The sequence below is a fragment of the Pseudomonas sp. B329 genome, assembly GCF_023127835.1.
Classification (GTDB): domain Bacteria; phylum Pseudomonadota; class Gammaproteobacteria; order Pseudomonadales; family Pseudomonadaceae; genus Aquipseudomonas; species Aquipseudomonas synxantha_A.
Genome location: NZ_SPKP01000052.1, coordinates 56,399 through 112,515, shown reverse-complemented (window position 1 = coordinate 112,515; position 56,117 = coordinate 56,399). Strand labels below are relative to the sequence as shown.

General features: G+C 60.1%; 55 protein-coding genes (1 of these 55 cut by a window edge). 31 read left to right on the top strand and 24 right to left on the bottom strand.

All coding sequences use genetic code 11. The features are described 5' to 3' along the window. Positions 1–36: 36 nt before the first annotated feature. Positions 37–759: a response regulator transcription factor gene (locus E4P00_RS22515; RefSeq protein ID WP_005783372.1), complete on the bottom strand. Its 723-nt coding sequence runs from the start codon at positions 757–759 to the stop codon at positions 37–39. A gap of 372 nt (positions 760–1,131) precedes the next feature. On the opposite strand from E4P00_RS22515, the gene E4P00_RS22510 reads away from it, so the two are divergent. Then, entirely contained in the window at positions 1,132–3,411 is a 2,280-nt protein-coding gene (locus E4P00_RS22510) for a CHASE2 domain-containing protein (RefSeq protein ID WP_078822735.1), read from the top strand. Between the two features lie 181 nt (positions 3,412–3,592). Here E4P00_RS22510 and E4P00_RS22505 read toward each other — a convergent pair whose 3' ends face one another. The 4 genes from E4P00_RS22505 to glyQ form a co-directional block, all read right to left on the bottom strand. Next, positions 3,593–4,363 (bottom strand): lysophospholipid acyltransferase family protein, encoded by a 771-nt coding sequence (locus tag E4P00_RS22505; RefSeq protein WP_005783374.1) that lies wholly within the window; start codon positions 4,361–4,363, stop codon positions 3,593–3,595. Between the two features lie 82 nt (positions 4,364–4,445). Further along, the gene (gene gmhB, locus E4P00_RS22500) at positions 4,446–4,982 is read right to left on the bottom strand and encodes a D-glycero-beta-D-manno-heptose 1,7-bisphosphate 7-phosphatase (RefSeq protein WP_163002115.1); all 537 of its coding nucleotides are present in this window, start codon (positions 4,980–4,982) and stop codon (positions 4,446–4,448) included. 2 nt (positions 4,983–4,984) lie between these two features. Continuing rightward, positions 4,985–7,039, bottom strand: coding sequence for a glycine--tRNA ligase subunit beta (glyS, locus tag E4P00_RS22495; RefSeq protein WP_248133104.1), 2,055 nt, complete (start codon positions 7,037–7,039; stop codon positions 4,985–4,987). Next, positions 7,036–7,989 carry a glycine--tRNA ligase subunit alpha gene (glyQ, locus tag E4P00_RS22490; protein ID WP_003213601.1) on the bottom strand — a complete coding sequence of 318 codons (954 nt, stop codon included), beginning with the start codon at positions 7,987–7,989 and terminating at the stop codon, positions 7,036–7,038. The genes glyS and glyQ overlap by 4 nt, the downstream gene beginning before the upstream one ends. Positions 7,990–8,070: 81 nt before the next feature. Between glyQ and tag the strand changes: the two genes are divergently transcribed. Then, a complete protein-coding gene (gene tag / locus E4P00_RS22485) occupies positions 8,071–8,628 on the top strand; it encodes a DNA-3-methyladenine glycosylase I (protein WP_005783377.1) in 558 nt (185 codons plus the stop codon). Positions 8,629–8,668: 40 nt separating this feature from the next. Continuing rightward, entirely contained in the window at positions 8,669–9,556 is an 888-nt protein-coding gene (locus E4P00_RS22480) for a lysophospholipid acyltransferase (protein ID WP_005783378.1), read from the top strand. A 134-nt stretch (positions 9,557–9,690) separates the two neighbouring features. Here E4P00_RS22480 and E4P00_RS22475 read toward each other — a convergent pair whose 3' ends face one another. The 5 genes from E4P00_RS22475 to def form a co-directional block, all read right to left on the bottom strand. After that, complete coding sequence (locus E4P00_RS22475) at positions 9,691–10,002, bottom strand: tetratricopeptide repeat protein (protein WP_032878603.1); 312 nt, start codon at positions 10,000–10,002, stop codon at positions 9,691–9,693. A gap of 18 nt (positions 10,003–10,020) precedes the next feature. Then, a complete protein-coding gene (gene trkA / locus E4P00_RS22470; protein WP_032878602.1) occupies positions 10,021–11,394 on the bottom strand; it encodes a Trk system potassium transporter TrkA in 1,374 nt (457 codons plus the stop codon). 22 nt (positions 11,395–11,416) lie between these two features. Further along, positions 11,417–12,727: a 16S rRNA (cytosine(967)-C(5))-methyltransferase RsmB gene (gene rsmB, locus E4P00_RS22465; RefSeq protein WP_248089252.1), complete on the bottom strand. Its 1,311-nt coding sequence runs from the start codon at positions 12,725–12,727 to the stop codon at positions 11,417–11,419. Next, positions 12,724–13,677: a methionyl-tRNA formyltransferase gene (fmt, locus tag E4P00_RS22460; protein WP_078822695.1), complete on the bottom strand. Its 954-nt coding sequence runs from the start codon at positions 13,675–13,677 to the stop codon at positions 12,724–12,726. The genes rsmB and fmt overlap by 4 nt, the downstream gene beginning before the upstream one ends. Positions 13,678–13,746: 69 nt before the next feature. Continuing rightward, the gene (gene def, locus E4P00_RS22455) at positions 13,747–14,253 is read right to left on the bottom strand and encodes a peptide deformylase (RefSeq protein WP_005783383.1); all 507 of its coding nucleotides are present in this window, start codon (positions 14,251–14,253) and stop codon (positions 13,747–13,749) included. A 135-nt stretch (positions 14,254–14,388) separates the two neighbouring features. Here def and E4P00_RS22450 point away from each other — a divergent pair, with 135 nt between their 5' ends. The 3 genes from E4P00_RS22450 (at position 14,389) to E4P00_RS22440 (ending at position 16,964) form a co-directional block, all read left to right on the top strand. Continuing rightward, positions 14,389–15,165 carry a peptidoglycan-binding protein gene (locus E4P00_RS22450; RefSeq protein WP_078822696.1) on the top strand — a complete coding sequence of 259 codons (777 nt, stop codon included), beginning with the start codon at positions 14,389–14,391 and terminating at the stop codon, positions 15,163–15,165. Positions 15,166–15,228: 63 nt separating this feature from the next. Next, the gene (dprA, locus tag E4P00_RS22445; RefSeq protein ID WP_223017807.1) at positions 15,229–16,329 is read left to right on the top strand and encodes a DNA-processing protein DprA; all 1,101 of its coding nucleotides are present in this window, start codon (positions 15,229–15,231) and stop codon (positions 16,327–16,329) included. 77 nt (positions 16,330–16,406) lie between these two features. After that, positions 16,407–16,964, top strand: coding sequence for an L-threonylcarbamoyladenylate synthase (locus E4P00_RS22440; protein ID WP_032878595.1), 558 nt, complete (start codon positions 16,407–16,409; stop codon positions 16,962–16,964). Positions 16,965–17,058: 94 nt separating this feature from the next. Here the strand turns inward: E4P00_RS22440 and E4P00_RS22435 are convergent, their stop codons facing one another. Next, positions 17,059–18,036: a quinone oxidoreductase gene (locus E4P00_RS22435; protein ID WP_032878594.1), complete on the bottom strand. Its 978-nt coding sequence runs from the start codon at positions 18,034–18,036 to the stop codon at positions 17,059–17,061. Between the two features lie 177 nt (positions 18,037–18,213). Between E4P00_RS22435 and hemF the strand changes: the two genes are divergently transcribed. Beyond that, positions 18,214–19,146 (top strand): oxygen-dependent coproporphyrinogen oxidase, encoded by a 933-nt coding sequence (hemF, locus tag E4P00_RS22430; protein WP_032878593.1) that lies wholly within the window; start codon positions 18,214–18,216, stop codon positions 19,144–19,146. Further along, positions 19,146–19,964 carry a shikimate dehydrogenase gene (gene aroE, locus E4P00_RS22425; protein WP_032878592.1) on the top strand — a complete coding sequence of 273 codons (819 nt, stop codon included), beginning with the start codon at positions 19,146–19,148 and terminating at the stop codon, positions 19,962–19,964. Before hemF ends, aroE begins: the two co-directional genes overlap by 1 nt. A 6-nt stretch (positions 19,965–19,970) precedes the next feature. Here the strand turns inward: aroE and E4P00_RS22420 are convergent, their stop codons facing one another. The 3 genes from E4P00_RS22420 to betC form a co-directional block, all read right to left on the bottom strand. Then, on the bottom strand, positions 19,971–21,539 hold the full coding sequence (locus E4P00_RS22420) for a SulP family inorganic anion transporter (protein WP_248133101.1): 1,569 nt from the start codon (positions 21,537–21,539) through the stop codon (positions 19,971–19,973). Positions 21,540–21,698: 159 nt separating this feature from the next. After that, positions 21,699–22,613: a choline ABC transporter substrate-binding protein gene (gene choX, locus E4P00_RS22415; RefSeq protein ID WP_032878589.1), complete on the bottom strand. Its 915-nt coding sequence runs from the start codon at positions 22,611–22,613 to the stop codon at positions 21,699–21,701. 18 nt (positions 22,614–22,631) lie between these two features. Next, positions 22,632–24,146 carry a choline-sulfatase gene (gene betC, locus E4P00_RS22410; protein ID WP_005783394.1) on the bottom strand — a complete coding sequence of 505 codons (1,515 nt, stop codon included), beginning with the start codon at positions 24,144–24,146 and terminating at the stop codon, positions 22,632–22,634. Between the two features lie 103 nt (positions 24,147–24,249). On the opposite strand from betC, the gene E4P00_RS22405 reads away from it, so the two are divergent. The 6 genes from E4P00_RS22405 (at position 24,250) to E4P00_RS22380 (ending at position 29,901) form a co-directional block, all read left to right on the top strand. Then, positions 24,250–25,200 carry a LysR family transcriptional regulator gene (locus tag E4P00_RS22405; protein WP_032878587.1) on the top strand — a complete coding sequence of 317 codons (951 nt, stop codon included), beginning with the start codon at positions 24,250–24,252 and terminating at the stop codon, positions 25,198–25,200. Between the two features lie 30 nt (positions 25,201–25,230). Further along, positions 25,231–25,557, top strand: coding sequence for a DOPA 4,5-dioxygenase family protein (locus tag E4P00_RS22400; protein WP_078822701.1), 327 nt, complete (start codon positions 25,231–25,233; stop codon positions 25,555–25,557). A gap of 176 nt (positions 25,558–25,733) precedes the next feature. Further along, positions 25,734–26,693 carry a 2-dehydro-3-deoxygalactonokinase gene (locus E4P00_RS22395; protein ID WP_248133099.1) on the top strand — a complete coding sequence of 320 codons (960 nt, stop codon included), beginning with the start codon at positions 25,734–25,736 and terminating at the stop codon, positions 26,691–26,693. A 1-nt stretch (position 26,694) separates the two neighbouring features. After that, on the top strand, positions 26,695–27,315 hold the full coding sequence (locus tag E4P00_RS22390) for a 2-dehydro-3-deoxy-6-phosphogalactonate aldolase (protein ID WP_005783399.1): 621 nt from the start codon (positions 26,695–26,697) through the stop codon (positions 27,313–27,315). Positions 27,316–27,363: 48 nt separating this feature from the next. After that, positions 27,364–28,512, top strand: a complete 1,149-nt coding sequence (dgoD, locus tag E4P00_RS22385) for a galactonate dehydratase (protein WP_005783400.1) — start codon at positions 27,364–27,366, stop codon at positions 28,510–28,512. An 84-nt stretch (positions 28,513–28,596) separates the two neighbouring features. Further along, the gene (locus tag E4P00_RS22380) at positions 28,597–29,901 is read left to right on the top strand and encodes an MFS transporter (RefSeq protein ID WP_078822703.1); all 1,305 of its coding nucleotides are present in this window, start codon (positions 28,597–28,599) and stop codon (positions 29,899–29,901) included. Positions 29,902–29,936: 35 nt separating this feature from the next. On the opposite strand, the gene E4P00_RS22375 is transcribed toward E4P00_RS22380, so the two are convergent. From E4P00_RS22375 to trpB, 3 genes are all read right to left on the bottom strand, one after another. After that, a complete protein-coding gene (locus tag E4P00_RS22375; protein WP_248133097.1) occupies positions 29,937–31,595 on the bottom strand; it encodes a BBE domain-containing protein in 1,659 nt (552 codons plus the stop codon). A gap of 170 nt (positions 31,596–31,765) precedes the next feature. Then, positions 31,766–32,575, bottom strand: coding sequence for a tryptophan synthase subunit alpha (gene trpA, locus E4P00_RS22370; protein WP_005783403.1), 810 nt, complete (start codon positions 32,573–32,575; stop codon positions 31,766–31,768). After that, positions 32,576–33,802 carry a tryptophan synthase subunit beta gene (gene trpB / locus E4P00_RS22365; RefSeq protein ID WP_005783404.1) on the bottom strand — a complete coding sequence of 409 codons (1,227 nt, stop codon included), beginning with the start codon at positions 33,800–33,802 and terminating at the stop codon, positions 32,576–32,578. A gap of 111 nt (positions 33,803–33,913) precedes the next feature. Here trpB and E4P00_RS22360 point away from each other — a divergent pair, with 111 nt between their 5' ends. Beyond that, positions 33,914–34,810: a LysR family transcriptional regulator gene (locus E4P00_RS22360; protein ID WP_078822706.1), complete on the top strand. Its 897-nt coding sequence runs from the start codon at positions 33,914–33,916 to the stop codon at positions 34,808–34,810. An 8-nt stretch (positions 34,811–34,818) separates the two neighbouring features. Here the strand turns inward: E4P00_RS22360 and E4P00_RS22355 are convergent, their stop codons facing one another. Beyond that, positions 34,819–35,145: a DUF883 family protein gene (locus tag E4P00_RS22355; RefSeq protein ID WP_003187304.1), complete on the bottom strand. Its 327-nt coding sequence runs from the start codon at positions 35,143–35,145 to the stop codon at positions 34,819–34,821. Positions 35,146–35,302: 157 nt separating this feature from the next. Here E4P00_RS22355 and E4P00_RS22350 point away from each other — a divergent pair, with 157 nt between their 5' ends. Together E4P00_RS22350 and E4P00_RS22345 are read left to right on the top strand one after the other, a co-directional pair. After that, the gene (locus tag E4P00_RS22350) at positions 35,303–35,518 is read left to right on the top strand and encodes a dodecin (RefSeq protein ID WP_005783406.1); all 216 of its coding nucleotides are present in this window, start codon (positions 35,303–35,305) and stop codon (positions 35,516–35,518) included. Positions 35,519–35,634: 116 nt separating this feature from the next. Continuing rightward, the gene (locus E4P00_RS22345) at positions 35,635–35,856 is read left to right on the top strand and encodes a DUF1161 domain-containing protein (RefSeq protein ID WP_103734089.1); all 222 of its coding nucleotides are present in this window, start codon (positions 35,635–35,637) and stop codon (positions 35,854–35,856) included. Between the two features lie 57 nt (positions 35,857–35,913). Here the strand turns inward: E4P00_RS22345 and E4P00_RS22340 are convergent, their stop codons facing one another. Continuing rightward, positions 35,914–36,915: an LLM class flavin-dependent oxidoreductase gene (locus tag E4P00_RS22340; protein WP_103734088.1), complete on the bottom strand. Its 1,002-nt coding sequence runs from the start codon at positions 36,913–36,915 to the stop codon at positions 35,914–35,916. Positions 36,916–37,135: 220 nt separating this feature from the next. On the opposite strand from E4P00_RS22340, the gene E4P00_RS22335 reads away from it, so the two are divergent. Continuing rightward, the gene (locus tag E4P00_RS22335; RefSeq protein WP_003187311.1) at positions 37,136–37,567 is read left to right on the top strand and encodes an OsmC family protein; all 432 of its coding nucleotides are present in this window, start codon (positions 37,136–37,138) and stop codon (positions 37,565–37,567) included. Positions 37,568–37,778: 211 nt separating this feature from the next. Further along, a complete protein-coding gene (locus tag E4P00_RS22330; protein ID WP_003187312.1) occupies positions 37,779–38,018 on the top strand; it encodes a DUF1161 domain-containing protein in 240 nt (79 codons plus the stop codon). A 1-nt stretch (position 38,019) separates the two neighbouring features. Here the strand turns inward: E4P00_RS22330 and E4P00_RS22325 are convergent, their stop codons facing one another. After that, positions 38,020–38,442 (bottom strand): hypothetical protein, encoded by a 423-nt coding sequence (locus E4P00_RS22325; protein WP_005783410.1) that lies wholly within the window; start codon positions 38,440–38,442, stop codon positions 38,020–38,022. Positions 38,443–38,552: 110 nt separating this feature from the next. On the opposite strand from E4P00_RS22325, the gene E4P00_RS22320 reads away from it, so the two are divergent. After that, a complete protein-coding gene (locus E4P00_RS22320) occupies positions 38,553–39,596 on the top strand; it encodes an aminopeptidase (protein WP_032878578.1) in 1,044 nt (347 codons plus the stop codon). A 95-nt stretch (positions 39,597–39,691) separates the two neighbouring features. On the opposite strand, the gene E4P00_RS22315 is transcribed toward E4P00_RS22320, so the two are convergent. Further along, on the bottom strand, positions 39,692–40,351 hold the full coding sequence (locus E4P00_RS22315) for an HAD family hydrolase (RefSeq protein WP_248133095.1): 660 nt from the start codon (positions 40,349–40,351) through the stop codon (positions 39,692–39,694). After that, positions 40,348–40,890: a gamma carbonic anhydrase family protein gene (locus E4P00_RS22310; RefSeq protein WP_005783413.1), complete on the bottom strand. Its 543-nt coding sequence runs from the start codon at positions 40,888–40,890 to the stop codon at positions 40,348–40,350. Before E4P00_RS22310 ends, E4P00_RS22315 begins: the two co-directional genes overlap by 4 nt. A 102-nt stretch (positions 40,891–40,992) precedes the next feature. Between E4P00_RS22310 and prlC the strand changes: the two genes are divergently transcribed. After that, positions 40,993–43,044, top strand: a complete 2,052-nt coding sequence (prlC, locus tag E4P00_RS22305) for an oligopeptidase A (protein ID WP_032878576.1) — start codon at positions 40,993–40,995, stop codon at positions 43,042–43,044. After that, complete coding sequence (locus tag E4P00_RS22300) at positions 43,041–43,316, top strand: YheV family putative zinc ribbon protein (protein ID WP_032878575.1); 276 nt, start codon at positions 43,041–43,043, stop codon at positions 43,314–43,316. The genes prlC and E4P00_RS22300 overlap by 4 nt, the downstream gene beginning before the upstream one ends. Positions 43,317–43,422: 106 nt before the next feature. Here E4P00_RS22300 and E4P00_RS22295 read toward each other — a convergent pair whose 3' ends face one another. After that, complete coding sequence (locus E4P00_RS22295) at positions 43,423–44,079, bottom strand: dual specificity protein phosphatase family protein (RefSeq protein ID WP_032878574.1); 657 nt, start codon at positions 44,077–44,079, stop codon at positions 43,423–43,425. A gap of 275 nt (positions 44,080–44,354) precedes the next feature. On the opposite strand from E4P00_RS22295, the gene E4P00_RS22290 reads away from it, so the two are divergent. The 6 genes from E4P00_RS22290 to E4P00_RS22265 all read left to right on the top strand — a co-directional run bounded on the left by E4P00_RS22290 (position 44,355) and on the right by E4P00_RS22265 (position 51,935). Next, positions 44,355–45,107: a gluconate 2-dehydrogenase subunit 3 family protein gene (locus E4P00_RS22290; protein WP_032878573.1), complete on the top strand. Its 753-nt coding sequence runs from the start codon at positions 44,355–44,357 to the stop codon at positions 45,105–45,107. A gap of 2 nt (positions 45,108–45,109) precedes the next feature. Next, positions 45,110–46,894, top strand: coding sequence for a GMC family oxidoreductase (locus E4P00_RS22285; RefSeq protein WP_005783418.1), 1,785 nt, complete (start codon positions 45,110–45,112; stop codon positions 46,892–46,894). A gap of 12 nt (positions 46,895–46,906) precedes the next feature. After that, a complete protein-coding gene (locus E4P00_RS22280) occupies positions 46,907–48,205 on the top strand; it encodes a cytochrome c (RefSeq protein WP_248133092.1) in 1,299 nt (432 codons plus the stop codon). Between the two features lie 81 nt (positions 48,206–48,286). Next, positions 48,287–49,345: a PA0069 family radical SAM protein gene (locus E4P00_RS22275; protein WP_248133090.1), complete on the top strand. Its 1,059-nt coding sequence runs from the start codon at positions 48,287–48,289 to the stop codon at positions 49,343–49,345. Between the two features lie 228 nt (positions 49,346–49,573). After that, a complete protein-coding gene (locus tag E4P00_RS22270; protein ID WP_005783421.1) occupies positions 49,574–50,302 on the top strand; it encodes a carbonic anhydrase in 729 nt (242 codons plus the stop codon). An 85-nt stretch (positions 50,303–50,387) separates the two neighbouring features. After that, positions 50,388–51,935 carry a SulP family inorganic anion transporter gene (locus E4P00_RS22265; protein WP_032878570.1) on the top strand — a complete coding sequence of 516 codons (1,548 nt, stop codon included), beginning with the start codon at positions 50,388–50,390 and terminating at the stop codon, positions 51,933–51,935. A 131-nt stretch (positions 51,936–52,066) separates the two neighbouring features. Here the strand turns inward: E4P00_RS22265 and E4P00_RS22260 are convergent, their stop codons facing one another. Continuing rightward, positions 52,067–52,714 (bottom strand): hypothetical protein, encoded by a 648-nt coding sequence (locus tag E4P00_RS22260; protein WP_032878569.1) that lies wholly within the window; start codon positions 52,712–52,714, stop codon positions 52,067–52,069. Positions 52,715–53,083: 369 nt separating this feature from the next. Here E4P00_RS22260 and coxB point away from each other — a divergent pair, with 369 nt between their 5' ends. From coxB to E4P00_RS22245, 3 genes are all read left to right on the top strand, one after another. Next, complete coding sequence (coxB, locus tag E4P00_RS22255) at positions 53,084–54,211, top strand: cytochrome c oxidase subunit II (protein WP_005783424.1); 1,128 nt, start codon at positions 53,084–53,086, stop codon at positions 54,209–54,211. 58 nt (positions 54,212–54,269) lie between these two features. Then, a complete protein-coding gene (gene ctaD / locus E4P00_RS22250) occupies positions 54,270–55,853 on the top strand; it encodes a cytochrome c oxidase subunit I (protein ID WP_005783425.1) in 1,584 nt (527 codons plus the stop codon). A gap of 63 nt (positions 55,854–55,916) precedes the next feature. Beyond that, positions 55,917–56,117, top strand: the 5' portion of a protein-coding gene (locus E4P00_RS22245; protein ID WP_078822713.1) for a cytochrome c oxidase assembly protein. It continues 351 nt past the right edge of the window; 201 of the gene's 552 nt are visible here — the first part of the coding sequence; the start codon lies at positions 55,917–55,919; its stop codon lies beyond the right edge, outside the window.

Genomic DNA, 56,117 nt, shown 5'->3' with positions numbered 1-56,117 from the left:
AGCGTTTTAAAATGCTCCACGTGGAACATCAAGATTTCAACTTTGCGCCGTTGTCGCCACACTCTCCAAACGATACCCATATCCATAGATCGTCAACAGCTGCCAGCCGCGATCCGCCGTCAGCCCGAGCTTGTTACGCAGACGGTAGATATGGGTATCCAAAGGCCGTGACGAGACCATTTCCTCATGGCTCCAAAACCGCTCATACAGGTACTCGCGAGACAGCGGCCGGGCCAGGTTGGCAAACAGGCAACTGGCCAGGCGGTATTCCCGTTCTGTCAGGTTAATGGGTTTGCCTGCGCGGGTGACGGTCAGTTCGGCATCGTCGAAGGTTAGATCATTAAAGCTCTGTACTTCCTGGGTAGCCGACTTCTGTAAGCCGTGACGTCGCAGGACGGCGCTGACGCGTGCTTTGAGCTCGTTGGGGCGAAAGGGTTTACTGACGTAATCATCTGCGCCGCTGTTCAATGCGGTGACGATATCGCTTTCGGCATCGCGACTGGTGAGCATGATTACCGCGGGGGGCGATTCCATGTGTTCGCGGGTCCAGCGCAACAAGGCAATGCCCGAGATATCCGGCAGTTGCCAGTCCAGGATCAGCAGGTCAAAGGTTTCCCGCCGCAGTTGGCGCAGCAGGTCTTCGCCGCGCTCAAAGAAATGCAGCGACCATGGCTGTTCCGCAGTGCTGGGAATCTGTCGCAGTGTCTGTTCCACCCGTCGCAACTCGGCGGGCTCGTCATCCAGTATTGCGACTCGCATTGGGGTCCTTCCTACAAAAAATACGACTGCTTTAATGAGTGGCGACTGTGCAAAGCCAGCCTCTGAATCTGAACAATTATGGGCGGATTCTACGATCCTTGTATCTCTCGATACGCTGATAAGATCCCGTGATGCTCAAAGCAAAGATACCGGCTCCTGTCTGTGAGGAAAAGGACTCGCTCATACCCCTGCCCTGCAACAAGGTGAGGTATGGTTTGTTGCACGGTTCTGGGTAAAGTCCTCAACTGAGACCGAAATAAGCTTCACTGGTTTCAGAACACTGTTGAACGTCACCACATGGAAAGGGAGCGGGCCTATGACACCTTTATCCGATGACCATCAATGCCTTCGCATACTTTCGGCGGTAGCCCTGTGAAACTATGGCGCAAAGCCGAGAAACGCCAACCCTCCCAGGCACAGCTGTTATTCCACGGGTTGGTCCGTGAATGGTTGTTGATCGGGCTGGTGTTACTGCCCTTTACCGTTTACCTGTCCTTGAGCCCGGGCCTGGCACTGAATAACCCTCTCTACGACAGCCTGCGCCGCCTGACACCTTTACCGGTGGATCCACGGATTCTGCTGGTCACCATTGATGCGCCCAGCCTGGAAGTACTCGGCCCATGGCCGTGGCCGCGCAGCGTGCATGCAGATCTGATTGAACGCCTTAGCGCCGCCCAGCCGGCAGGCATTCTGTTTGACGTAGTCTTCAGCGAACCTAGCAAGGGGGCCGATGGACGACGGTTGGCTGATGCGGTCTGCAATGCTGGCAATGTACTGCTGCCCATCGTCGGTGATAGCAGCGTAAGTCCCAGCCTGCCAGGAGAGCCGCTGTCACCGTTGCTCAAGTGCGCCAAGGGCGTGGGGCATATCAACGTCGAAGCGGATAGCGACGGCATCGTACGCAGCGTGTATCTGCGTGAAGGCCCGCCGGGAAGCACGCTCCCTCAATTGGCATGGTTGGCGTTTGCGCTGAGTGAGCAAGCACCGGTAATGCCGGGCCTGACCCAGGAGCCCAGCAGCCAGCAGTGGCATCAAGAGCATGAAATCCGCGTGCCTTTCACCTCGGAAGATGACCACTTTCCCAGCGTGTCCTACCTCAGCGTATTACGCGGCGAGGTACCTCCCGAAACACTGCGCGGCCGGCTGATTCTGATAGGTGCCACGGCGTATGGAATGGCCGATCGTTTTGTGACACCGCTCTCCTCCACCGTCGGCACGACCGCAGGAGTGGAAATCCAGGCCGATATCCTCAATGGTCTGTTGCAGGGACGCAGCATTGTCGACCTGCCCGGATGGCTTGCTGCCCTGTTGGCGACATCCCTGGTGACCTTGCTGCTGGGCCTTCTGCTGTATCGCCCTCGCTACGCCCTGTGGATGACCCTGGGTGGCATGACCGCGGCGCTGGTGGGCTCATGGGCATTGCTGCGCCTTGGGCATTGGTGGTCTCCCGCCGCGTGTTTGATCGGGCTGTTACTCAGCTATCTCATCTGGAACTGGCGGCGCCTGAGCGTCATCCTGGCCTACTTTGGTTGGGAACTGGCGCGGCTGGATAACGAGCCCAAGGTGCTGCCGGAGCGTCGTCGTGCGCCCGCCAGCAAGGGTGATGTGTTGCAGGGGCGGATCTTTGCCCTTGAGCAGGCAGTCAGTCGTACGCGTGATACGCGGCGCTTTATGGCTGACGGGTTGGAGTGCCTGCCGGTGGCTACGCTGATAACCGACCCACAGGGCAATATTCTGTTGGCCAACCGTGTAGCCCGTGATGTGTTCGGTAACGACCTGGTCAATTCAAACCTCATCGAACAACTCGCCGATCTGGGTTATCCCCCGCTGCATAACGGCGTACGCCCTGCCCTGTCAGCACTGGAATTGGTTGAGTTCCGCGATATCCACCAGCGCAGTCTGCGGATGGAGCTTGCGCCCTTGCTTCCGGCCGAAGGTGACTTCGCCCTCGGCTGGTTGTTGAGCCTGACGGACCTGAGCAAGGAGCGAGAAGCCCAGCAGCATCGCGAGACCATGCTGCGTTTCCTCTCCCACGACCTACGCGCACCCCATTCGGCGATCCTCGCCCTGCTGGATGTGCATAACGGCGAATCGCCAGTCTTTGCCCAGGTCGAGCAACAGGTCCGACGGGCCTTGAGCCTTACCGAATCCTTTGTGCAATTGGCCAAGGCCGAGGCTGACGGTTACCAGTTCCAGCCTACCTTGTTCGCCATGCTGGTGATGGACGCCTTTGATCAAGTGGCGGTGATTGCGCAACTCAAGGGCATCCACCTGGTCCACGACCTGGATGAGGCGGATGAAGCCATGATCCATGCCGATCAATCACTGCTCACCCGTGCGTTGTTCAACGTGCTGGAGAATGCGATCAAATACTCCCCTTCCGGCACTACCGTCAGGTTAAGACACGGCAGTGCACAGGGGTGGTTGGAATGCCGCATCAGCGATCAGGGGCCGGGGATTGCCCCCGAGGATTTACCGGAACTGTTCAGCCAATACCGGCGTTTCGATTCGGCCCAGGGCAGTGACGGTCTTGGACTGGGGCTGACGATGGTTAAGGCCGTGGTGGAACGGCACGGTGGACGCATCGTTTGTGAAAGTGAGCTGGGCAAGGGCTCGACATTCATCCTGTTATTGCCGCAGTTGGAAGACTAAAAAACCGACTTTTCTGCTGTGCATAAAAAACCGGTCACAAGGACCGGTTTTTTTATGAAGAAAAAACTTATGCACGTTTTTCGAGATTTTATGACCTTCAGAAATATGCAGCTAAATCATAAGGTTATGAATCAAAAAAGCCAATTCGCCAACAAAGCGTGCACAGGTTATCCACAGATCCTCAAATCGCCGGGGTCTCGACTACCAAGGGCTCAGGAGGCAGGGAACCCATGGCTCGCTGCTGTGCTTCATTCCATGCAGCGGCGCGGTCGTTCAGTGCAGCAATCGCACGCGGCCCCTCGCCTTCTGCGTACATCGGCTCGCCTATAACCACGGTGATGGTGCCAGCGCGTTTGGCCCAGCCGGTCTTCGGCCAGAACTTGCCGGCATTGTGGGCAATGGGCAGCACCGGCAGGTTGGCGTTGACCGCCAATGCCGTACCGCCCCGTGAGAACTTACCTACGGTGCCGTAGGGCACACGCGTACCTTCGGGGAAGATCAGTACCCAGACGCCGTCCTTGAGCAACTCGTCGCCCTTCTTGGCCACGTGCTTGAGCGCCGCCTTGGGGTTGTCACGGTCAATGGCGATCGGGCGCAACATGGCCATGGCCCAGCCAAAGAACGGTACGTACAACAGTTCACGCTTAAGCACCTGGCTCAGGGGCGAGAAGTACGCGGAAAGAAAGAAGGTTTCCCAAGTGCTTTGGTGGTTCGACAAAATCACGCAGGGTTGGTCCGGGACGTTTTCTGCGCCCTTGACCTCAAAACGGATGTTCAGGAACACCTTGCTCAGCCACAACGCGCAACGGCACCAATAAACGTTGATGAAGCGATAACGCGCCTTGAACGGCAGGAAGGGGGCAATAAAAAAGCTCAGGGTGCACCAGAGAAACGAACTGGTGCCCAGCAGCAGGTAAAAGAAAAAGGTTCTGATGGCCTGCAAGATCGACATGGCGGCATTTACCGTTGCGGGACACGGCCCGCCTGTTAAAAGCGCACTCCCGAACAATCCTTGGTCAGGAAGTCGAGGGCGGCTAGTTGTTGATAAGTTCTGCGGCAACGGCCGCCAGATCGTCAAAAATCAAGGTGCCTACCGGCAGGTTTTTCGCCTGGGTCTTTTCGCCTTTCCCGGTCTTAACCAAAACTGGCTGAGAGTCGACGGCTTTGGCCGCCTCCAGGTCACCGAGGCTGTCCCCGACGAACCATATCCCAGCCAAGGGCACCTTGTAATGTTCTGCAATGGTTTTCAACATGCCGGGTTTGGGTTTGCGGCAATCGCAGCCCTCATCCGGCCCGTGGGGGCAGTACACCACCAGCCCCACCTCACCGCCCTGCTCGGCCACCAACGCGCGCAGGCGTGCGTGCATGGCGTCCAGGGTGGCGATGTCGTAGTAACCACGGGCGATGCCGGACTGGTTGGTGGCGATCGCCACTGTCCAGCCAGCTTTGCTCAACTGCGCGATGGCCTCGATCGAACCGGGCAGTGGAATCCATTCCGCCACCGACTTGATGTAAGCGTCGGAGTCGTAGTTGATCACTCCGTCCCGATCGAGAATCAGCAGTTTCAACATGGTCAGCTCAGCGTCGAAATGTCAGCGATATTGACGAACAAGCCACGCAGGCGCGCCAGCATGGCGTAGCGGTTTTTGCGCACGCCGGCATCTTCGGCATTGATCATCACGGCTTCGAAGAACGCATCCACCGGCTCACGCAAGGTGGCCAGGCGCGCCAATGCTTCGGCGTAGTTGCGCTCGGCGATCAGCGGCTTCACGGCGTTTTCAGCCTTGGCGATGGCCGAGTTCAGCGAAAACTCCTTGGCGTCTGCAAACAGGCCAGGGTCGACGTCGGCATTGCCCAGGCCTTCGGCCTTGCTCAGCAGGTTCGACACACGCTTGTTCACGGCGGCCAGTGCATCGGCTTCCGGCAGTTTGCGGAAGGCCTGCACGGCTTGTACGCGCTGGTCGAAGTCCAGCGCCGAACCCGGCTGCAGGGCACGTACCGACAGGTACACCGACACATCTACGCCTTCGTCTTCGTAGCGCGCACGCAGGCGGTCGAACACGAACTCCAGCACTTGTTCGGCCAGGCCGGCTTGCTTGACCTTGGCACCGAACTGGCCGACGGCGAACACCACGGCCTGGGTCAGGTCGAGGTCGAGCTTCTTGTCGATGAGGATACGCAGCACGCCCAGGGCCGCTCGGCGCAGGGCGTACGGGTCTTTGCTGCCGGTTGGCAACATGCCGATACCGAAGATACCCACAAGGGTATCCAGCTTGTCGGCGATCGCCACGGCTGCACCGGTCAGGGTGGTCGGCAGTTCAGCGCCGGCACCGCGTGGCATGTACTGCTCGTTCAGGGCCAGGGCGACATCTTGCGGTTCGCCGTCGTTGAGCGCGTAGTAGTAGCCGGCGACACCTTGCATCTCCGGGAACTCGCCGACCATCTCGGTGGCCAGGTCGCACTTGGACAGCAAGCCTGCACGCGCAGCCCAGGCGGAATCGCCGCCAATGCGTGGCGCAATGTAGGCGGCCAGCTTGGAAACCCGTACTGCCTTGTCGTAGACGCTGCCGAGTTTTTCCTGGAACACCACGTTTTGCAGGCGCAGGTTGAAGTCTTCGAGCTTCTGTTTCTTATCTTGCTTGAAGAAGAACTCGGCATCGGTCAGGCGCGGGCGAACGACTTTCTCGTTACCGGCGATGATCTGCTGCGGGTCCTTGCTTTCGATGTTGGCCACGGTGATAAAGCGCGGGAGCAACTTACCGTCTGCGTCCAGCAGGCAGAAATACTTCTGGTTGTCCTGCATGGTGGTGATCAACGCTTCTTGTGGCACGTCGAGGAAACGCTCTTCGAACGAGCACACCAGCGGCACCGGCCATTCCACCAGGGCGGTCACTTCGTCCAGCAGGCTTGGCGGCACGATGGCGGTGCCTTCCTGCAGGCGGGCCAGCTCTTCGGTACGCTTGCTGATCAACTCGCGCCGCTCGTTGGCATCGGCCAATACGTAAGCGGCGCGCAGGTCGTTGAGGTAGTTGGCCGGCGAAGTGATGCGCACGCTTTCGGGATGATGGAAGCGGTGACCACGGGAATCACGACCAGCCTTCTGGGCGAGGATGGTGCAATCGATGACCTGGTCACCGAGCAGCATTACCAGCCATTGGGTCGGACGTACGAACTCTTCCTTGCGCGCACCCCAGCGCATGCGCTTGGGGATAGGCAGGTCGTTCAGGGAGTCTTCAACGATGGTCGGCAGCAGGCTGGCGGTCGGCTTGCCGGTGATGACCTGGCTGAAACGCAGTTTCGGGCCGCTCTGGTCGATCTCGCTCAGCTCTACGCCACATTTCTTGGCAAAGCCAAGGGCGGCTTGTGTCGGGTTGCCTTCGGCATCGAAAGCTGCCTGGCGCGGTGGGCCGTCCAGGTTGATGTTGCGGTCCGGCTGCTGGGTTTCCAGCGCGGTCAGCAGCACAGCCAGGCGGCGCGGCGCGGCGTAGACTTTTTTGGCTTCAAACTTCAGGCCGGCAGTCTGCAGGCCTTTTTCGATACCGGCCAGGAATGCATCGGCCAGGGTATTGAGTGCCTTGGGTGGCAGCTCTTCGGTGCCCAGTTCAACCAGGAAATCTTGAGCACTCATTGTGCAGCCTCCAGCTTAGCCAACACTTCATCACGCAGGTCAGGGGTTGCCATCGGGAAGCCCAGCTTGGCGCGAGCCAGCAAATAGGCTTGGGCGACGGAACGTGCCAGCGTGCGCACACGCAGGATGTATTGCTGGCGCGCAGTTACCGAGATGGCACGGCGGGCGTCCAGCAGGTTGAAGGTATGGGACGCCTTCAACACCATTTCATAGCTTGGCAACGGCAGCGGCTGGTCGAGTTCGATCAGGCGCTTGGCTTCGCTTTCATAGAAGTCGAACAGTTCGAACAGCTTCTCGACGTTGGCGTGTTCGAAGTTGTAGGTGGACTGCTCCACTTCGTTCTGGTGGAACACATCGCCGTAAGTCACCTTGCCGAACGGGCCGTCAGCCCATACCAGGTCGTAGACCGAATCCACGCCTTGCAGGTACATGGCCAGACGCTCCAGGCCGTAGGTGATCTCGCCGGTCACCGGGTAGCATTCGATGCCGCCGGCTTGCTGGAAGTAAGTGAACTGCGTCACTTCCATGCCATTGAGCCAGACTTCCCAGCCCAGGCCCCAGGCGCCCAGAGTTGGCGATTCCCAGTTGTCTTCGACGAAACGGATGTCGTGCACCAGTGGGTCCAGGCCCACATGCTTGAGCGAGCCCAGGTACAGTTCCTGGAAGTTGTCCGGGTTGGGCTTCAATACCACCTGGAACTGGTAGTAGTGCTGCAGACGGTTCGGGTTTTCGCCGTAGCGGCCGTCAGTCGGGCGACGACTGGGCTGCACATAAGCGGCGTTCCAGGTTTCCGGGCCGATGGCCCGCAGGAATGTAGCGGTGTGGAAAGTGCCGGCGCCTACTTCCATATCGTAGGGCTGAAGTACCACACAACCTTGCTCGGCCCAGTATTGCTGGAGGGCGAGGATCAAGTCTTGGAAGGTACGCACGGCTGGCGTAGGCTGGCTCACGAAATTCACCTGTTACTTGGGCTGCGATTTAAAGAGCGGGAGTATACCCGATTCGGCCCCGCCACCACTCCCTGGAGCCTTATGCCACGCTGCTTTTGGTGTTCTGAAGATCCGCTGTACATGGCTTATCACGATCAAGAGTGGGGAACGCCGCTGCGCGATGCGCAGGGTTTGTTCGAGTTGCTTTTGCTCGAAGGGTTCCAGGCGGGTCTGTCCTGGATCACTGTTTTACGCAAACGCGAGCATTATCGAAAGGTCTTGTTCGGCTTTGATGCGCAGCGTCTGGCGCGGTTAAGCGATGAAGAAATCGAGGCGCTGATGCAGGATCCGGGCATCGTGCGCAATCGCTTGAAGCTCAACGCTACACGGCGCAACGCGGCGGCCTGGCTGGCGCTGGAAGACCCGGTGGGGTTGCTGTGGTCATTTGTCGGCGGCAAACCCAAGGTCAATCACTTCAAGGATCGCAGCGACGTCCCGGCCATTACACCCGAGGCTGAAGCCATGAGCCGCGCCTTGAAAAAAGCCGGTTTCACCTTCGTCGGGCCGACCATTTGCTACGCCTTCATGCAGGCCTCGGGCATGGTCATGGACCACACCCAGGACTGTGACCGTTACGCGGACTTGGTCAACGCCGGTTAGAATGCCGGTTTTGCGCACCACACACGATCAGGAGTGACCTGTGGAAAAGTTTAAAGGCGCCTTGCTGGTAGGCGCTCTCCGGTTGTTTGCCCTGCTGCCCTGGCGCGCCGTACAAGCCGTCGGCACGGGCATCGGCTGGATCATGTGGAAAACCCCCAACCGCTCCCGCGACACCGTGCGGATCAACCTTTCCAAGTGCTTCCCGGACATGGACCCGGCCGAGCGCGAGCGCCTGGTGGGCCGCAGCCTGATGGACATCGGCAAGTCCCTGACCGAAAGTGCTTGCGCGTGGATCTGGCCAGCCCAGCGCTCCATCGACCTGGTGCGGGAAGTCGAGGGCCTGGAAGTGCTGCACCAAGCCCTGGCCTCGGGCAAAGGCGTGGTGGGTATCACCAGTCACCTGGGCAACTGGGAAGTGCTGAACCACTTCTATTGCAGCCAGTGCAAACCGATCATTTTCTATCGCCCGCCCAAGCTCAAGGCGGTGGACGAACTGCTGCGCAAACAACGCGTGCAATTGGGCAACCGCGTGGCGGCGTCGACCAAGGAAGGCATTCTCAGCGTGATCAAGGAAGTGCGCAAAGGCGGCCAGGTAGGCATTCCTGCCGACCCGGAACCAGCCGAGTCCGCCGGCATCTTCGTACCGTTTTTCGCCACCCAGGCCCTCACCAGCAAATTCGTGCCGAACATGCTCGCGGGCCACAAGGCTGTTGGCGTATTCCTGCACGCGTTGCGCCTGCCGGACGGCTCAGGCTACAAAGTGATCCTGGAAGCGGCGCCGGAAGACATGTACAGCACCGACACCGCCACCTCCTGCGCGGCGATGAGCAAAGTGGTGGAGCGCTATGTGGGCGCCTACCCGAGCCAGTACATGTGGAGCATGAAGCGCTTCAAGAAGCGCCCGCCGGGTGAGGCGCGGTGGTACTGATTCACACCTGACTCAAGACCGATATAGAAACAATGTGGGAGGGGGCTTGCTCCCGATAGCGGTGGTTCAGTCAAATATGCATTGGCTGACACACTGGCATCGGGAGCAAGCCCCCTCCCACATTTAGTCCTGTATCAAGCCTGTCGATCGAGTTTCTTCAGGAACACGGTCATCTCTTTTTCGGCCTGCTTGTCGCCGTGGGCCTGGGCCGCTTCAATGCCTTTTTCCCACGCCTGTCGTGCTGAGGCACTGTCACCCTGCGCCTGGTGCGCCTTGCCCAACAGCTTCCACGCCGCCGAATACTTCGGATCGAACTCGAGGCACTTGCCCAGATGCTCGGCGGCTTTGGCGTTGTCTTTCAAGTCCAGATAACCCTTGCCCAAGCCGAAGCGCAGCAGCGAATTATCCACACCCTTGGCGAGCATTTTTTCCAGGGATTCGAGCATGTCGGTCACTCCGTTTGATCAGAAAAAGCTCAAGCCCACGTGGAACAGCTTCTCTACATCGCGGATATGTTTTTTATCCACAAGGAACAAAATCACATGGTCTGCGGTGGCGATCACCGTGTCGTCGTGGGCGATGATCACTTCTTCATCGCGGATGATTGCGCCAATGGTGGTACCCGGCGGCAGGCCGATATCGCGGATGGCCTTGCCAATCACTTTGCTCGACTTCGAATCACCGTGGGCAATCGCCTCGATGGCTTCCGCCGCACCCCGGCGCAGGGAGTGCACGCTGACAATATCGCCACGCCGCACGTGGGCGAGCAAGGTACCGATGGTCGCCAGTTGGGGGCTGATGGCGATGTCGATATCGCCGCCCTGGATCAGGTCCACATAGGCCGGGTTGTTGATGATGGTCATCACCTTCTTCGCCCCCAGCCGCTTGGCCAGCAACGACGACATGATGTTGGCTTCGTCATCGTTGGTCAGGGCGAGGAAGATATCGGCGTCGGCGATGTTTTCTTCCATCAGCAGGTCGCGGTCCGAGGCGCTGCCTTGCAGTACGACAGTGCTGTCGAGGGTGTCGGACAAATGCCGGCAACGCGTCGGGCTCATCTCGATGATCTTCACCTGGTAGCGGCTTTCGATGGCCTCGGCCAACCGCTCGCCGATCTGCCCGCCGCCTGCGATGACGATGCGTTTGTAACTCTCGTCGAGCCTGCGCATTTCGCTCATGACTGCACGAATATTCGCCTTGGCGGCGATGAAAAACACTTCGTCGTCGGCCTCGATCACCGTGTCGCCCTGGGGCAGGATCGGCCGGTCACGACGGAAAATCGCGGCCACACGGGTTTCCACGTTTGGCATGTGCTCACGCAGCTGGCGCAGTTGCTGGCCCACCAACGGCCCGCCGTAGTACGCCTTTACCGCCACCAGTTGCGCCTTGCCCTCGGCGAAGTCGATCACCTGCAAGGCGCCAGGGATTTCGATCAGGCGCTTGATGTAGTGGGTGACCACCTGTTCCGGGCTGATCAATACGTCCACCGGAATAGCGTCATTATCGAACAGGCCGGCGCGAGTCAGGTAGGCCGCTTCGCGCACCCGGGCGATCTTGGTTGGGGTGTGGAATAACGTATGAGCGACCTGGCACGCGACCATGTTGGTCTCGTCGCTGTTGGTCACCGCCACAAGCATGTCGGCATCGTCGGCACCCGCCTGACGCAGCACCGTTGGAAACGACGCCCGGCCTTGTACCGTGCGAATGTCCAGGCGGTCGCCCAGGTTGCGCAGGCGCTCGGCATCGGTGTCGACCACGGTGATGTCGTTGGCTTCGCCGGCCAAGTGTTCGGCCAGCGTGCCTCCGACCTGCCCTGCCCCAAGGATGATGATTTTCATCCGGTCACTCCCTTAAACCCATTCAGCCGCGTGCGGCGGCGATCTTGATCAGTTTGGCGTAGTAGAAGCCATCGTGCCCGCCTTCCTGCGCGAGCAGTTGGCGGCCGTGGGGCTGCTTGATGCCGGCGCTGGTAGCGAGGTCCAGTTCGCGCGCGCCGCTGGTGCGGGCGAGGAAGGCTTGGATGACCTCGGTATTTTCGGTGGGTAGCGTGGAGCAGGTGGCGTACAGCAGGATGCCGCCGACTTCCAGGGTTGGCCACAGGGCGTCAAGCAATTCGCCTTGCAGCACCGCGAGGGCGGCGATGTCGTCGGGCTGGCGGGTCAGCTTGATGTCCGGGTGCCGACGGATTACGCCGGTGGCGGAGCAAGGTGCGTCCAGCAGGATGCGCTGGAATGGCTTGCCGTCCCACCAGGTCGCTGTGTCGCGGCCGTCGGCGGCGATCAGGTCGGCGCTGAGGCCCAGGCGCGCAAGGTTTTCCCGCACGCGCACCAGGCGTTTGGCTTCAAGATCCACAGCCACTACACCGGCCAGGTCTTTTTCAACCTCAAGGATGTGACAGGTCTTACCGCCTGGCGCGCAGCAGGCGTCGAGTACGCGCTGGCCGGGGGCCAAATCGAGCAGGTCGGCCGCCAATTGCGCGGCCTCGTCCTGCACACTGATCCAGCCTTCGGCAAAGCCCGGCAGGCTGCGTACATCGGTGGCGGCTTCCAGCACGATGCCGTCGGTGCTGTACACGCACGGGCTGGCATTGATGGCCGCGTCGGTGAGTAATTGCAGGTACACGTCACGGCTGTGGTGGCGACGGTTGACCCGCAGGATCATCGGCGGGTGCGCATTGTTGGCCGCGCAGATAGCCTCCCATTGCTCGGGCCAGAAGGCTTTCAGGGATTTTTGCAGCCAGCGCGGGTGGGCGGTGCGCACCACCGGATCATGTTCCAGCTCGGCCAGCAGTGCTTCGCTTTCACGCTGGGCCCGGCGCAGTACGGCATTGAGCAGGGCCTTGGCCCAGGGCTTTTTCAGCTTGTCGGCGCAACCGACGGTTTCACCGATGGCGGCGTGGGCCGGTACGCGGGTGTAGAGCAATTGATACAGGCCCACCAGCAACAGCGCCTCGACATCAGCGTCTGCCGCCTTGAACGGTTTTTGCAGCAGCTTGGCTGCCAGTGCCGACAACCTTGGCTGCCAGCGGGCGGTGCCAAAGGCCAGGTCTTGGGTGAAACCGCGATCCCGGTCTTCGACCTTATCCAGTTGTGTCGGCAATGAACTGTTCAGCGAAGCTTTGCCGTTGAGCACGGCGGCGAGTGCCTTGGCGGCGGCCAGACGTGGGTTCATTGAGCGGCCACCCCGAGGATCGTGCCCAAGGCAAATTTCTCACGGCGGCTATTGAACAAATCGCTGAAGTTCAGCGCTTTGCCGCCGGGCAATTGCAGACGTGTCAGGCACAGCGCCTGCTCACCGCAAGCGACCAACAGCCCGTCTTTGCTGGCGCCGATAATCTCGCCGGGGGCGCCTTTGCCGTCGGCCAGGGTCGCGTTCAACACCTTCAAGGCTTCGCCGTTCAGGGTGCTATGGCAGATTGGCCATGGGTTGAAGGCACGTACCAGGCGCTCCAGCTCCACGGCCGGGCGGCTCCAGTCGAGGCGCGCTTCGTCTTTGTTCAATTTGTGCGCGTAGGTGGCCAGGCTGTCGTCCTGTACCTCGCCTTCCAGGGTGCCTGCTGCGAGGCCGGCGATGGCCTGGATCACGGCAGGTGGGCCCATTTCGGCAAGGCGGTCGTGCAGGCTGCCACCGGTGTCTTGCGCGGTGATCGGGGTGGTGACCTTGAGCAGCATCGGTCCGGTGTCCAGGCCCGCCTCCATGCGCATCACGGTCACGCCGCTTTCGCTGTCGCCCGCCTCCACGGCGCGCTGGATCGGCGCCGCACCACGCCAGCGAGGCAGCAGCGAAGCATGGCTGTTGATGCAACCCAGGCGCGGGATATCCAGCACCGCCTGGGGCAGGATCAAACCGTAGGCCACCACCACCAGCAGGTCCGGTTTCAGCGCGGCCAGTTCGGCCTGGGCTTCGGCGTTACGCAGGGTCGGCGGTTGCAGCACCGCTATGTTGTGTTCAAGCGCCAATAGCTTGACCGGGCTCGGCATCAGTTTTTGCCCGCGACCGGCCGGGCGATCCGGCTGGGTGTACACCGCGACGATGTCATAAGGGCTGGCAAGCAGCGCCTTGAGGTGTTCGGCGGCGAATTCAGGGGTGCCGGCAAAAACAATGCGCAATGGCTCGGTCATGGGAGTTCTCGGTTAAAAACAGTCACAAAAGAAAAAGGCTTGCCGCAGCAAGCCTTTGGAAGAAGGGCATCAAGCTTGCTGGCGATGCTTTTTTTCCAGCTTCTTCTTGATCCGGTCCCGCTTGAGCGTGGACAGGTAATCGACAAACAGCTTGCCGTTAAGGTGGTCGCATTCATGTTGGATGCACACTGCCAACAGACCTTCGGCAATCAGCTCAAACGGTTTGCCATCACGGTCCAGGGCCTTGATCTTCACGCGCAACGGGCGTTCGACGTTCTCGTAGAACTCCGGCACCGACAGGCAGCCTTCCTGGTATTCGCCCATCTCATCGGTCAGCGGTTCGAACTCGGGGTTGATGTACACCCGGGGTTCGCTGCGATCTTCCGACAGGTCCATGACCACGACACGCAGATGCACGTTGACCTGGGTAGCGGCGAGGCCAATGCCCGGAGCTTCATACATTGTTTCAAACATGTCATCGACCAACTGACGAACCTTGTCGTCCACTACGGCCACCGGCTTGGCGATCGTGCGCAGGCGCGAGTCGGGAAATTCGAGGATGTTCAAAATAGCCATAAGCGTAATTGCTGCACATGTGAGGTAAAGACCAATCGGCGGTGGGATGGACCCACACGGCCGGTGTGAAACGCTCAGAAGCCACGAGGGCCAAGGCATTTCACGCGAACGCACATAATAAAGGAGATTCACCCCATGAGGAAATCGCTACTCGTCTTGCTGCTGTGGGCCCCCGTCGCCATGGCGTTGATTCCCAAGCCCACTGAACGCCTGGATCACGCGACGCAACAGGCCATCCAGCACTTTTTACTGCATAACCGGATTGTCGATACGCCCCAGGACCTGGACAACGCGCCTTATATCGTCGCAGCGCAAGGCGGTCGCGTGCTGGGGGCCAACGGTGAGCGCGTGCATGCTCGCGGTCAGCTGGACCCGGCCCAGCCAAGCTACGGAATCTTTCGTCGAGGCAAGGTCTACACCGACCCAGGCACCCAGGAGCTACTGGGCATCAATGCCGACGATATCGGCACCGCACGCTTTGTACTCGCCGACGACCTCACCACCCTGGCGGTGCAGCGGGTTACCCAGGAAATCCGTCCAGGTGACCGCTTGCTTGGTGCCCAACGTCCGGTCGCGCTGAACACCCTGGAGTCAGCCAAATCCACGGCTTTCATCGCAGGGCACATCATCGACATCCCCAGGGGCGTCACTCAGATTGGTGTTCTGGACGCCGTGACCCTGAACAAGGGCCGCCGCGACGGATTGATCGAAGGCCAGTTACTGACGGTGATCAAGGCGGGTGCCACGGTGCGAGACGTCCTTACCGGCACGCCAACACAACTCCCGGAAGAACGGGCCGGCACTCTTCTGGTGTTTCGCACCTATGAAAAACTCAGCTACGCCTTGGTGCTCAGTGCTTCACGCGCGCTGGCTGTAAAGGATCGTTTCGAGACCCGTCAACAAGCGCAATAAATAGCCTGCTAAATAAGTTACCAACAGAGTTATCCACAGCTTGTTCCGGTCAAGGATGATCAAATGAATCCGATAAACAGTAGCGAAATTTCTCCGGCAGAGCTGGAAGCCCGACTACGCTTGCACAGGCTGCCAGAACTGGGTCCCAAGCGTTTTCACGTATTGATCCAAGCGTTCGGCTGCGCCTCCAAGGCCCTCAGTGCCCCCGCCAGTGCCTGGCGTTCCCTCGGGTTGCCCGCCATCAGCGCCGATGCCCGGCGTAGCCCGCAAATCCGTGATGGCGCCAGTACGGCATTGGCCTGGTTAGAGCGTCCGGCCCAGCATTTGCTGATGTGGGACCAACCTGAGTACCCGGCCTTGCTCGCTCAGATCGACGACGCACCGCCGCTGTTATTCGTTGCGGGCGACCCGGGCATTCTGGAAAAACCACAGTTGGCCATGGTCGGTAGCCGGCGTGCTTCCCGCCCCGGCATGGACACGGCCGCCGCGTTTTCCCGCAGCCTGGCGAGCGCCGGTTTTGTCATCACCAGTGGTTTGGCGCTGGGCATTGACGGCGCAGCACACCAGGCAGCGCTGGAGGTGGGCGGTCGTACAGTCGGGGTGCTTGGCACCGGGCTGGAAAATTTTTATCCACAGCGCCACCGCAAGCTCGCTGCCGCGATGATTGCCCAAGGCAGCGCGGTGGTTTCTGAGTTTCCGTTGGACGCGGGGCCCCAGGCCGGTAATTTTCCACGGCGCAATCGGATTATCAGCGGGCTCTCGCTGGGGGTTCTGGTGGTGGAAGCCAGCATGGCCAGCGGTTCGCTGATCACCGCACGGCTGGCCGCAGAGCAAGGGCGCGAGGTGTATGCGATCCCTGGCTCCATTCACCATCCCGGTGCCAAGGGTTGCCATCAACTGATCCGTGATGGCGCGGTGCTGGTGGAAACCATCGAACACATCCTTGAGGCGCTGCGCGGTTGGCAGGCGTTATCGCGCCCTGCGCCGGTGCCGATCACCCACCCACTGGTGGCACTGCTGCATGCTGCGCCGCATACCAGCGAAGCCCTGGCGATTGCCAGTGGTCGGCCGTTGTCCCAGGTGCTGGCGACTCTTACGGAGCTGGAGCTGGAAGGCCAGGTCATCTGCGAAAGCGGGCGCTGGCTGGCGCGTTGCCAGGTTTAGGTGCTGCCGGTTTTTGGCGCTGGGTTTTGTAACGAAGATCGGTAAACTGCCCAGAGCTTTAGTCCGGAGATTAAATAATGGTCAACAGGTGGCGTGTGCTGCAAGCCGCACGGGAAATTCGCGCAGGCGCGGTGATTGCCTATCCGACCGAGGCGGTCTGGGGCCTGGGTTGCGACCCGTGGAATGAAGAAGCGGTGGATCGGCTATTGGCGATCAAGAACCGCTCGGTGGACAAGGGCCTGATTCTGGTAGCGGACAACATTCGTCAATTCGACTTCCTGTTCGAAGACTTCCCGGACACCTGGATCGATCGCATGGCCAGCACCTGGCCCGGGCCGAATACCTGGCTGGTGCCCCACCAGGACTTGTTGCCCGAATGGGTCACCGGTATGCATGACACTGTGGCGTTGCGGGTCACTGATCACCCGTTGGTGAGGGATTTGTGCGCTCAGGTCGGGCCGTTGATCTCCACGTCGGCCAACCCTCAGGGGCGCCCGGCGGCACGCACGCGTATTCGCGTGGAGCAGTATTTCCGCGGGCAAGTGGACTTGGTGTTGGGTGGCGCGCTGGGTGGGCGCAAGAACCCAAGCCTGATTCGGGACCTGGTGACAGGTGAGGTTGTGCGCCCCTCCTGAGATCGAGGCACGGCCATCGCGGGCAAGCCCGGCTCCCACATTTGATCAGTCATCGCGGTCAAATGTGGGAGCTGGCTTGCCTGCGATGACGCACTCAAGGCAACAGAATGGTTGAGCCAGTCGTGCGTCGCGCCGACAACTCGGTCTGCGCTTTGGCCGCATCCGCCAGCGGGTAGCGCTGGTTGATATCAATGCGCACCTTGCCGCTCTTGATCATCGAAAACAGATCGTCCGCCATCGCCTGCAAGTTCGCCGGATTGTTGGCGTAGGTCGCCAGCGTCGGGCGGGTCACGTACAGCGAGCCCTTGGCCGACAGAATGCCCAGGTTCACCCCGTCCACCGCGCCCGACGCGTTGCCAAAGCTTACGACCAAACCCCGTGGCGCCACGCTGTCCAGAGAGGTCAGCCAGGTGTCCTTGCCGACGCCGTCGTACACCACCGGCACCTTTTTACCGTCAGTCAATTCCAGCACACGTTGTGCGACATTCTCCTTGCTGTAGTCGATGGTTTCCCAGGCGCCGAGGGATTTGGCCAGGGCGGCCTTTTCCGGCGAACTCACGGTGCCGATCAGCTTCACGCCCAGGGCCTTGGCCCATTGGCAGGCCAGGGAGCCCACGCCACCGGCAGCCGCGTGGAACAGGATGGTTTCGCCGCCTTTCAATTCGTAGGTCTGGCGCAACAGGTATTGCACGGTCAGGCCCTTGAGCATGGCCCCGGCGGCCTGCTCGAAACTGATGTCATCCGGCAGGTGCACCAGGTTGGCGGCGGGCAACACATGCAACTCGCTGTAGGCACCCAGCGGGCCGCTGCCGTAGGCCACGCGGTCGCCGACTTTGAACTGGGTGACTTCACTGCCCACGGCATCGACGACACCAGCGCCTTCAGCGCCCAGGCCGGATGGCAGCGCGGGCGGTGCGTAGAGGCCACTGCGAAAATAGGTGTCGATGAAGTTCAGACCGATGGCCTCGTTACGCACCCGCACCTGTTGTGGGCCAGGCTCCGCTGGCGTGTAGTCCACATACTCAAGTACTTCGGGGCCGCCGTGGGCGCTGAACTGGATACGTTTGGCCATCTGCACTTCTCCTTGGGTTCGAATCTGCGTAGCCCCCTATCGGACTCCTAAGCTTGATCTTCGTCAACTGCCGCGCACCTAAGTGCAGTGGCATGTGGGTGCAGTGGTATCCTGTGCGCCCATTTGCCGCCGACGCCCAATGGCCTCGCGTAGCTTTGCCCGATTCAAGGTGATGCCATGACTACCCGCACCGAGGCCGTTAAAGCCTACCTGCTTGACCTGCAAGATCGCATTTGCAACGCCCTGGAAACCTTCGAGACGGACGCTCGCTTTATCGAAGACGCCTGGACCCGGCCTGCCGGTGGTGGCGGTCGCACCCGTGTGATCGAGAACGGTTCGGTGATCGAAAAAGGCGGCGTTAACTTTTCCCACGTGTTTGGCAGCGGTTTGCCACCGTCCGCCAGTGCCCATCGGCCTGAGCTGGCTGGTCGGGGGTTTGAAGCCTTGGGCGTGTCACTGGTGATTCATCCGCATAACCCGCATGTGCCGACATCCCACGCCAATGTGCGCTTTTTCATCGCTGAAAAAGAAGGCGAAGAACCGGTGTGGTGGTTCGGTGGCGGCTTTGACTTGACCCCGTATTACGGCAACGAAGAAGACTGCGTCCACTGGCACCGTGTGGCCGAGCAAGCTTGTGCGCCCTTTGGCCCGGACGTGTACGCACGCTATAAAGCCTGGTGCGACGCCTATTTCCACATCAAGCATCGCAATGAACCTCGCGGTATCGGTGGCCTGTTCTTCGATGACTTGAACGAATGGGGCTTCGACACCTGTTTCGCCTTTATCCGTGCCATCGGCGATGCCTATATCGATGCCTACCTGCCGATTGTGCAACGTCGCAAGGCCATGGCGTATACCGAGCAGCAGCGTCAGTTCCAGGAGTTCCGCCGGGGCCGCTACGTCGAATTCAACCTGGTCTATGACCGTGGCACCCTGTTCGGTTTGCAGTCGGGCGGGCGTACAGAGTCGATCCTGATGTCGCTGCCGCCCCAGGTCCGTTGGAGCTACGACTGGAAGGCCGAGGCCGGTAGCGAAGAGGCGCGCCTCACCGATTATTTCCTGCAAGACCGCGACTGGCTCGGCGTCGTTGCAGCCAAGGCGGCGGTGTGATGGACCGTTATGTCGTGTTCGGCAACCCCATCGGCCACAGTAAATCGCCGCTGATCCACCGTATGTTCGCCGAGCAGACCGGCGAACAACTGGACTACAGCACGTTGCTCGCGCCGTTGGAGGATTTCACCCACTGCGCCCGTGAGTTTTTTCGCCAGGGCCGTGGCGCCAACGTGACCGTGCCGTTCAAGGAAGACGCCTATCGTTTGGCCGATACCTTGACTGAACGTGCCCAGCGTGCTGGAGCCGTGAACACCCTGAGCAAACTGGCGGACGGTACGTTGTTGGGAGACAACACCGACGGCGCCGGCCTGGTGCGCGACCTGACGGTCAACGCCGGGCTGAACCTGCAAGGCAAACGCATCCTGTTGTTGGGAGCCGGTGGCGCGGTGCGCGGTGCACTTGAGCCGTTGCTGGCACAGCAACCCTCTTCGTTGATCATCGCCAACCGCACCGTGGAAAAGGCCGAGCTGCTCGCTGAGCTGTTCGACGACCTGGGCCCGGTGTCTGCCAGTGGTTTCGATTGGCTACGTGAGCCGGTGGACGTGATCATCAATGCCACGTCCGCCAGCCTGTCAGGCGATGTACCGCCGATTGCCGGCAGCCTGATCGAGCCGGGCAAGACGTTCTGCTACGACATGATGTACGCCAAGGAACCTACCGCGTTCTGCCGCTGGGCTGCGGAACACGGCGCTGTGGTGGCGATGGATGGTTTGGGGATGCTGGTGGAGCAGGCAGCGGAAGCCTTCTTCCTGTGGCGTGGTGTGCGCCCTGATTCAGCACCGGTGTTAGCCGAACTACGCCGTCAATTGGCCTGATCGTGTTCAATCTTGGAAATGGAGGGGGCAACTGTTGGCCCCTTCCAGTTTTCTTAACTCTTCGATTACTTGCGGCCTGGCCCCACGCAAGGTCAGGCTACGCCCCAACCGCGCCAACCGTCGCGCCTCCTGATGCAGCATCTCCACCCCGGAGTAGTCGATAAAATTGATCTGCTGCGCTTCGATCACCACCCGTGTGCCCTGCAGACTTTGCAGGCGTACTTGCAGGTAATGGCTGGCGCCAAAAAAGATCGAGCCACCCACGCGTAATACATCCTCGTCCCCATCGCGCCATTGCTGAACCCGTGGTTGCGAAGTGCGCTTGAGGTAGAAAAACAGCGATGCCAACACCCCGGCATAAATCGCCGTTTGTAGCTCCAGCAGCAAGGTGGCGACACACGTCAGGCCCATCACCACGAATTCGGCGCGGCTGACACGAAACAAAGCACGAATCCCTCGATGATCCACCAAACCCCAGCAAATCAGCAGGATGCTGGCGGCCATGCTGGGGATGGGAATATGCGCGATCAACGTCGCGCCGAACAACGCAAATAACGCCACCCACAGCGCGGAAAACACCCCAGCCAGGGGCGAACAAGCACCCGCCTCGTAACTGAGGCCCGAGCGGGTGAACGAACCGGCTGACAGGTAGCCGGAGAAAAATCCGCCAACGATGTTGGATAAACCCTGGGCGCGCACTTCCTGGTTGGCGTCGAGTAATTGTTGCGAGCGAGCCGACAGTGAGCGTGCAATCGACAGGCTGGTCACCAACCCCAGCATCCCCACCGCCACCGCGCTGGGCAACAGGCGCAGTACCAGGTCCAGGTCCATCGGCAATGGGCTGAACGGCGGCAACTGGCCGATAAACGAACTGACCAGCGCCACATGCCCGAACATCGTCGGCCACAGCCATGCCGTCAGGCTACCCAAGACTAAAGCGATCAACAGCGTCGGCCAGCGTGGCACCAGAGACTTGAGCAGCGCGCCCACCAGCAAAGTGCCGAGCCCGAGGATCACGGACGCACGATCCCACTCACCGCCATGGTCGACCAGCGCCAGCAGGCTGTTGAGGGCGGTGGCCTGGCTCGGCAAGTCCAGCCCCAGCAGGTTCGGCAACTGCCCCAGGGCAATCACCACCGCGGCGCCCAGGGTGAAACCCAGCACCACCGAATGGGAGACAAAATTCACCAGCGCGCCAAAGCGCAGAAGGCCGAGCAACCACTGGAACACCCCGGCGAGGAAGGTCAGCAACAGGATGAGGGTGATGTAGTCCTGGGAACCTGGCACGGCCAAGGGGCTGATACTGGCGTAAAGCACGATGGAAATCGCCGCCGTGGGCCCACAGATCAGGTGCCAGGAAGAGCCCCACAGGCAAGCGATCAAGACCGGGATGATCGCCGCGTAGAGCCCGTATTCCGGTGGCAGGCCGGCGATCAGTGCGTAGGCAATCGACTGTGGCAGGGCCAGTACGGCGCCACTGAGGCCGACGATCGCATCCCGGCCGACGCTGGCGCGGGTTTGGCGCGGGAGCCAGCTGAGGAAGGGGAAGAGTGTGTGGCGGTTGGGCCGGGGCATCGCAGGCTCGGGTAGAAGGTTTGGCTTAGAGTATCAGTACACACCGGCTCCCTGTGGGAGGGGGCTTGCTCCCGATAGCGGCGTTTCAGCCAATACATTCATAGCTGATAGGCCGTCATCGGGGGCAAGCCCCCTCCCACATTTGGATCCAGGCGCATCTTAGAGTTGGGCTTTGACCGCGGGCAACGCATCCTGGCCATCCAGGGTTTTCACGCCGTCGAGCCACTTGTCCAGCACCGCGGGGTTGGCCTTGATCCACGCCTTGGCCGCCTCGGCATTGCTGACCTTGTTGTTGGCCACTTGCGCCATGATGCCGTTCTCCATCTCCTGGGTGAAACTCAGGTTGGTCAGCAGTTTGGCGACATTCGGGCAGGCTTGGGCGTAACCCTTGCGGGTCAAGGTATACACGCTACCGGTGGCGCCAAAATACTGCTCGCCGCCCTTGAGGTAATGCATTTTCAACTGCACGTTCATCGGGTGCGGCGTCCAGCCGAGGAAGGTGACGAAGCGCTGTTTCTTCACCGCTCGCGACACCTCGGCGAGCATCGCCTGCTCGCTGGATTCGATCAGCTTCCACTGGCCCAGGTCGAAGTCATTCTTTTTGATGATCTCCTGCAACGAGATATTTGCCGGCGCGCCGGAGCCGATGCCGTAGATCTTCTTGTCGAACTTGTCGGCAAACTTGTTCAGGTCGGCAAAGTCACGTACGCCGGCGTCCCATACGTAGTCCGGCACCGCGAGGGTGAACTCGGTGCCGTCGAGGTTCTTCGCCAGTTGCACCACATCGCCGTTGGCCACGAACTTGTCATAAAAACCTTGTTGCGCCGGCATCCAGTTGCCGAGAAACACATCCACCTGGCCGTCCTTGAGCCCGCCAAAGGTGATCGGCACCGCCAGGGTATCGACCTTGGCTTTGTAGCCCATGCCCGTCAGCAAAAAGCCGGTAATGGCATTGGTGGCGGCAATGTCGCTCCAGCCTGGATCGGCCATCTTTACCGTTTCACAGCGAGCGTCTGCGTACACGTTGGCGCTGCCCAGCGCCAATATGCTCAGTACCACGGTCAACTTTTGCATGGCCTTCCCTCTGTCTGTTTATTGGTTTTGGCAGGGTTGTGGATAACGTGCCTTGCGCTCCAGGTCGTCGAGGTCGATATGGTTGCGCATGTACTGCTGACTGGCATCCACCTGTGGCTGGTGATCCCAGCTCTTGAGCGTGCCTTGAGTCAGTGCCTCAAACACCAGACGGCGGCGACGCTGGCTGGCAAGCACTTGCTGATGGATCGCCGGGATGTCCCATTTGGCCCGCGCCTCATGCAAAAAGGCCTCGAACAGCGAGCGATGTTCTGCTGACAGGCTGAGGTTCTCCCGCTCGTGCGGGTCGTTGCGCACATCAAACAGTAGGCAAGGGTCGTCTTCGCTGTAGATAAATTTGTAGGCGCCCCGGCGAATCATCATCAATGGGCTGATGGTGCCTTCGGCCATGTATTCGCCAAACACTTCGTCATGCCCGCCCTGCCCTTGCAAGTGCGGGACCAGAGAGCGACCGTCCAACGGCAAGTGCGGGTCCAGCTCGCCGCCGGCCAGCTCCACCAGGGTCGGCAGCAGGTCGGCGGTGGACACGGCCTGAGTGACCCGCCCAGCCGCGAATTGGCCCGGCGCGCTGATCAGCAGCGGCACGCGGGCGGCCATTTCAAACCAGTGCATTTTGTACCAGAGGCCACGCTCGCCGAGCATGTCACCGTGGTCGCCGGAGAAGATGATCAGGGTGTCGTCAGCCAGGCCGGTGTCTTCCAGGGTTTGCAGGAGTTTGCCGACATTGCTGTCGATGTAACTGCACGCACCGAAGTAGGCGCGACGGGCATCGCGGATCTTGTCCACAGGCAGCGGTTTATCCCACAAGTCATAGACCTTGAGCAGACGCTGGGAGTGTGGGTCCAGCTCTGCTTGCGCCGGCGTTGCAGGCAAAGGGATGTCGGCGTCGTCGTACAGGTCCCAGAACGGCTTGGGAATGGTGTAAGGGTCGTGGGGATGGGTCATCGATACGGTCAGGCAGAAGGGCCGATCACCGTCCTCGCGGATATGATCGAACAGGTATTGCTGCGCCTTGAACACCACCTCCTCGTCGAAGTCCAGCTGGTTGGTGCGCACGCACGGGCCCGCTTGCAGCACCGAAGACATGTTGTGGTACCAGGTGGGGCGTACGTCGGGCTCATCCCAATTCACCGCCCAGCCATAATCCGCGGGGTAGATATCGCTGGTCAGGCGTTCTTCATAGCCGTGCAACTGGTCGGGGCCACAGAAATGCATCTTGCCCGACAACGCGGTGCGGTAGCCGAGGCGACGCAGGTAGTGGGCATAGGTCGGCACATCGGCGGGGAAATCGGCAGCGTTGTCGTAGGCGCCGATCTTGCTCGGCAACTGGCCGCTGACCAGAGTGAAGCGCGAAGGCGCACACAACGGACTGTTGCAATAGGCGGCCTCGAATACCACGCCTTGGGCGGCGAGGCGGCTGAGGTTGGGCAGCTTGATCGAGGAAGGCCCGTAGAACGGCAGCATGGGCGCGGCCATTTGATCGGCCATGATGAAAAGAATGTTCTTGCGCTTCATGGTTTCTCGGCATTCCATAGTAAGTGTTTATGCCAATGAGAATGCGGCCCATGGAAATCAGGGTAAAGCCCATGACAAGCAATGCCTAGGATAACGACAGCTTATGTATGAAGCGCTGGGTAACCTCTCTCTCGATCTGCTGCGAGCCTTCGAAGCGGCGGCGCGCCACCGCAGTTTTACCGCCGCGGCGATGGAGCTTGGCACCACCCAGCCGGCGGTCAGCCAGCAGATCAAGCGTCTTGAAGAACAACTGGCAATCCGCCTGTTTGACCGCATCTATCGCGGTATCGAACTGACCGACGCCGGCGTGCTGTTGTTCGAGCACGTACAGGGCGCCCTGCAAAGCATCAATCAAGGGCTCAGCACCATCACCCAACAGGACCAGCACGAAGTACTGCAAGTGGCTACCGACTTCGCCTTCGCCGCCTATTGGCTGATGCCGCGCCTGCATCGCTTTCACCAGGCCAACCCGCAGGTGGATGTGAGCCTGGTTACCAGTGAGCGCAACCATGCCAGCCTGCGCAGCGATATTGATGTGGCGGTGCTGTTCGGCGATGGCCGTTTCAAGCAGGGCGACAGCCTGTGGTTGTTCAATGAGGAAGTGTTCCCGGTATGCAGCCCGCAGTGGCTCAAGGCTCAGGCCGCGCCGATGACGGTGCAATCCTTGCCCGAGTACCCGTTGCTGCACCTGCGTCAGGAAAACAACAGCCAATGGTTCGACTGGAGCGGGGTGTTCCGCCAATTGGGTATATCCGCTGCGCCAACTCCCGGGCAATTGCGCTTCGACAACTACACCTTGCTGATTCAGGCTGCGATTGCCGGCCAGGGCGTTGCCATCGGCTGGCGCCATTTGGTGGATAACCTGCTGGAACAGAACTGGCTGTGCCGACCGATCAGCCCCACAGTGACCTCGCGTTTCGGTTATTACGTGGTGCAACCCCAGCGCAAACGCCGCGGGCAGTTGGTTGAGCGTTTTGTCCAATGGCTGATGGCGGAACAGGCCAGCAGTGCGCAGTCGTTGACCGGGCTGGCCCTGCCTTCGATTGCGGTCTAGGATCGGCACATCGTGGATCCGGAGTCCGTCATGCAACGTATCAAGGGCTATCACGCCCATATCTACTTCGACGCCAGCACCATCGACCAGGCGCGCACGCTCTGTGAGGACGCCGCCAGGCTGTTCCCGTTGCGCATGGGCCGTGTGCATGAGCGGCCGGTGGGCCCGCATCCGGATTGGAGCTGCCAGTTGGCATTCGAGCCGGAATACATCGGCGTGGTGTTGCCGTGGCTGGCGCTGCACCGCGATGGCCTGGTGGTCTTCCTGCACCCTGAAACCGGCGATGACCTGAAGGACCACACCGACTACGCGATCTGGATGGGTGCGATGCGCGAGCTGAATCTGTCGGTTTTTTAACTTTCCCTATCAGATAAAGCCTTGCCTTTCCCTAAGTAAAAACAGGGAACGGTGTAGGATTAATCTTGCTTTGTCTCATTATGTGGGATCGATATTTATATATTGAGATATTCCGGTCCGTAGGTTTATATTCGCCCATCGGTTTTTTTCAGCACCCACTCATTTCAGGTGAAGCGATGCAGGCGCAATTGATCGCGCTCGATTGGGGGACCAGCTCCCTTCGTGCTTACAAACTCGGCTCGGCGGGCGTTGTGCTGGAACAGCGCGCGCAAGCCTGGGGCATCATGCATTTGCCCAGCGAGCCACGGGACATCAACGGTATTCATTGCACTGACGGCTTCGAGTTGGCATTCGATAGCGCCTGCGGCGATTGGCTCGACGCCCAGCCTGAATTGCCAGTGATTGCCTGCGGTATGGTTGGCAGCGCGCAGGGTTGGAGCGAGGCGGCTTATTGCGCCACGCCTGTGGATGTCGCCAGCCTGGGCTTGGCGTTGCACCGCGTGCGCAGCCTGCGCGGGGTGGATGTGCATATTGTGCCGGGGGTGATCGAGCAAGCGGGTTTACCCAATGTGATGCGCGGCGAAGAAACCCAGGTACTCGGCGTGCTGCAGGGGCTTGGGGCCCAAGTGTTGATCGGGTTGCCCGGCAGCCACTCTAAATGGGTCGAGGTGAGTGAAGGCCGCATTACGCATTTCGACACCTTCATGACCGGTGAACTGTTCGCGGTATTGAGCAAGCACAGCATCCTGGGCCGCACTCAGCAGCCGAGCGAACAATTCCAGGCCGAGGCCTTTGACCGTGGCGTGCACGTGGCGCTTTCAAAGGATGGCAGGCGTGGCGTGCTGTCGACCTTGTTCAGTGCCCGTACCCTGGGCCTGACGGCTGAGCTTGCACCCAACCAGCAGCCCGACTACCTGTCCGGCCTGTTGATCGGCCACGAACTCGCCGGTTTGCCAGACAGCGCCAAAACCAAGCCGATCATCCTGGTTGGCGCCGCCCCACTCTGCGCCCGCTATCAACGCGCTCTGGCCCTTTGCGGCTTCGCCCACGTCAGCCTGGCGCAGGAAGCCACCGAGCGCGGCCTGTGGCAATTGGCCGTGGCGGCTGGGCTCACTCAACCTGTAACGGAGGCCTGACATGCTCAAGCAAGCACTCGCGCAAAACGGTTTGATCGCAATCCTGCGTGGCATACGCCCGGACGAAGCCCAGGCCATCGGCCAGGTGTTGTACGACGCGGGTTTTCGTGTGATCGAAGTCCCGCTCAATTCGCCGGAGCCGTACACCAGCATTCGCACCCTGCGCGACAGCCTGCCCGCCGATTGCCTGATCGGCGCCGGCACGGTGTTGACGCCTGAACAGGTCGAGCAGGTGAAGGCGGCTGGTGGCCAGGTGATTGTCATGCCCCATAGCGATGCCAAAGTACTGCGCGCCGCCAAGGCCGCAGGCCTGTACTTGTCGCCTGGCGTGGCGACGCCAACCGAGGCGTTTGCCGCACTGGCCGAAGGCGCCGACGTATTGAAGCTGTTCCCGGCCGAGCAGATCGGTCCTTCGGTGATCAAGGCGTGGCTGGCGGTATTGCCGGCGGGCACGCTGCTGCTGCCGGTAGGCGGTGTTACGCCGGACAACATGCAGGTGTTTATCGACGCCGGCGCGAAAGGGTTCGGGTTGGGCTCCGGCTTGTTCAAGCCGGGAATGACAGTGGATCAGGTCGCGAGCCGTGCCCAGGCTTATGTCGCCGCCTGGAAAGCCCTGAGCTGATAGCAAGTTCCGCGCCCGCAGGCGCTGCATCCATAAGAGAGACAAGAGATGAAAATCACCAAATTGACGACCTTTATCGTCCCGCCGCGCTGGTGCTTCCTCAAGGTCGAAACCGACCAGGGCGTGACTGGCTGGGGTGAGCCCGTGGTCGAAGGCCGCGCTCACACAGTGGCCGCCGCCGTCGAAGAACTGTCCGACTACCTGATCGGCAAAGACCCACGCAATATTGAAGATATCTGGACGGTGCTCTATCGCGGCGGGTTCTATCGCGGCGGTGCCGTGCACATGAGCGCCCTCGCCGGTATCGACCAGGCGTTGTGGGACATCAAGGGCAAGGCGCTGGGCGTCTCGGTCAGCGATCTGCTGGGCGGCCAGGTGCGTGACAAGATTCGCGTGTACTCGTGGATCGGTGGCGACCGTCCCGCCGACACTGCCCGTGCAGCCAAAGAGGCCGTGGCTCGTGGCTTCACGGCGGTGAAAATGAACGGCACCGAAGAACTGCAGTTCCTCGACAGCTTCGACAAAGTCGACCTGGCGCTGGCCAATGTCGCTGCCGTGCGCGATGCGGTGGGCCCTAACGTCGGTATCGGCGTCGACTTTCATGGCCGCGTGCACAAGCCCATGGCCAAGGTGCTGATGAAAGAGCTTGATCCTTACAAACTGATGTTCATTGAAGAACCGGTGCTCAGCGAAAACTACGAAGCATTGAAAGAACTTGCGCCGCTGACCAGTACGCCGATTGCCCTGGGCGAGCGCCTGTTTTCGCGTTGGGATTTCAAGCGCGTGCTCAGCGAAGGCTACGTCGACATCATCCAGCCGGACGCCTCCCACGCAGGCGGGATTACCGAAACCCGCAAGATCGCCAACATGGCCGAAGCCTACGACGTGGCCCTGGCCCTGCACTGTCCGCTGGGCCCGATTGCCCTGGCAGCGTGCCTGCAACTGGATGCGGCTTGCTACAACGCATTTATCCAGGAGCAAAGCCTGGGTATCCACTATAACGAAAGCAACGACCTGCTCGACTACGTGCGCGACCCGGGCGTGTTCGACTATGACCAGGGCTTTGTGAAGATCCCCAACGGCCCGGGCCTGGGCATCGAGATCAACGAGGAATATGTGATTGAGCGCGCGGCTATCGGCCATCGCTGGCGCAATCCGATCTGGCGCCACGCCGATGGCAGTTTTGCCGAGTGGTGATTTTTATCTGAAGGAATGCGCTCCCACATTGACCGCGTTCCTTCAACACGTTTTGTCCTCAACAAACATAAAAAGAGGCACCCCATGCACCCTGAATCCCACACCGGGCAGGCTTCTTTAGTCACGCCTAGCCGAAAGCGCTTCTTCATCATGGTGCTGCTGTTCATCACCGTGGTGATCAACTACCTGGACCGCAGCAACCTGTCGATTGCCGCGCCTGCGCTGACCAGCGAGCTGGGTATCGACCCGGTGCAGGTCGGGCTTATTTTTTCCGCTTTCGGCTGGACTTACGCGGCCATGCAAATCCCCGGCGGCTGGCTGGTAGACCGGGTGCCGCCGCGCATTCTGTATACGGCCGCCCTGCTGCTGTGGTCGATTGCCACCGTTATGCTTGGGTTCGCCGCCAGCTTTATTGCGTTGTTTGTGCTGCGCATGGCGGTGGGCGCGCTGGAAGCGCCGGCGTACCCGATCAACAGCCGTGTGGTCACCACCTGGTTTCCCGAGCGCGAGCGCGCCACGGCTATCGGCGTCTACACCTCCGGGCAATTCGTCGGCCTGGCGTTCCTCACCCCGGTACTGGCGTGGCTGCAGCATCAGTACGGCTGGCACATGGTGTTTGTGGTAACCGGTGGCGTCGGCATCCTTTGGGCCGCGATCTGGTACGCGGTGTATCGCGAGCCCAAAGATTTCAAAGGCGCCAATGAGGCTGAAATCCAGTTGATCCGTGACGGTGGTGGGCTGGTGGACATGCAGGCGCAAACGGCCAAGGCACCCTTCAGTTGGGTCGACCTCGGTATCGTGCTGAGCAAGCGCAAACTCTGGGGCATCTACCTGGGGCAGTTCTGCCTGAACTCTACGCTATGGTTCTTCCTGACCTGGTTCCCGACGTACCTGGTGAAATATCGCGGCATGGACTTTATCCAGTCAGGTTTGTTGGCGTCGTTGCCGTTCCTGGCCGCTTTTGTGGGCGTGCTGTGTTCGGGGGTGTTTTCCGATTGGTTGATCCGTCGTGGTGCCTCGGTAGGCTTTGCCCGCAAGTTGCCGATCATCAGTGGGCTGCTGATTTCCACGGCGATCATCGGTGCCAACTACGTGGACTCCACGGCGTGGGTCATCGCGTTTCTGGCGGTGGCATTTTTCGGCAATGGCCTGGCGTCGATCACCTGGTCGCTGGTTTCGACCTTGGCGCCTGCGCGGTTGCTGGGGCTGACCGGAGGCGTGTTCAACTTCATCGGTAACCTGTCGGCAATCGCTACGCCCATCGTGATTGGCTTTCTGGCCAGTGGTTCGTCGTTTGCGCCGGCGATTACTTACATCGCGGTGCTGGCGTTGCTGGGAGCACTTTCCTACATATTGCTTGTAGGTAAAGTCGAACGGATCGAGCTGTAAAAAAGGGCGACCTTGGAGTCGCCCTTCTTTCGCGATTACGGCACCGACATTTCGTTATGGAAAATGTTGTGTGGGTCCCAGCGCTGCTTGGTACGCCGCAGGCGGCTTTCGATGATCAGGTCGGGAAAGAAGATCTTGTACCACTGTGGGTTTTTGCCATTGGCCGGATTGCCACCGATGTAGGTCATATCGAGGTCGGGGTAATTGATGTAACAACCTTCAAACTCGTCGTTGATCGGTACGCCCTGATCATCGGCGAACGCGTTGAAGTACAACCCTCGGATCCAGTCGGCATGGGCTTGATCCGAGGCGGCGCTATCGCCGCGCCAGTAACATTGCGGTTGCCACTTGAGGTATGACGAGCGCTGAGCGGCTGACGACTCCCTGCGCACTGGCTCGCTGGCGGCATTGATCTGGCCACCGAAAGACTGAATCTGAATGAGGCTTTGTGTCAGGTGGTTATCAGGGTCTGGCCAGGTCAATGTGGTCCAGATGGCGTCCAGCACTTGAGGGCTGAACACGCCCTTCTGATAAGCCGACTTATAACGCCCACGCTGGTTGTCCCCCGAGCCATTCAATGTCTGTTGGCATACCAGCCAATCCAGGCGTTGGGTAGCTTCCTCGGCGGATTCCAATGAATTGATGGTGCGTCCCGCGCAGCTACCACGCGGCTGATGGATGACGTGAAACGGCACCAGTGACTCGGTAGCAGGTAGCCCGATGGCTGTCAGCATCTTGTCGACAAAATCATCGAAAGGGGCTCGCTCGTTCAGTTCGCCATCCTTGTCCACATAGTGAATACCCAGGGTCACATTGCCTGTGTGCTGGTGGCGCATCTCCAGCTTGGTCGCCAGGCCCCAAGTGCCCGTGTTGCTTTGATTGCTGGCGAACCATGATTGATAGGCCGCCAGCAGGTTATCGAGTGCAGGCTTGGTCAGTACGGACCAGTCCCATTCCAACACCAGCCACAGTACCTCTTTCGGTGCCGGTGGCAGGTCTTTGAAGTAATAGCTGGTGATGATGCCGAACTGTCCGCCACCGGCACCGCAACACGCGGCGAACAGGTCCAGTTCGTCCTGATTGGTGCTGTCGCGAGAAACGTGGCGCGGTTCGAGGCCTTTGCCAAGGCTGTCGGGCACCAGGATATCCACACCGCTGAGCCAGTCACATACCAGTCCATATTTGCGCGACAGCAGCCCATAGCCGCCTCCGCAAATATGTCCGCCAAGGCCCACTGAATAACACGAACCACCGGGCAGGGTTTTGTTGGCCAGCTTGTATAACGCGACATAGGCATCCCAGTTTTGTCCGCCGGCTTCCAGGCGAAAGCTATAGCGTTCAGCAGCGCTGGGGTCCAGCTCGGAGCCGATTTGCCCGCTGGCGTCGTAGACCACCTGGTTCAACGCACTGATATCCAGAATCGACAGTACCTCAAGTGGACTGTCGGGCATCTTGTTGGCGACAAAGCCTTCGTAGCAATGACCACCACTGCGTACGGTGATGCGCCCCTCGGGAAGGGCCAATGCCTGCGCGGCGGCGTCAATGATGTCTTGTGGGCTGCGGCAGAGGTAGATCAGGTTGGCGCCATTTTGCGAAGACTGACCCTGCACATTGCCCAACGGCCAGCGCAGGTTGAAGCCCTTTTGCAAGGTTGAGTGACGGGAGTCTGAAGAGGTAATGAGATCAAAGGCCATGATGTACTCCTGAGAGCCAGGGATGACTTCTGATGCAACTAACTTAACGACCGGGAAGCAAGAAATGCGGGGGGGCTTGCGAGGGTGGTTAGACGGCAATAGGCATGGAAGTGCGTTGGGGTGACGTGGTGTCACCCCTCAGCGTAGCGCAAGTTTCAAAACGCAGGTGCTTACTTGCGTGCGTTGCGCACACCTGCCGACAGCGCCGCGCAATGACTCAGCACGCCATCGATCGCTTGCTGGTCGCTGCCGGCATTGGCGATGTGATCGATCAGTGCCGAACCCACCACCACACCGTCGGCCAGGCGCGCAATGGCCGCAGCTTGTTCCGGTGTACGAATACCGAAACCGATGCTGATCGGCAGGTCGGTGTGGCGACGCAGACGCGTGACCGCTTCTTCGACGTGTTCCAGCGTGGCGGCGCCGGCACCGGTCACGCCTGCTACCGACACGTAATACACAAACCCGGAACTGCCGTTGAGCACCGTCGGCAGGCGCACGTCATCGGTGGTCGGCGTGGTCAGGCGGATAAAGTCGATGCCCGCGGCCTGAGCCGGGTCGCACAACTCGCCGTTGTGCTCAGGTGGCATGTCGACCACGATCAGGCCGTCGACGCCGGCTGCCTTCGCATCGGCGATAAACTGCGGCACACCGTATTTGTGAATTGGGTTGAAGTAGCCCATCAACACCAGGGGGGTGTCGCTGTCGTCGGTGCGGAACTCGCGGACCATTTGCAGGGTTTTCGCCAGGTTTTGCTTGGCGTCCAGCGCACGGATATTAGCCAGTTGAATCGCCGGGCCGTCTGCCATCGGATCGGTGAAGGGCATGCCCAGCTCGATCACGTCGGCGCCGGCGGCCGGCAAGCCCTTGAGGATCGCCAGCGAGGCGTCATAACCCGGGTCACCAGCGGTGACGAAGGTCACCAGGGCGGCGCGGTTTTGTTCCTTGAGTTGCGCAAAGCGGGTTTGCAGGCGGCTCATTTAGTGTTTCTCCTGCTTGGACTGTTCCATGTGATGCATCACGGTCTGCATATCTTTGTCGCCACGGCCCGAGAGATTGACCACCATCAGATGATCCTTGGGCAGGGTGGGTGCGCGCTTGAACACTTCAGCCAGGGCGTGGGCGCTTTCCAGCGCAGGAATTATCCCTTCCAGGCGGCAGCATTTGTGGAATGCATCCAGGGCTTCGTCATCAGTTACCGAGGTGTACTGGACGCGGCCGATGTCATGCAACCAGGCGTGCTCAGGGCCGATGCCGGGGTAGTCGAGGCCGGCGGAAATCGAATGGGCGTCGATGATCTGGCCGTCGTCGTCCTGCAGCAGGAAGGTGCGGTTGCCGTGCAGCACGCCGGGTACGCCGCCGTTGAGGCTGGCGGCGTGCTTGCCGGTTTCGATGCCATGGCCCGCTGCTTCGACGCCGATGATTTCGACGCTGGTGTCATCCAGGAACGGGTGGAACAAGCCCATGGCGTTGGAGCCACCGCCGATGCACGCCACCAGGCTGTCCGGCAGGCGGCCTTCCTGGGCTTGCAGTTGGGTGCGGGTTTCCTTGCCGATCACGGCCTGGAAGTCGCGCACCATGGCCGGGTAAGGATGCGGGCCGGCCACGGTGCCGATCAGGTAGAAGGTGCTGTCGACGTTGGTCACCCAGTCACGCAGGGCTTCGTTCATGGCGTCTTTGAGGGTGCCGGTGCCGGCGACCACCGGGATCACTTCGGCACCCAGCAGCTTCATGCGAAACACGTTGGCCTGCTGGCGCTCGATATCGGTGGTGCCCATGTAGATCACGCATTGCAGGCCGAAGCGTGCGGCAACGGTAGCGGTGGCTACGCCGTGCATACCGGCACCGGTCTCGGCGATGATGCGTTTCTTGCCCATGCGCCGTGCCAGCAGGATCTGGCCGATGCAGTTGTTGATCTTGTGCGCGCCGGTGTGGTTCAGCTCTTCGCGCTTGAGATAGATCTTGGCGCCGCCACAGAACTCCGTCAGGCGTTCGGCGAAGTACAGCGGGCTTGGGCGTCCGACGTAATCGCGCTGGAAGTAGGCCAACTCTTCATTGAACGCTGGATCCACTTTGGCCGCTTCGTATTCACGGGCCAGGTCGAGGATCAACGGCATCAGCGTTTCAGCCACGTAGCGGCCGCCGAACGCACCAAACAGGCCGTTGGCGTCAGGGCCGTTGCGTAGATCGGTCTGGGACTGGGTCATGGGGCGCTCCAGGAATGAATGTGTGTTGAGAGGCAATGACGGCCACTCTACCCCTGACGCTTTGGCCTGAAAACCGATAAGATCGCCGTAACCTGTCAGGAAAACTCACAGATGAGCCGCGACCTTCCACCCCTCAATGCCTTGCGTGCTTTTGAAGCCACCGCCCGCTTCAGTAGCGTCAGCCAGGCCGCTGAGCAACTGCACGTGACCCACGGTGCGGTCAGCCGGCAGTTGAAAGTCCTGGAAGAACATTTGGGTGTGAGCCTGTTCGTCAAGGATGGACGTGGCCTTAAACTCACAGATGCAGGCGTTCGGCTTCGGGATGCCAGCGTGGAGGCTTTCGAGCGGTTGCGGGACGCGTGCGCCGAACTTACCCAAAGCAGCGCCGACGCACCCTTTGTGCTCGGCTGTTCGGGTAGCTTGCTGGCGCGCTGGTTTATCCCTCGGCTGGGGCGCTTGAATGCCGACTTGCCCGATTTGCGCCTGCACCTGTCGGCGGGCGAAGGCGATCTGGACCCCCGGCGGCCTGGCCTGGACGCCTTACTGGTATTCGCCGAGCCGCCGTGGCCGGCCGATATGCAGGTGTATGAGCTGGCCAGCGAGCGAATCGGCCCGGTGTTGAGCCCTCGTTTCGCAGGTTTTGAACAGTTGCGTCAGGCTCCAGCAACGGCATTGCTAAGCGAAGCGTTGTTGCACACCACCTCACGACCCCAAGCCTGGCCCAGCTGGGCGCGGCAACACGGCATCGAGCCCGGCGCGTTGAAACTCGGCCAGGGGTTTGAGCACTTGTATTATTTGCTGGAAGCGGCAGTAGCAGGATTGGGAGTGGCGATTGCGCCAGAACCACTGGTGGCAGAGGACCTGCGAGCGGGTCGCCTGGTGGCGCCGTGGGGCTTCAGCGAAACCCCGGCGCACCTGGCTTTGTGGCTACCCAAGCGCGCCGCAGATGGGCGCGCCGGGCAGTTGGCGCAATGGCTCAAGGCTGAGCTGTTGCGTCAACCGGTGTAACCGGTCAATCAGTCACCGCGCTTGCACAGCAGGTAAGCCGCCAGCAGGCCCAGCGCGCCCACGGCGACGCCAGCGGTCGTCCATGGGTGCTCTTGTGCGTAGTCACGGGTGGCGGCACTGGTTTCGCGGATTTTGACTTTGCTTTCTTCATAGGCGTCGCTGATCAGGTGGCGAGAGTGCTTGAGGGCATTCTCGGCATTGCTTTTCAGGGCCTTCAGTGTTTTGCGCGACTCATCGGACGCGTCGTCCTTGAGGCTCTCCAGAGATTTGAGCAGGCTCGAAATCTCGGCTTCCATGCTTTCCAGCGACGCTTTGCGTAAAGAAGTGTTGGCCATGTGGACATCTCCTGAAGTGATTGAGTGGCGTGTGTAGATACCGACTGCGCCGGTTTCAGAAAGTGCAGTAATTCTGAACTTTCACCTCCAAGCGGTCGCCAGAAGCAGTAAGCACATTCGCTGCTAGTCTTGATTGACGACCTATAGGAGAAACGCCATGAGTGATCATCACACCTACAAGAAAGTCGAATTGGTGGGCTCTTCCACCACCAGCATCGAAGACGCAATCAACAATGCTCTGGCTGAAGCCAACAAAAGCATCAAGCACTTGGAGTGGTTCGAGGTGACTGAAACCCGTGGTCACATCAAGGATGGCAAGGCCGCGCACTTCCAGGTCACGCTGAAAGTGGGGTTCCGAATTGCAAGTAGTTAATCCGCTCAGTTGAACTTTGCCCGCTGGCCGATTGCCATAACCTGCGCTACAACGTATGCGTGCCGATGCGATGAGCGTTGGCACGCTCTTTTTGATCAGCGCAAGGAAAGTAACGGATGAAGAAGTTTCTGTTGGCGGTGGGTTTGTTGAGCATTGCGGGTACGGCGATGGCAGCCAAGGACTGTGAGGAGCTGAAAAGCGAGATCGCAGCGAAAATCGATGCCAAGGGCGTACCGCATTACTCTTTGGAAATCGTAGATAAAGGCGCCGCAGCGGATGGTGACGTCGTAGGGACGTGCGGCGGCGACACCAAGGAAATTGTCTACAAGCGCGGTTGATTCCGTGCTCCAGACATAAAAACCGACGCAAGTGCGTCGGTTTTTTTCGCTTGGATTTCAGCCCTTCATCACCTGTGCCAGCAGCTCGTAGGAATGAATCCGGTCAGCGTGCTCATAAAGGTCACTGGTAAAAATCAGCTCATCGGCGCCGGTCTGCTCGATCAACACCTCCAGCTTGGCGCGAATCTTCGCCGGGCTACCCACCATGGCCAGGCCAAGGAAGCTACCCACCGCGTCTTTTTCATGGGGCAGCCACAAGCCGTCCATGGTTTTTACCGGTGGGCGCTGCACCAGGCTCTGGCCGCGCATCAGCGCGAGGATGCGTTGGTACATCGAGGTGGCCAGGTAATCGGCCCGTTCATCGGTATCGGCTGCCACCAGTGGAATGCCGAGCATCACGTAGGGCTTGTCCAGTACCGCCGAAGGCTTGAAGTGATTGCGGTACACACGAATCGCCTCATGCATCAGGCGCGGTGCGAAGTGGGAGGCGAAGGCGTAGGGCAAGCCACGCTCACCGGCCAATTGCGCGCTGAACAGGCTCGAACCCAACAGCCACACTGGCACATTGGTGCCCGTGCCCGGTACGGCGATCACCCGTTGGTCGGGCGTACGCGGGCCCAGGTAGGCCATGAGTTCGGCTACGTCTTCGGGGAAGTCATCGGCACTGCCGGAACGTTCACGGCGCAGGGCGCGAGCGGTCATCTGGTCAGAACCGGGCGCGCGGCCCAGGCCCAGGTCGATACGGCCTGGGTAGAGGCTTTCCAGAGTGCCGAACTGTTCGGCAATCACCAAGGGCGCGTGGTTAGGCAGCATGACGCCGCCGGAACCGACACGAATGGTCGAGGTGCCGCCAGCCAGATAGCCGAGCAATACTGAAGTGGCAGAACTGGCGATGCCGTCCATATTGTGGTGCTCAGCTACCCAAAAGCGGTTGTAGCCGAACTTTTCCACGTGTTGGGCCAAGTCCAGGGAATTGCGCAGCGATTGCGCCGGGCTGCCATTGGCACGCACGGGCACCAGGTCGAGGGTCGAAAACTTTACGTCGGACAGCGATTTCATCAGCCTGCTTCTCCAATAGGGCGTACAGGCTTTTTTAAACGAGCTAAAACCTGCCGCTGCATGTGCATACTTCATGCAATAAGGGCATATACCCGAGATTCAATAGGTGGCTCAGAAATTTCCTACTGTATCGCTAGGTTTCTCCGACAAGGTGAACTTTGCCCACGGGTCTATCCTCAGAACCCTTACTGACGCAAAACCACCGTTCGAGGAGAAAGCTATGAGTATCGTTAAAAAGGCATCCGCGCATTGGGAAGGTGATCTGAAGACAGGCCTGGGTTCCATATCCACTGAAACCGGCGTGCTGCGCGAAGCGCCCTACGGCTTCAAGGCCCGTTTCGAAGGAGGCAAGGGCACCAACCCTGAAGAGCTTATCGGCGCAGCTCACGCCGGCTGTTTCTCCATGGCGTTTTCCATGATTCTCGGCGATGCCGGGCTCAAGGCTGACAGCATTGATACCCAGGCCGAAGTGACCCTGGACCAGGTCGAGGGCGGATTCGCGATCACTGCCGTGCACCTGATCCTTAAAGCCAAGATCCCGGGCGCGAGCCAGGCGCAGTTCGATGAACTGAGCAAAAAGGCCAAGGAAGGGTGCCCGGTGTCCAAAGTGCTGAATGCAACCATCACCTTGGATGCCACGCTGGTCAACTGACACAGCAGTACTCTTGTGTGGGAGCGGGCTTGCTCGCGAATGCGGTGGATCAGCCGATATCTCGGTGACTGACACTCCGTATTCGCGAGCAAGCCCGCTCCCACATTTTCAGTTGTGCGTTAAATCAGAACTCGTGTTTGTAAAATGTGGTCGAATAGCCCATGCAGCCTAGGCGCACACTCGTGCGCAGCGCATTCAGGGAGCTACACACATGAAACGTTTTGCCTTGGCAATCATCTGCGGTGTATTGGCCACTTCGGCCGTGGCCGCGCCAAAAGATTGTGAAGAGCTCAGGAAAGAAATCGAAGTGAAGATCCAGGCCAAGGCGATTCCGTCCTACACCCTGGAAATCATCACTGCCGAAGAAGCCAAGAACCATGACGAAGCCATGATCGTCGGTTCGTGTGAAAACGGTACCAAGCGCATCATCTATCAGAAAAACAACGACTGACTCAGATGCAGTTGACGCTGCGTTCTTCGGCCAGCAACTGGCGCGCTGAGTCATACAGCCGGATGTTGGGCGTGAACGCCAGCGAGCGACCTTCGAGCACATAGCGTTGGCCGGCCTGGAAATGGTCGTACTGCAGGGTCATGAAACAGGTGCGATACATCATCTGGCTAAGGCCCCCCAAACCGCCGCCGGCGGGCACTTCAAAGTCAAAGCGCACCATCAGCTCGTGAGGGCCGGGAGGCATTTGGAAGAAGCGCCCGTCGTTGAGGTTTTTCCCGTCCAGGCGCTGAGCCATGACCAATTTGGAGCCCGGCGTCGGCGTGGTGAAATCCACCCAGGCCTGTTGCGGGTCGACAGGCGGGATGGGGGCCGAAGTGCAAGCGCTGAGCAGGAGGGCGGCAACGGGCAATGGAAACTGACGCATGGCAGGTACTCAACGCGAGAAGAGCCTTGAGTATAAACATGCCGCGCCATGGAAAAATCCCGTTCAAGCGCGATAGTCTGGCGAATAAATCACCCAGGAGCAGTCGGGGCATGATCAGGTGTTTTCTTCCAGGGTTGATGGTTGTGCTACTCAGCGGTTGTTCCAGCGTCAGTTATTACAGTCAGTTGGCGAGCGGTCAGTGGCAGTTATTGCGGGCCCGGGAGCCGGTTGCCGAAGTTATCGCCGACCAGACTCGCCCTCAACTATTGCGCGAGCATCTCGTGCAATCGCAAAAAGCTCGCACCTTTGCCAGTGAGCACTTGCATCTGCCTGATAATCAAAGCTACCGGTTATACGCCGATATCGGCCGGCCCTATGTGGTCTGGAATGTCTTCGCCACGCAGGAATTTTCTCTGGCTCCTGAAAACCACTGCTTTCCCATCGCCGGTTGCGTTGCCTATCGCGGCTACTACAACCAAGGCGCGGCGCGTGGCGAGGCGGCGCTGTTGCGGCAACAAGGCATGGACGTGTCGATCGGTGGCGTCGAAGCCTATTCCACCCTGGGGTGGTTCAACGACCCGATCATGAGTTCGATGATGAGTTGGGGTGATGAGCGCCTCGCGACTCTGATCTTCCACGAACTGGCCCACCAGCGTTTCTACGTGAAGGATGACACCGAGTTCAACGAGTCATTCGCCACGTTCGTCGAGCAGGAAGGCACCCGTCAGTGGCGGGCGGCACGGGGCCTGGCGCCTGTCAGCGATGCGGCGTTGAAGCAGCGTGATCAGTTCATCCGACTCATTCTCGATACCCGCAAGCGCCTGGAAGCGTTGTATGCGCAGCCGTTGGCAGCGGACGCGATGCGCCGGGCCAAAGCGGCGCAATTCGAGCAGTTGCGCAGCGAATACCGGCAACTGCGTGATAGCCAATGGGGTGGTGACAAGCGTTATGACGCCTGGATCAACCAGCCGATGAATAACGCTCGGCTTTTGCCGTTTGGGTTGTATGACCAGTGGGTACCGGCGTTTGCGGCGTTGTTTGCGCAGGAAGGTGGGGATTGGGTGAGGTTTTATGCGGCGGTGGAGAAGTTGGGTGGGTTGCCGGTGGAGCAGCGTAAAGCGGCGTTGAGGCAGTTGGAGAAGGTTGGCCGTTAGGGCCTCATCGCAGGCAAGCCAGCTCCCACAGTTGACCGCATTCTCATGTTGAAAATCGGCCAACTGTGGGAGCTGGCTTGCCTGCGAAAGCGGTCTCAAGGCCGCTGCAAAAACGCCTGGTGCATCTGGTCCAACGTCTCGAAGTGCCAGGTCGGCGCTTCGGCACTCAACTCTTCAAAACTGCCGAACCCATACCCTACCGCCGCCGAATCCAACCCATTGCTGCGTGCGCCGATCAGGTCATGCTTGCGATCACCGATCATCAAGGTTGTGGCCGGGTCCAGCCCTTCCTCACGGATCAAGTGGGCGATCAACTCGACCTTGTTGGTACGCGTGCCGTCCAGTTCGCTGCCGTAAATCACCTTGAAGTGCTTGGCAAAGTCGAAATGCCGCGCAATCTCGCGGGCAAATTCCCATGGCTTGGAGGTGGCCACGTACAGTTGGCGCCCTTGGCTGTTGAGTTCCTCCAGCAATGGCATCACGCCGTCGAACACGCGGTTTTCATACAGCCCGGTGACCTTGAAGCGCTCGCGGTAGAAATTCACCGCTTCCCAGGCCTTGGCCTCGTCGAAACCGTAGAACTGCATGAACGCTTGCAGCAGAGGCGGGCCGATGAAGTGTTCAAGCTTGGTCAGGTCAGGTTCGTCGATGCCCAATTTGCCAAGGGCGTACTGGATCGAACGGGTGATGCCCTCACGCGGATCGGTGAGCGTGCCGTCCAGGTCGAAGAGGACCGTTGGGTGGTTGAGGGTCATTGATCGAATCCTTCTGCCAGGTGCAGGTCCTTGAGCTTCACGTAGTTCGCAGCGCTGTAGGTGAAAAAGGCGCGCTCCTTGTCAGTCAGCGCGCGGACCTGTTTAACCGGGCTGCCCACATACAAAAAACCACTGTCGAGTTTCTTGCCGGGTGGCACCAGGCTGCCGGCGCCGATGATCACGTCGTCCTCGACCACGGCGCCGTCCATCACGATGCTGCTCATGCCAATCAAGACGCGGTTGCCCACCGTGCAACCATGCAGCATGACCTTGTGGGCGATGGTCACGTCGTCGCCGATCAGCAGCGGGAAACCATCAGGATTGAACGGCCCTGCATGGGTAATGTGCAACACGCAGCCGTCCTGCACACTGGTGCGTGCGCCGATGCGGATGCGGTGCATGTCGCCGCGAATCACGGTCAGCGGCCAAACCGAGCTGTCGGGGCCGATTTCGACATCGCCGATCACCACCGCCGAAATATCGACAAAAGCCCCGGCGCCCAGGGTTGGCGTGTGGTTCTGATAGGTGCGAAGGGTCACGATAGCCTCTCTCTCTTCTGCTGATAGCTGCGGTGGGTGTTGATTGTAATTAAGATGGCCCCATCTTTGTTCTTACATGTTTCTTCAGCCAAGGTGCCAACCGTGAGCGCGAACAACCCTCTTTTGCAGTCCTACGACCTGCCGCCGTTCTCGGCGATCCGTGCCGAGCACGTCCAGCCGGCCATCGAACAGATCCTCGCCGACAACCGTGTGGCTATCGCAGACATCCTGCAAAGCCAGGGCAAAAATCCGACATGGGCCGGTCTGGTCCTGGCCATGGATGAACTGAACGACCGCCTTGGCGCTGCCTGGAGCCCGGTCAGCCACCTCAATGCAGTGTGCAACAGCGCCGAGTTGCGTGAAGCCTACGAGGCTTGCCTGCCCGCCTTGAGTGCCTACTCCACCGAGATGGGCCAGAACCGTGAACTGTTCCAGGCTTTCGACGCCTTGGCCAACAGCCCCGAGGCCGCCGGTTTCGACGTGGCGCAAAAAACCATTCTGGAACACTCCCTGCGCGATTTCCGCCTGTCGGGTATCGACCTGCCGCCGGAGCAGCAAAAGCGCTACGCCGAAGTGCAAAGCAAGCTTTCCGAGCTGGGTAGCAAATTCTCCAACCAGTTGCTGGACGCTACCCAGGCCTGGACCAAGCACGTCACCGATGAAGCCACCCTCGCCGGCCTGACCGACTCGGCCAAGGCGCAAATGGCTGCCGCCGCCCAGGCCAAGGGCCTCGACGGCTGGCTGATCACCCTGGAATTCCCCAGCTATTACGCCGTGATGACCTATGCCCAGGACCGCGCCCTGCGTGAAGAGGTCTACGCGGCCTACTGCACCCGTGCGTCGGACCAGGGCCCGAATGCCGGTCAGAACGATAACGGCCCGGTGATGGAACAGATTCTCGACCTGCGTCAGGAACTGGCCCAATTGTTGGGTTACGCGTCCTTCGCCGAGCTGAGCCTGGCGACCAAGATGGCCGACTCCAGCGACCAGGTGCTGAGCTTCCTGCGGGACCTGGCCAAACGCAGCAAGCCGTTCGCCACACAGGATCTGCAACAGCTCAAGGCTTACGCCGCCGAACAAGGCTGCGCCGACCTGCAAAGCTGGGACAGCGGTTTCTATGGCGAAAAATTGCGTGAGCAGCGCTACAGCGTGTCCCAGGAAGCCCTGCGTGCTTACTTCCCGATCGACAAGGTGTTGGGCGGCCTGTTTGCCATTGTGCAACGCCTGTACGGCATCGAGATTGCCGAACAGAAGGGCTTCGACACCTGGCACCCGGACGTTCGCCTGTTTGAAATCAAAGAAAATGGCGAGCACGTCGGGCGCTTCTTCTTCGACCTGTATGCCCGCGCCAACAAGCGTGGCGGTGCCTGGATGGACGGTGCCCGCGATCGTCGTCGCACCGTCGATGGCGTGCTGCAAAGCCCGGTCGCCAACCTGGTGTGCAACTTCACGCCAGCCGACAGCGGCAAGCCTGCGCTGCTCACCCACGATGAAGTCACCACCCTGTTCCACGAATTCGGCCACGGCCTGCATCACCTGCTGACTCGCGTCGAGCACGCCGGTGTATCCGGGATCAACGGCGTGGCGTGGGATGCGGTGGAATTGCCGAGCCAATTCATGGAGAACTGGTGCTGGGAGCCCGAGGGCCTGGCGCTGATCTCTGGCCACTATGAAACCGGCGAGCCCCTGCCCCAGGATCTGCTGGAAAAAATGCTCGCGGCGAAGAATTTCCAGTCCGGCCTGATGATGGTGCGTCAGCTGGAGTTCTCGTTGTTCGACTTTGAGCTGCACGCCACTCATGGCGATGGCCGCAGCGTGGCGCAGGTGCTTGAAGGTGTACGTGATGAAGTCTCGGTGATGCGTCCGCCGGCCTACAACCGCTTCCCCAACAGCTTCGCACACATCTTCGCCGGTGGTTATGCGGCGGGTTACTACAGCTACAAATGGGCCGAAGTGCTTTCGGCCGATGCCTTCTCCAAGTTCGAAGAAGACGGTGTGCTCAATGCCCAGACCGGGCGTGCGTTTCGCGAAGCGATCCTGGCGCGTGGCGGTTCCCAGGCGCCGATGGTGCTGTTCGTCGACTTCCGCGGACGGGCGCCATCGATTGACGCACTCTTGCGCCACAGCGGCCTGAGTGAGGACGCGGCAGCATGAGTGAAGCGCCTGTGATTACCAAAAAGCAATTTATCGCCGGGGCGGTCTGCCCGGCGTGCAGTGAGCCGGACAAGTTGAAAATGTGGACCGAAGACAGCGTGCCGCACCGCGAATGCGTGGCCTGCGGGTATACCGATACGTTGAATGATCAGGGGCTTTCGGTGCCCAAGGAGTTGGGCACGCGGGTCAATACATCGGCATTGAAAGCGCCGGCGGATCCAAAAGTGCAGGCGGTGCAGTTCTTCCCCAATCCCAAGCTCAAAAAAGACTAAACCGGACTCACTGTAGGAGCGAGCTTGCTCGCGAAAAACGTTAACGATAACGCGGTTTCCCTAAGTAAACGCGGTGTCATTCAGTTATTCGCAAGTAAGCTCACGCCTACAATTTTTTCTCTTCCTGGCCCGTTGTGGTGATCCAGTCTTTCATTGAGCACAACGCGAACGCGCTGGTGCTGCAATCGCCATTCGCCAAAGCTGTACGCAACTTGTCTACATCGGCTTTCATCATGTAGCGAACCCCGTCCTTGAAGCCATTGCTGCTGCCGAAGCCGCCCAAGGTCATCTCGTTCAGCGCGTCCTCCTTGCTCCATCCCTGAACCACCACCCGATACATCGCTGCCATCAGGCCAGTCCGGTCGGCGCCGTGCTTGCAGTGCATCAACACCGGGCCATCTGCTTCTGCTGTCTGAATCGCTCTGATCGCCGCCAACACGTCGGAATCGTCGACATGGTTGGTGCGATAGCTCAACTGCACCTGTTTGATATCAGATGATTTAAGCCACTGCGCATCAGATTCCGGCAAAAAGTTGATGACGGTAGCGATCTTGAGTTCTTCCAAAATGGGCAGTGCATCACCGTCTGGCAATGCGCTGCGATAGAGCGTGGGCGTCATTTGATGCAGGTTGTACTGGTCACCCACTGGTTGGGCCCATTCCGGCGAGCGGATCGAGATCGCGTCATCGGCCTGGGCTTGAAGCGTGTTGAACAGGGCCATGACCGCCAAGCCGAGGATAGGCAGTAATCGTGTGTTGAACATGGACAGTGTGACCGAATAAGGAAGTGGCTGATGGGCCGTAGATTCGCTTAGGGGCGGTCAATGTCGCGTGAGGTCTTCGTCAAAGAATTGTGATTCATCCGATCTGATCCGGTGTTTTTCTCGCTGAATCGACTCTTCTCAATTCTTAGCCTGCTATCATTTGTAACTATTGTTTGCCAATGTGTTCTATGTTTTTGGATCCCATTGCTTGGCAAGCCTTCACGCTGCTCCCAGAAGCGGCGGATAAACCCGTGACCACATGATGAGGTGTATCCATGTCTGATCAAGATCAAGACAACCCCCGGCGTGACTTTCTACGCAAATCCTTGACCTTGATCCCGGTGGTCACGGTTGCCAGCACCGGCCTGGGTGGTTCGATGCTGATGGCCACGCCGGAGCCTGCCCAAGCGGCGCCGGCCAAACCTGCGACGAGCGATAAAGCCTATGAGCCGAGCTATTTCACGGCCGAGGAATGGGCGTTCATCAACGCCGCCGTCGAGCGCTTGATTCCGGCTGATGCCCAAGGCCCTGGCGCACTGGAAGCTGGCGCGCCGGAATATATCGACCGCCAGATGAACACCCCTTACGCCAGCGGCGCCCTGTGGTTCATGCAAGGTCCCTTCAACGCCGATGCGCCGCCGGAAATGGGCTGGCAGAGCAAATTGGTACCCAAGGAAATCTATCGCCTGGGTATCGCCGCAACGGACGCTTGGTCGAAAGCGTTCAACGGCAAGGCTTTTGCTGCGCAAGACAGCGCTACCCGAGACGATATGCTACGCCGTCTGGAGGCTGGCGGCAGCGAAGTTGCCGCGCACTTCGACGCCGTGCCGCCAAAGATGTTCTTTAACCTGTTGCTGCAAAACACCAAGGAAGGTTTCTTCTGCGACCCGATCCATGGCGGCAATAAAGGCATGGTCGGCTGGACCATGATCGGCTTCCCCGGCGCCCGCGCCGACTTCATGGATTGGGTGGAACGCAACGAGCAATACCCCTTCCCGGCTGTTTCCATTCGCGGCGAGAGGGCATAAACGTGGCGACCATCATGAAGAAAGTGGATGCGGTGATTGTAGGCTTTGGCTGGACCGGCGCGATCATGGCCAAGGAGCTGACGGAAGCAGGCCTCAACGTGGTAGCGCTGGAGCGCGGCCCGATGCAGGACACTTATCCGGACGGCAACTATCCCCAAGTCATCGACGAATTGACCTACAGCGTGCGTAAGAAGCTGTTCCAGGACATTTCCAAAGAGACAGTAACCATTCGCCATAGTGTGAATGATGTGGCCTTGCCCAACCGTCAACTCGGTGCGTTCCTGCCGGGTAATGGCGTGGGCGGCGCGGGGCTGCACTGGTCGGGCGTGCATTTTCGTGTCGATCCGATCGAGTTGCGTATGCGCAGCCATTACGAGGAACGCTACGGGAAGAACTTCATTCCCAAGGACATGACCATCCAGGATTTCGGCGTCAGCTATGAAGAGCTGGAGCCGTTTTTCGACTATGCGGAAAAAGTCTTCGGTACCTCCGGGCAGGCCTGGACGGTCAAAGGTCAGTTGGTAGGCGAAGGCCGTGGGGGCAACCCTTACGCGCCGGATCGTTCCAACCCGTTCCCGTTGGAGGCGCAGAAGAATACGGTCTCCGCACAACTGTTTCAGAAAGCAGCTACGGAGGTGGGTTACAAGCCTTACAACCTGCCGTCGGCCAATACGTCGGGGCCATACACCAACCCCTACGGCGCGCAGATGGGACCGTGCAATTTCTGCGGCTTTTGCAGTGGCTACGTGTGCTACATGTATTCCAAAGCGTCGCCGAACGTGAACATCCTGCCGGCCCTGCGCCAGGTGCCCAACTTCGAGTTGCGGCCCAATTCCCACGTACTCAAGGTCAACCTCGACAGCACCAAGAAAAAAGCCACTGGCGTGACCTATATCGATGCCCAGGGCCGCGAATGCGAACAGCCGGCAGACCTGGTGATTCTGGGCGCGTTCCAGTTCCATAACGTGCGCCTGATGTTGCTGTCGGGCATCGGCAAACCCTACGACCCGATTACCAATGAGGGCGTGGTAGGCCGCAACTTCGCTTACCAGAACATGGGCACCATCAAGGCGTTCTTTGATAAGGACACCCACACCAACAACTTCATCGGCGCGGGCGGCAATGGCGTGGCCATCGACGACTTCAACGCCGACAACTTCGACCACGGCCCCCACGGCTTCGTGGGGGGCTCGCCGATGTGGGTCAACCAGGCGGGCAGCCGGCCGATTGCCGGTACTTCCAACCCGCCGGGCACGCCGGCCTGGGGCAGCGCCTGGAAGCGTGCCACCGCCGATTACTACACCCACCAGGTGTCGATGGATGCCCACGGTGCCCATCAATCCTACCGGAGTAACTATCTGGATCTGGATCCGGTTTACCGCGATGCCTACGGCCTGCCGCTGCTGCGCATGACGTTCGACTGGCAGGAAAACGACATCAAGATGAACCGCTTCATGGTCGAGAAAATGGGCAAGGTCGCACAGGCGATGAACCCCAAGGCCATCGCCGTGTTGGGTAAAAAAGTCGGTGATCACTTCAATACCGCCTCTTACCAGACCACCCACCTCAACGGCGGCGCCATCATGGGCACCGACCCGAAAACCAGTGCGTTGAACCGCTACCTGCAGTGTTGGGATGTGCACAACGTGTTCGTCCCGGGCGCGTCTGCTTTCCCACAGGGCTTGGGCTATAACCCTACCGGCCTGGTGGCAGCGTTGACCTATTGGTCAGCTCGAGCAATCCGCGAGCAGTACCTGAAAAACCCCGGCCCACTGGTTCAGGCATAAGGAGCGATGACCATGAAAGCACTCGTTATCGCCTCCCTGGCGCTCTTCAGCAGCTGCTCGGTGAGCGCTGCGGAATCTGACTTGATCAAGCAGGGTGAATACCTGGCACGTGCCGGCGACTGCGTGGCTTGCCACACCGCCAAAGGCGGTAAACCCTTCGCCGGTGGCCTGCCGATGGAAACACCCATCGGCGTGATCTACTCCACCAACATCACCCCAGACAAGACCGGCCTGGGCGACTACAGCTTCGAAGACTTCGACAAGGCCATGCGCCATGGCGTCGCCAAGAACGGCAGTACGCTTTACCCGGCGATGCCCTACCCGTCCTACGCGCGTGTCAGCGATAGCGATATGCAAGCGCTGTATGCGTACTTCATGAAGGGCGTCGAGCCGGTCGCCCAAGAGAACAAGGACAGCGATATCCCCTGGCCTTTGAGTATGCGTTGGCCGCTGGCCGCGTGGCGCTGGATGTTTGCGCCGGCGGTCGAGGCGCAACCGTCACCAGCCGCAGCGGATCCGGTGATCAGCCGTGGCGCGTACTTGGTGGAAGGCCTGGGACACTGCGGCGCCTGCCATACGCCGCGTGCCCTGACCATGCAGGAAAAAGCCCTGAGCGCCACTGACGGCAACGACTTCCTGTCCGGCAGCGCGCCGTTGGAGGGCTGGATTGCGAAAAGCCTGCGTGGCGACCACAAGGACGGCCTCGGCAGCTGGAGCGAAGAGCAACTGGTGCAGTTTCTCAAGACCGGTCGCAGTGACCGCAGTGCGGTGTTCGGTGGTATGAGCGATGTTGTCGTCCACAGCATGCAGTACATGTCAGAAGATGACTTGACCGCTATCGCCCGTTACCTCAAGAGCCTGCCGGCGGTGGACCCTAAGGATCAGCCGCACCAGTACGACAAGCAGGTGGCCGAGGCGCTTTGGAAAGGTGATGACAGCAAGCCGGGCGCCTCGGTGTATATCGACAACTGCGCGGCCTGCCACCGCACCGATGGCCATGGCTATACGCGGGTGTTCCCGGCGCTGGCGGGTAACCCGGTCGTGCAGACGGCGGACGCCACGTCGTTGATCAACATTGTGTTGAACGGCGGCACCTTGCCGGCGACGCATACCGCGCCGTCCACCTTCACCATGCCGGCATTCGCCTGGCGCCTGTCGGACCAGGAAGTGGCCGATGTGGTCAGTTTTATCCGTGGCAGCTGGGGCAACCAAGGGGCGCCGGTAAACGCCAGCGATGTGGCAGGCCTGCGCAAAAGCGATATGCGCACCACGTCGGGCGATGATCTGGGGCAGGTGACGCAAAAGCACTGATCCCACTCTAGCCGCCCAACGGCACTGGTCAGCAACCCCGCGCCTCGATACTGTATATAAAAACAGTATCGAGGCGTTTTCATGACTACTGCGCTGCCGCCCCGGGGTCGGGGCACGGCCACCAACCTGCACAACCGGTTTGCACCTACGGTCAGCGTGGCCGAGGACGATGGCTGGTACCAGGAGGTGCCGCCCACTCAAGGCACCGAAGTGCGTATCGAAACGGCCAAGACCATCATCACCCGCAACAACTCGCCGGACTTGCCGTTCGATCGCTCGATCAACCCTTACCGCGGCTGTGAGCATGGGTGCATCTATTGTTATGCACGGCCCAGCCATGCCTATTGGGACATGTCCCCGGGGCTCGACTTCGAGACCCGGCTGATTGCCAAGAGCAATGCGGCCGATGTGCTGGAGCAGCAGCTGTCCAAGCCTGGCTATGTGTGCGCGCCGATCAACCTGGGCTCTAACACCGATCCGTACCAGCCTATCGAACGCGAATACAGGATCACGCGGCAAACCCTTGAAGTGCTGCTACGCTACCGTCACCCGGTGACGATCATCACCAAGGGCTCGCTGATCCTGCGTGATCTGGACCTGCTCACCGAGTTGGCCCGTCAGCGCCTGGTGGCGGTGATGATCAGCCTGACCAGCCTGGATGACGAGCTCAAGCGCATCCTGGAGCCACGCACGGCGGCGCCCAAGGCGCGGTTGCGGGCCATTCGGGTGATGCGCGACGCGGGTATTGCGGTGGGTGTGTTGTGCTCGCCGATGATTCCGATGATCAACGACAGTGAGCTGGAAAACCTGCTGACCGAGGCTCATGCGGCCGGTGCGCAAAGCGCGGCGTACATGATGCTGCGCCTGCCGTTGGAAGTGGCGCCGCTGTTCGAGGAGTGGCTGGCGGCACACTACCCGCAGCGTGCGGCTCATGTGATGAGCCTGGTGCGTCAGGTACGCGGGGGTGAGGTGTATGACAGCCGCTTCGGTGTGCGCATGCGGGGTGCAGGGCCCTTTGCCGATTTGCTGGCTCAACGCTTCAGCAAGGCGATCAAGCGTTTGGGGCTGAACCGACGCGAAGGATTCAACCTGGATTGCACCGCATTCTGCCCACCGGGCAGACAGATGACATTGTTGTAAACTGAAGAAGATGGCGGTGAATTTACCGTAGGAATAGTCGCCTTTTGACATCACTGAAACCCGCGATCTAGAGCGTTTCATTCAGTTTGAGTTAAGTTTCAGCGGTTACCTTGTTCAGCGAGTGACTGACGAGTCGGTGCCCTGTTCTGCGGTGGTTTTACAACTATTTCACTGCCCTGGCGTCGAACTGACCTGAACCCTCCCCTGCATTGATCAAGAGGATGAATCATGAGTGACAAGGATAAACAGCCGTTGGCTGCGTCGGCTTCAGCCCCTGTGGCGGAGTCCGCCGATGCAGCGCTGCAACACATCGTTGACGGTTTTTTGCATTTCCATCACGACGTCTTCCCTCAGCAGGAAGAACTCTTCAAGAAACTTGCCACGGCCCAGAGCCCGCGGGCAATGTTCATTACCTGCGCCGACTCGCGCATCGTGCCCGAGCTGATTACCCAAAGCTCCCCGGGCGACCTGTTCGTGACCCGTAACGTCGGTAACGTGGTGCCTCCCTACGGCCAAATGAACGGTGGTGTCTCCACGGCCATCGAGTATGCGGTGCTTGCCCTTGGTGTACAGCACATCATTGTGTGCGGGCACTCCGACTGCGGCGCGATGCGCGCGGTACTCAACCCAGACAGCCTGGAAAAGATGCCGACGGTCAAGGCATGGCTGCGTCACGCCGAGGTCGCCAAGACCATGGTCCATGACAACTGCGACTGCGCCAACGAAGGCGAGAGCATGGCGGTGCTGACCGAAGAAAACGTTATCGCCCAACTGCAACATTTGCGCACCCACCCTTCCGTGGCTTCGCGCATGGCCAATGGTCATTTGTTTATCCATGGCTGGATCTACAACATCGAGACCAGCGAAATTCGGGCCTACGATGCGGACAAAGCGGCGTTCCGACCGCTGAACGGCACCGAGCCGATCCCTTCAGCGACGCCTAAAGCGCGCTTCTAAAACACTTCCCTGCCGGGTAACGCGGTGGCTGCCATGGACGCAGCCAGGCTTTACCGCGCCCGGCGAATGCCTCGGGAGAGTCATCATGCGTGCTGCTCAATTGAAAGCTGTTTTGCCACGAGAGCTGCTCGCCTCGGTGGTTGTTTTTCTGGTTGCCTTGCCGCTGTGCATGGGCATTGCGATCGCATCCGGTATGCCGCCGGCCAAGGGGCTGATCACCGGGATCATCGGTGGCCTGGTGGTGGGCTGGTTGGCGGGGTCGCCGCTGCAAGTCAGCGGCCCGGCGGCGGGTTTGGCGGTACTGGTGTTCGAACTGGTGCGCCAACACGGCATGATGATGCTGGGGCCGATCCTGCTGCTGGCCGGCTTCCTGCAGCTGGTGGCCGGGCGTTTGCGCCTGGGTTGCTGGTTTCGTGTCACGGCGCCGGCGGTTGTCTACGGCATGTTGGCGGGGATCGGCGTGTTGATTGTGCTTTCGCAGATCCATGTGATGCTTGATGGGGCGCCCAAGCCATCCGGGCTGGATAACCTGGCAGGCTTCCCGGCGGCGGTGGCTGAAGCGCTTCCGACCTTGGGTGGCGGGCTCGGGTGGCAGGCCGGCCTGCTCGGTCTGTCGACCATGTTGGTCATGTACCTGTGGGACAAATTCCGCCCGCGGCAATTGCGTTTTGTGCCGGGCGCCCTGCTGGGGGTGGGGCTGGCGACCGTCACCAGCCTGGTGCTGGCCCTGCAGGTCAAGCGCGTGGAGGTCCCGGAAAATCTCGCGGATGCCATTGACTGGCTGCGCCCCAGCGATCTGCTCAACCTGGCTGACCCACAGCTGTTGATCGCAGCTTTCGCCGTAGCGTTTATCGCCAGCGCCGAAACCCTGCTGTCTGCCGCAGCGGTGGATCGTATGCACAGCGGCCAGCGTTCCGATTTCGATAAGGAATTGTCTGCCCAAGGTGTCGGCAACATGCTCTGCGGCCTGGTGGGTGCCCTGCCGATGACCGGCGTGATCGTGCGCAGCTCGGCCAACGTCCAGGCCGGGGCTACCACTCGCTTGTCGGCGATGTTCCATGGCCTGTGGTTGCTCGGCTTCGTGCTCTTGCTGTCGAGCGTGCTGCAAAGCATTCCGGTCGCGAGCCTGGCGGGTGTGCTGGTGTACACCGGGATCAAGCTGGTGGACGTCAAGGCGTTCAAGGCGCTGGGACGTTACGGGCGGATGCCGATGTTCACCTATGCGGCCACGGCACTGGCGATCATCTTCACCGACTTGCTGACCGGTGTGCTGGTGGGCTTCGGACTTACGCTGCTCAAACTGGCGTTCAAGGCTTCGCGGCTGAAAGTCAGCTTGATCGACCTGCCTCAAGAGGGGGAGATGGAGCTGCGCTTGACGGGTGCGGCGACCTTTCTGAAAGTGCCGGCGCTGACTCAGGTGCTGTCGGCGGTGCCTGCGGGGACCACGTTGCATGTGCCGCTGAGTAACTTGAGTTACATCGACCACTCTTGTCTGGAATTGCTGGAGGAGTGGGGACGGGCCAATGCGGCCAAGGGCTCGACGCTGGTGATCGAGGCACGGGGATTGAAGCGCCGGTTGGAAGGTCGGGTACGTACGACGGTGGGAATAGGTTCGGCGCCGTCCGTTACCTGACGAAACCCGATCAAAAAATGTGGGAGGGGGCTTGCTCCCGATAGCGGTGGACCAGTCAAAATCTCTTTGGCTGATACACCCCAATCGGGAGCAAGCCCCCTCCCACATTTGATCGCCGTAAAATGGCAGTTTTATGCAGGCTGATCCAGCGTCAGCTCAACCCCAAGCTGGCGCGACAGGCACGGCCAGCGCTTCCATGCCGCTTCGGTGCTCGGGCTCTTCAGGGTCTCGCGGTACGCCTCGACCGACTCCAGCGCAAAACTGTCTTCGTTGAGCATTTCATCCACTGCGTGGTGTACGGCTTCATCCAATTGGTTGGCGAATGTTTCGCCGATCAATTGATGGGCAATCACGTTGGCCACGGTGGTATCCGCCGGAATCAACGGCTGGCCGAAATGCTTGATATACAGATCGTTGACCTCCTCCACCAAGCGATGGGCCAGGTAAGCTTCGTCCAGCAGGCCGTCCAGACCTTCGTGGCCGGCCAGGATCGCGGGGGGTTGCAGGAAGAAGTGTTCGGCGATTTTCAGCACCGGCTTGATCTGGCTTTCAATTCCGGCCTCGCGGGCCACGTCATTGGCAGCGTCCAGCAAATCGGGAACCAGGTCGATGTAAGCGGTGACAAAGCGCGTCATAACGATGTTGCGATCACCGTCAGCCAGGGAAATGGCCGAGTGCAGGTGCGGCAATTGTTGTCCCAACTGAGTGGCAAGTTGGCCGGTGCTGGCTTCGTGTTGATGGGCACGGGAAATCTGCTCGCGCAATGCGGCGGTGTTCATGAAGGCTCCAGTGAAACAGGCGTAGGAAAAGGGAGAGGATAAGGTAGTTCGTTTATACGAGCGCCTAAGACGCATTTGTCATAATTATTTCATGGTTATAGGCAGGCGTTATATCGAAATGCCATCGTTCGTCGGATAAACGATTCCGCCGCCCATTTTACGGGGTCCGTCTGTCTGTTTCTATTCATTTGCCCCCACACATTGCGGGGTTGCTAGGGCTGTCTATACTCGGTTTTGTACGCAATTAGCTGATGACGCCCAACTGCATGGCGCAGGCAAGGCTTGGCGGTTGTAAGCAGTATGGAAGCCGCTCCCTTGGCCGCAGGTGCAAACCGGCGGGATAACAAGAAACATAAAGGGGAACCCGCAATGACGCGACATCCACACGTATGGATGGGCCTCCTGTTGTGGTCGGTATTCGGCCAGGCGCACGCCGCCTGGACAACGAATATGGCGCCAGGGGCTACTGAAGTCAGTCACGCCGTGTTTGACCTGCACATGACCATTTTCTGGATCTGTGTGGTGATCGGCATCGTCGTGTTTGGCGCGATGTTCTGGTCGATGATTTTGCACCGGCGATCCACGGGCCAGGTCGCGGCCAAGTTTCACGAGAGCACCACGGTGGAAATTCTCTGGACGGTCGTGCCCCTGCTGATCCTGGTGGCCATGGCGATTCCGGCGACCAAGACCCTGATCAACATCTACGACAGCAGTGAGTCGGATATCGATATCCAGGTCACCGGCTACCAGTGGAAGTGGCACTACAAATACCTGGGCCAGGATGTGGAGTTCTTCAGCAACCTGGCCACGCCCGCCGAGCAGATTCATAACCAGGCCACCAAGGGCGAACATTACCTGTTGGAGGTCGACCAGCCGCTGGTGCTGCCGGTGGGTGCCAAGGTGCGCTTTCTGGTGACCGCCGCCGACGTGATCCACTCCTGGTGGGTGCCGGCCTTTGCGGTCAAGCGCGATGCCATCCCGGGCTTCGTCAACGAGGCTTGGACCCGTGTCGAGAAACCCGGCATCTACCGCGGCCAGTGCGCCGAACTTTGCGGCAAAGACCACGGCTTCATGCCCATCGTGGTCGAGGTCAAGTCCAGGGCCGACTACGACACCTGGCTCGGCGAGCGCAAGGAAGAAGCGGCCAAGCTCAAGGAACTGACCTCCAAAGAGTGGACGCTGGACGAACTGGTGGCCCGTGGCGACAAGGTCTATCACACCACCTGCGTTGCCTGTCACCAGGCTGAGGGCCAAGGTTTGCCGCCGATGTTCCCGGCGCTCAAGGGCTCGAAAATCGCCACCGGCCCCGCCGCCGATCACCTGGGCATCGTCTTCCACGGTAAGCCCGGCACCGCGATGGCAGCCTTCGGCAAACAACTCTCGGAAGTGGATATCGCCGCCGTGGTGACTTACGAGCGTAACGCCTGGGGCAATAACAAAGGCGACATGGTCACGCCCAAAGACGTGCTGGCTTTGAAACAGGCCGAAAGCAAATGACTACTTTCAACGCCAATACCCTGAATCGCCCCGCTCACTCGCTTGCAGGAGAACGGCCATGAGCACTGTGATCGACCACGGTCATGCCGACCATGCCCACGGCCCCGCCAAAGGCTTGATGCGCTGGGTGCTGACCACCAACCACAAAGACATCGGCACGATGTACCTGTGGTTTGCCTTCACCATGTTCCTGCTCGGTGGCTCGTTTGCCATGGTGATCCGCGCCGAGCTGTTTCAGCCAGGCCTGCAGATCGTGCAGCCGGCGTTCTTCAACCAGATGACCACCATGCACGGCCTGATCATGGTGTTCGGCGCGGTGATGCCGGCCTTCGTCGGGCTGGCCAACTGGATGATCCCGCTGATGATCGGCGCGCCGGACATGGCCCTGCCGCGCATGAACAATTTCAGCTTCTGGCTGCTGCCGGCGGCGTTCCTGCTGCTGGTCTCCACCTTGTTCAGCCCCGGTGGCGGGCCGAACTTCGGTTGGACTTTCTATGCGCCGCTTTCCACCACCTATGCGCCGGAAAGCGTGACGTTCTTTATCTTTGCCATCCACCTGATGGGCATCAGTTCGATCATGGGCGCGATCAACGTGGTCGCCACCATCCTCAATCTGCGCGCCCCCGGCATGACCTTGATGAAGATGCCGCTGTTCGTGTGGACCTGGCTGATTACTGCGTTCCTGCTGATCGCGGTGATGCCGGTGCTGGCGGGCTGCGTGACCATGATGCTGATGGATATCCACTTCGGTACCAGCTTCTTCAGCGCGGCCGGTGGCGGTGATCCGGTGCTGTTCCAGCATGTGTTCTGGTTCTTTGGCCATCCCGAGGTGTACATCATGATCCTGCCGGCGTTTGGCGCCGTCAGCTCGATCATCCCGACCTTCTCGCGCAAGCCGCTGTTTGGCTACACCTCGATGGTCTACGCCACGGCGAGCATCGCGTTCCTGTCGTTCATCGTCTGGGCGCACCACATGTTCGTGGTGGGCATTCCGCTGGTGGGTGAGTTGTTCTTCATGTATGCCACCCTGCTGATCGCCGTGCCCACGGGGGTGAAGGTATTCAACTGGGTCAGCACCATGTGGCAGGGCTCGCTGACGTTCGAGACGCCGATGCTGTTTGCGGTGGCCTTCGTGATCCTGTTCACCATTGGCGGCTTCTCCGGGCTGATGCTGGCGATTGCCCCGGCGGACTTCCAGTACCACGACACCTACTTTGTGGTGGCGCACTTCCATTACGTACTGGTGCCCGGCGCGATCTTCGGGATCTTCGCTTCGGCCTACTACTGGCTGCCGAAATGGACTGGCCACATGTACGACGAAACCCTGGGCAAGTTGCATTTCTGGCTGTCTTTCGTGGGCATGAACATGGCGTTCTTCCCCATGCACTTTGTGGGGCTGGCGGGTATGCCGCGGCGGGTGCCGGACTACAACCTGCAATTCGCCGACTTCAACATGGTTTCGTCCATTGGTGCCTTTATGTTCGGCGCCACACAGATCTTCTTCCTGTTCATTGTCATCAAGTGCATCCGTGGGGGTACGCCGGCACCGGCCAAGCCCTGGGATGGCGCCGAGGGCCTGGAATGGAGCGTGCCCTCGCCTGCGCCGTATCACACCTTCACCACCCCGCCGGAGGTCAAATGAATACCTCTGTGTGTTGCGAACGCGGTCCATGTGGGAGGGGCGCACCAGCCTTGGGTGGGTGTCATGTCTGACTCCGTGCCGATCAAACGCCTGGTCACCCGCCTGCTGATCCTGGTACTGGCGATGTTCGCCTTCGGCTTCGCGCTGGTGCCGATCTACGACGTGATGTGCAAGGCCTTCGGCATCAACGGCAAGACCGCCGGGCAGTACGAGGGCGAGCAAATGGTCGACCCCTCACGTCAGGTTCGGGTGCAGTTTCTGTCC

Bases quoted from the DNA above. Each gene is read 5' to 3' on its own strand.
- coxB (WP_005783424.1), top strand. From the start codon at position 53,084: ATGACGCGACATCCACACGTATGGATGGGCCTCCTGTTGTGGTCGGTA.
- E4P00_RS22330 (WP_003187312.1), top strand. From the start codon at position 37,779: ATGAAACGTTTTGCCTTGGCAATCATCTGCGGTGTATTGGCCACTTCG.
- E4P00_RS22515 (WP_005783372.1), bottom strand. From the start codon at position 759: ATGCGAGTCGCAATACTGGATGACGAGCCCGCCGAGTTGCGACGGGTG.
- tag (WP_005783377.1), top strand. From the start codon at position 8,071: ATGCCACGCTGCTTTTGGTGTTCTGAAGATCCGCTGTACATGGCTTAT.
- E4P00_RS22395 (WP_248133099.1), top strand. From the start codon at position 25,734: ATGCAGGCGCAATTGATCGCGCTCGATTGGGGGACCAGCTCCCTTCGT.
- E4P00_RS22265 (WP_032878570.1), top strand. From the start codon at position 50,388: ATGCGTGCTGCTCAATTGAAAGCTGTTTTGCCACGAGAGCTGCTCGCC.
- E4P00_RS22320 (WP_032878578.1), top strand. From the start codon at position 38,553: ATGATCAGGTGTTTTCTTCCAGGGTTGATGGTTGTGCTACTCAGCGGT.
- trkA (WP_032878602.1), bottom strand. From the start codon at position 11,394: ATGAAAATCATCATCCTTGGGGCAGGGCAGGTCGGAGGCACGCTGGCC.
- E4P00_RS22295 (WP_032878574.1), bottom strand. From the start codon at position 44,079: ATGTTCAACACACGATTACTGCCTATCCTCGGCTTGGCGGTCATGGCC.
- trpB (WP_005783404.1), bottom strand. From the start codon at position 33,802: ATGACCCAGTCCCAGACCGATCTACGCAACGGCCCTGACGCCAACGGC.
- E4P00_RS22380 (WP_078822703.1), top strand. From the start codon at position 28,597: ATGCACCCTGAATCCCACACCGGGCAGGCTTCTTTAGTCACGCCTAGC.
- dgoD (WP_005783400.1), top strand. From the start codon at position 27,364: ATGAAAATCACCAAATTGACGACCTTTATCGTCCCGCCGCGCTGGTGC.
- E4P00_RS22300 (WP_032878575.1), top strand. From the start codon at position 43,041: ATGAGTGAAGCGCCTGTGATTACCAAAAAGCAATTTATCGCCGGGGCG.
- E4P00_RS22405 (WP_032878587.1), top strand. From the start codon at position 24,250: ATGTATGAAGCGCTGGGTAACCTCTCTCTCGATCTGCTGCGAGCCTTC.
- E4P00_RS22450 (WP_078822696.1), top strand. From the start codon at position 14,389: ATGAGGAAATCGCTACTCGTCTTGCTGCTGTGGGCCCCCGTCGCCATG.
- E4P00_RS22275 (WP_248133090.1), top strand. From the start codon at position 48,287: ATGACTACTGCGCTGCCGCCCCGGGGTCGGGGCACGGCCACCAACCTG.
- ctaD (WP_005783425.1), top strand. From the start codon at position 54,270: ATGAGCACTGTGATCGACCACGGTCATGCCGACCATGCCCACGGCCCC.
- E4P00_RS22270 (WP_005783421.1), top strand. From the start codon at position 49,574: ATGAGTGACAAGGATAAACAGCCGTTGGCTGCGTCGGCTTCAGCCCCT.
- glyS (WP_248133104.1), bottom strand. From the start codon at position 7,039: ATGAGTGCTCAAGATTTCCTGGTTGAACTGGGCACCGAAGAGCTGCCA.
- E4P00_RS22420 (WP_248133101.1), bottom strand. From the start codon at position 21,539: ATGCCCCGGCCCAACCGCCACACACTCTTCCCCTTCCTCAGCTGGCTC.
- E4P00_RS22325 (WP_005783410.1), bottom strand. From the start codon at position 38,442: ATGCGTCAGTTTCCATTGCCCGTTGCCGCCCTCCTGCTCAGCGCTTGC.
- E4P00_RS22505 (WP_005783374.1), bottom strand. From the start codon at position 4,363: ATGTCGATCTTGCAGGCCATCAGAACCTTTTTCTTTTACCTGCTGCTG.
- E4P00_RS22435 (WP_032878594.1), bottom strand. From the start codon at position 18,036: ATGGCCAAACGTATCCAGTTCAGCGCCCACGGCGGCCCCGAAGTACTT.
- E4P00_RS22350 (WP_005783406.1), top strand. From the start codon at position 35,303: ATGAGTGATCATCACACCTACAAGAAAGTCGAATTGGTGGGCTCTTCC.
- E4P00_RS22260 (WP_032878569.1), bottom strand. From the start codon at position 52,714: ATGAACACCGCCGCATTGCGCGAGCAGATTTCCCGTGCCCATCAACAC.
- aroE (WP_032878592.1), top strand. From the start codon at position 19,146: ATGGACCGTTATGTCGTGTTCGGCAACCCCATCGGCCACAGTAAATCG.
- fmt (WP_078822695.1), bottom strand. From the start codon at position 13,677: ATGACCGAGCCATTGCGCATTGTTTTTGCCGGCACCCCTGAATTCGCC.
- E4P00_RS22355 (WP_003187304.1), bottom strand. From the start codon at position 35,145: ATGGCCAACACTTCTTTACGCAAAGCGTCGCTGGAAAGCATGGAAGCC.
- E4P00_RS22475 (WP_032878603.1), bottom strand. From the start codon at position 10,002: ATGCTCGAATCCCTGGAAAAAATGCTCGCCAAGGGTGTGGATAATTCG.
- E4P00_RS22340 (WP_103734088.1), bottom strand. From the start codon at position 36,915: ATGAAATCGCTGTCCGACGTAAAGTTTTCGACCCTCGACCTGGTGCCC.
- rsmB (WP_248089252.1), bottom strand. From the start codon at position 12,727: ATGAACCCACGTCTGGCCGCCGCCAAGGCACTCGCCGCCGTGCTCAAC.
- E4P00_RS22400 (WP_078822701.1), top strand. From the start codon at position 25,231: ATGCAACGTATCAAGGGCTATCACGCCCATATCTACTTCGACGCCAGC.
- dprA (WP_223017807.1), top strand. From the start codon at position 15,229: ATGAATCCGATAAACAGTAGCGAAATTTCTCCGGCAGAGCTGGAAGCC.
- E4P00_RS22345 (WP_103734089.1), top strand. From the start codon at position 35,635: ATGAAGAAGTTTCTGTTGGCGGTGGGTTTGTTGAGCATTGCGGGTACG.
- E4P00_RS22335 (WP_003187311.1), top strand. From the start codon at position 37,136: ATGAGTATCGTTAAAAAGGCATCCGCGCATTGGGAAGGTGATCTGAAG.
- E4P00_RS22390 (WP_005783399.1), top strand. From the start codon at position 26,695: ATGCTCAAGCAAGCACTCGCGCAAAACGGTTTGATCGCAATCCTGCGT.
- trpA (WP_005783403.1), bottom strand. From the start codon at position 32,575: ATGAGCCGCCTGCAAACCCGCTTTGCGCAACTCAAGGAACAAAACCGC.
- E4P00_RS22280 (WP_248133092.1), top strand. From the start codon at position 46,907: ATGAAAGCACTCGTTATCGCCTCCCTGGCGCTCTTCAGCAGCTGCTCG.
- def (WP_005783383.1), bottom strand. From the start codon at position 14,253: ATGGCTATTTTGAACATCCTCGAATTTCCCGACTCGCGCCTGCGCACG.
- E4P00_RS22315 (WP_248133095.1), bottom strand. From the start codon at position 40,351: ATGACCCTCAACCACCCAACGGTCCTCTTCGACCTGGACGGCACGCTC.
- E4P00_RS22360 (WP_078822706.1), top strand. From the start codon at position 33,914: ATGAGCCGCGACCTTCCACCCCTCAATGCCTTGCGTGCTTTTGAAGCC.
- gmhB (WP_163002115.1), bottom strand. From the start codon at position 4,982: ATGTTGAAACTGCTGATTCTCGATCGGGACGGAGTGATCAACTACGAC.
- choX (WP_032878589.1), bottom strand. From the start codon at position 22,613: ATGCAAAAGTTGACCGTGGTACTGAGCATATTGGCGCTGGGCAGCGCC.
- E4P00_RS22375 (WP_248133097.1), bottom strand. From the start codon at position 31,595: ATGGCCTTTGATCTCATTACCTCTTCAGACTCCCGTCACTCAACCTTG.
- E4P00_RS22290 (WP_032878573.1), top strand. From the start codon at position 44,355: ATGTCTGATCAAGATCAAGACAACCCCCGGCGTGACTTTCTACGCAAA.
- hemF (WP_032878593.1), top strand. From the start codon at position 18,214: ATGACTACCCGCACCGAGGCCGTTAAAGCCTACCTGCTTGACCTGCAA.
- E4P00_RS22440 (WP_032878595.1), top strand. From the start codon at position 16,407: ATGGTCAACAGGTGGCGTGTGCTGCAAGCCGCACGGGAAATTCGCGCA.
- betC (WP_005783394.1), bottom strand. From the start codon at position 24,146: ATGAAGCGCAAGAACATTCTTTTCATCATGGCCGATCAAATGGCCGCG.